The following is a 57671-nucleotide window of genomic DNA, read 5'->3' as shown; positions in this document are numbered from 1 at the left end:
TGTCGCCGACGTGGTGATCGTGGGTGCCGGCATCGTCGGCTCCGCGACAGCCTATTACCTTGCCAAGCGCGGCCTTTCTGTGGCCCTGATCGAAAAGGGCAACGTGGGTTGCGAGCAGTCGAGCCGCAACTGGGGCTGGTGCCGCCAGCAGAATCGCGATGCCCGCGAGATGCCGCTGTCGCTGCTTTCGATGCACCTCTGGGACGAACTGGCGGGTGAGATCGGCAAGGATCTCGGTTTTCGGCGCTGCGGTCTCGTATATGCGACGGACGATGAAAAGATGCTGGCCGGCTGGGAAAGCTGGCGCCCGGTGGCGAAGGAGTTCGGCGTCAATACCCGGATGCTGAGCGCGGCCGAGGCGGCTGACCGGATGCCGACGACGCGGCGTAACTGGGTTGGCGGATTGCATTCGGCTGACGACGGCAAGGCTGAGCCGGCGCTGGCTGCGCCGGTTCTTGCCGAAGGCGCAAGGGCGCTGGGGGCGACGATTCACCAGGAATGCGCCGCGCGGGCGCTCGATATCGCCAATGGAAGGGTCGTCGGCGTACACACCGAAAAGGGCACCATTCGCACCAATGCCGTGCTCTGCGCCGCCGGCGCATGGGCATCGCGCTTCGTCCGCACGCACGGGGTCAGTTTCCCGCAGGCCAGCGTTCGCCAGACTGCGCTGCGCACGAAGCCGACGGTCAATGTCGGCGACGTTCTCTATTCGCCCGACTTTGCCATGACGCGCAGACTCGATGGCAGCTATACCCTTGCGATCAGCGGTCGTGCGGTCCTTGAACTGACGCCGAAGGGCATCCGCTATGCCCGCGAGTTCATGCCCCAATTCATCCAGCGGCTGAAGGCGGTGCAGGTCGGTCTCGGAAAGTCGTTCCTGACCGGTCCGGATTCGGCTGCTGCCCTGTTGTTCAACGATGACAAGATTTTCGAGAAGACCCGCGTCCTCGATCCCGAACCGCTTGGCCGGCAAGTGCGGCAGATCATGCACAATGTGCGCTCGACTTTCCCGCAATTGGCGAACATCGAGATTGACAGTGCCTGGGGCGCATTCGTCGATTGCACGCCCGACGCAGTGCCGGTCATCTCGCAGGTCGACAAGGTCGACGGACTTGTCCTTGCCGCAGGCTGTTCCGGGCACGGTTTCGGCGTTGGGCCGGGTATTGGCTATCTTGCCGCGCAGCTGATCGTCAACGATACGCCCAGCATCGATCCCACGCCATTCCGGCTCTCGCGCCTTGTCGATGGTTCGAAAGTGGAAGTCGGCGCGCTCTGATCGCGTCGCAGAACGCAGAGCCTAGCGCGTTTCGATCCAGATCGGGTTCGAATAGAACCACAGGTCTGACCACGGATCTTCTCCGGGCTGGTCCGGTAAGGGTTCGCCCTGGTCCGTGCTGGTGCCGCGCAGGCGCAGGTACTGGGATGCTTCGATCTTCGGGATGCGGTAGCGCAATGTGACCTCCCCATTGCGGCGCTCACGCGTGGAAACCGGAAAGCGACGTGCGACGTGCGTGTCGGGCGTGCCGCTGCGCAGGCTGCCGGCGATCAGGTCGACATGGTCGAGCGGCGCATGGGAACGATCTTCGGTATCCGGCAGCCTCAGGCGGATCGTGAGGACAGGGGAAGTGCCGCGCTTCAAGTGCAGGGTCTGGCCGAGTTCGACCTTTCGCGGTTTGCCGTTGTCGTCCGAAACCGACAGCGAAAGGCCGGTCACCAGATTGCCGGTTGTCACGAAGACTCGTCCTTGCCGAAGGCCTTCCAGCACATCGTCCGGATCGCGGCGGGCATGAACCCATGTCCTGGCATATTCGCCAGGCCAGAAATCGGCGCCGCCCTCGCTCCAATGGCCGTGCGAGTCCGAACCCACGGTGATCCACCAGCGGCGTCCCTCGCTCAGCATGGAGTCCCAGGCGCCGCCGAGAATGGCGGTCATCTGGTCGAATCCACCCAGGGTGGGATAGCCCCCGTAGAGTCCGCGCGATCCATGGGCGAGATCGCGGCCGGGAGACGGGCGCGCCGCCTGGTGGCCGGGAGCGCCCTCCATGCCCACGGCTATGCCCGGTGCCGTATCCATCCAGGCGCGGAATTCGGCCGGATCGTGCAGCCCCCACTGGCCTCGTCCTGTCGCCGTGCGCGAAGGATGGTTGGCGAGGAGGACGGGGGGATGATCCAGCGCCGCCATGAAGCGCAGGGCATCGAGCATTCTTGGCTTGGTGTCTCTTGCAGGATCGGTTGGCCAGGCATCGCGCTCGGCAAATCCGGCCTCGATGCGGCGCAGATCCTCGCGCTCGCTGGCGGTCATCGGCATGATGAGGCTGGCATGCTCACCGCCGGGCGTGTCGAATTCAAGCCCGTAGAACAGCATCATGCCGGGGAAATCTCTGCGTACGTCCTGAAGCGATGGCCAAGCCAGCCGGGCGTTCAGGGCGGAATGTCCCGGGCCGCCATGGTCGGTGGAGACCATCCAGTCGAGGCCGAAGCGGCTGGCCATCTGCGCGTTCTGCCGGATCGTGTGACGGCTGTCGCCGCCCATTACGGGCTTGGGCAGGGCGGTCGGATCGGACGGGTCCTTTTGCCAGCCGGCGCTGAATTCGCTGTGCACATGGTGATCGCCGGCAAGCCACTGGCGGCATGCTTCGTCATCTTTCGGCGGTGAGGCGGCTAGAAGCAGCGCGGATGTGCACAGGAGCGCCAGGGAGCGGGGCATGGGGAGAAATCTCGTCAATCGAAAATGGGGGTCGACCGAAAACGGGGTGGGCCGAAAACGGGGGTGGGCGGCGCTCCGGGGGAGGGCGCCGCCCAGGTCGATTACAGGCTCATGCGCGCCGTCAGGCGCACGGTGCGGCCGTAGTCGGTATATCCGCCGAACCAGTTGTCGCCGACGAACTGGCGCTGCTTGGCATTGGTGACATTGATGCCCTGCAAGGAGACCTTGAGGTGATCGCTCGCCTTGAGGCTGATGCTGGCATCGAGGCTGCCGAAGGCGCTGTCGTTGATCGAGAGGTTGTCATTGGTGCCTACGGACTGCAGCACCTTGCCTCGCCATGAGTAGCTGACCCACGCTTCGAACGGGCCGTTCTCATAGAAACCGGTCAGGTTGTAGCTGTGCCGCGCGATGTTCGCGAGGTCATCCTTCAGGGTGTCGCTGTAGCTCGCCTTGGAATCGGTGAGCGTGTAGTTGGCCTGCAACCCGAGGCCGTCCAGCGGGGCGGGCAGGAAGCTCAGGCGATGCTGGAAGGCGAGTTCCAGCCCCTTGACCGAGGCATCGCCGCCGTTGGTCGGTGCCGTCAGCATGTAGGTCTGGCCGTCGACCACGAAGTCGGAGACCTGATTGTACACGAAAGTGCCGATGTCCTTGTAGAAGACGCTGGCGCTTATGACGCTGCCGGGAGCGAAATAGTATTCGAGGCCGGCATCGTATTGCCAGGCCTGGAAGCGCTGCAGTTCGGGATTGCCGCCTCGCGCTTCGAAGATCGTGCCCGAGGAATTGAGCGTGAGGCGCGGAGCGAGGTCGGACAGGGAGGGGCGGGTGATGACCTTGGCCATGGCGAAGCGCGCGATGAGATCGCGTGCCGGTTCGATCACCAGGTTCGCAGAAGGCAGGAAGTCGTCATAGGTCGACGTGTAGCTTACCGGACGGGCTGCGGTGCCGTCATCCGCGTATCCGGCCGAAGTCTGGCGGGTATGCGCATAGCGCAAGCCCATATTTCCGCGAACGGGCATGGCGCCAAGCATCGTATCGAAGTTCGCCATGGCGAAGGCGGAAGTGATTTCTTCGCCGATGCTGTAGGAATTGCGCAAGTCCGACCGGCTCGGCGTGGAAGCCGACAGGGCGCTTTTGTTGCTATCGTTCCAGAACGGGTCGGGGTCCGGCACGACCCATGCGGTCGGCAGCGAACCGTTGGTACCGGCGAGAAAGTCGTTGAACGGGAAACGGTCGAAATAGGTTCCGTCGAAATACTGCCCGGCAAGCGATGTCAGGTTGACGTCGCGGCGGTCGTAGTCGCGGCTGCGATCACGATACTTGGCACCCATCGAGATGCGCGAGAACGGTCCGAAATCGACCGGTCGTTCGGTGGCGAGGCCGAAGGCATGCTCCTTGTCCACCGAGCTTACGTCGCGCCATTCGACACGGCGGAACGGGAGCTGGCCGGGATTTTCGAGATCGGCTTCGAGGAAGTCGACGCTGGGCACGTTCGTCCCGGCTGACTTGGGCATGGTCACCTTGACGAGTCCGACCGGACCGAGCAGGCGGGTGCGGGTGATCGGTGCGCTCGTTTCGCTGACGGCGCGCGTCACGTAGGCGGTGGGATGGAAAGTCCAGTCCCCGGCTCGCACATCGCCGCTGAGTCCGACGAACCAGTTCTGGTGCCGCATGTCGGAAACTTCGCGGCCGATCTGCGTCTTGCCTTCGGTCGTGGCGCTGATGAGCGCGCCATCTTCGATCACCGCCGATCCCGGGACGATCGTGTCGACATCGATGTCCGCCGAATAAGTCAGTTCGTCGTAGTGATCGTCGAGCCGGGTGTAGAAGCCTTCAAGCGTCAGATTGACCGCGTCGCTCGGCGCGAACTGGAGGGCTGCGTTGACCGCATAGCGCTTGCGGTCTTCCTGCTCCAGCGTCGGGCGAACGGCTGAAGGGGCGACAATCGCGCCGGTGTCCTCAATCCCGTCACCGTCGGTATCGACGCCCTCGGACATCTCTTCCCAGCCAACGCCGGTGATGCGGTCCTGGCGCAAGGTGCGCTGGGAATAGGAACCGGCGATCAGCAGGCCGAGGGTTTCGCTGTCATTCTTCCAGCTGGCAAGACCAGACAGGTTGGGATCGATCGTGTCCGCCTTTTCAACGTAATTACCCGCAAGCGTGCCGATGACTGTTCCGGATTCGAGGTCCATCGGCTTGAAGGTGCGGATATTGACGATGCCGCCGATGGCGCCTTCCTCGAGGTCGGCGGAAGGGCTTTTCATCACGTCGACACCGGCGATGAGTTCGGAAGGAATCGTGTCGAAGCGGAACTGGCGCCCGTTCTGGCCGCTGTCGCGCACGTTCTCGTTCACGGCGATCGACTGGCCGTTGAGCAAGGTCACCTGGAAGTTGGGACCGAGCCCGCGAACCTTGACGAAGAGTCCTTCGCCACGGTCGCGCTCGATGGTCACGCCGGGCAGGCGCTGCAGCGATTCCGCGATGTTCTGGTTGGGGAACTGCGCGATATCGACTGCCTCGATCGAATCGACGACATTATCGGCCTTGCGCTTGCGGTCCAGCGCATCGGCGATCGAAGCGGAGTAGCTTCCCTGCACGATGATCTCATTGTTGCCAGAAGCGCCATCGCCTGCCGCCGCGACAGCCGAAGTTGCGGTGGTCAGGGCAACCGGCTGCCTGGTAGCGGCCGGCGCGCGGTAAAGGATCGCAGTCTCTCCGGAGTAGCGCACGGCCAGGCCGGTGCCGCTCAGCAAGCGCTGCAGGGCGACCTCGGTGCTGGTGCGGCCCGAAACGGCAGGCGCGCTCTGTCCGCGCACCAGTTCGGGACGGAAGACGATCTCGATCCCCGTCTGGCGCGAGAGGATGCGCAGCGCCGAAGACAGGGGCTGTGCGGAAAGGTTCACGTCATGAACCTGGCTCGCCGCCTGGCCCTGCGCCTTTGCCTCAAGGGCATGGGCAGGGATCGCGAACAACGCGCAGGATGCGAGAAACGCGGAACGAAAATTCTTGTACACAAGGCCTCCAGTAGCCGGGAAATGTTGCCAACCAACGGCCGACAAGACACCGCCCGAAGAGTAACCCGGACAAACTTTTTTATTTCATTTTCAGGTACTTATTGTGACACTTCGATTACACGGAGATTATTTCGAGATGCGCCACCCCTCGCCTTCGCGGCGGGCTTTGAAGCCGTAGAGCGGGGCAAGCTTCTCCAGCAGCCTGTCGGGCTGGGTAATGCGAAAGCGGCCGGAAACCTGCATCGCGGCAAGGGCCGGGTCTACCGCAATCGGTGTTGCCGTCCTGCGCTCGATCAGGTCTGCAAGATCGGCAAGCGAAATGGCCGCCTCGTCGACCCACCCACCGCGCCAGTCTTCTTCCGCTCCGGCTTCGAAGCGCCCGATGGTCACTTCCTGCCCGATCGTCACGCGCGATCCGCGCCGGACTCTCATCGTTGCGGCCTCGGCCTTGGGCGCCCGTACTTCCACTACGCCCTGATAGACATCGACACGTGTATCCTTGGCCATTTCCCTTATCAGGAACCGGGTCCCGACGACGCGAATGCTGGCCCTGTCGGTTGCAATCAGGAACGGTCGGGCAGGGTCGTGGGCGACGTCGAACAGGGCATCCCCGCGCGTGAGGGCGAAGCGGCGTTCACTATCGGAAAAGCGCACCTGCGCCTCGCTGCCTCCACCCATTTCGACCCGGGTGCCGTCAGGAAGCTGGGCAACAAGCCGCTCGCCGGTATGCGTCTTGAGTGTCATGCCCGCGGCTATGCGCGGGTCCTCGCCGGTCATCGGATCGCGCCCGAATGGCGCCAGGTACGATACCGCAGCAACCATCAGCGCCAAAGCCAACGTCGCGGCGACCAGCCTGGGGCCGGCGACTTGCGCAAGCGTCCTTGCGGCTGCGGCGACACTGTTCCCGACTGCATCCAACGCCGACCAAAACGTTCGCTGCGCCGTGATGCGGGGCACATCCTGCATCGCCGCGACGAGATCGTCGTCCGCATAGAGATTGTCGGCGAGCATGTATTCCAGTTCGTGCGCGGGGCTTCGGGCCAGCCATTCGCGCAGTTCAATGCGTTCGGCTTCGCGCATCGGTCCCAGATGCTCGCGCTCGATCCACCATGCGGCCTGCGCCTGGATCTCCTCGAGGCGTTCCTCGTAACTGCGAAAGGCGCCGATCCGGATCACCATGGCCGTTCGCCCTCGATCATGAACTTGTCCTGATAGGCCCGCAGCGAAGCGAGCGCGCGCACGACGTGCTTTTCCACCGCGGCGCTGGATAGGTTCAGGGCCTTGCCGATCTCCTGGTAGGACTGGTTTTCCAGCCGCCTGCGGATCAGCACTTCGCGCCGCAGCGGTGGCAGGGTTTCCAGCGCCTTGCGAAACTGGCGCATCCTGTCATTGTCGAGCGCCGCCCTCTCCTGCGAGGGACGTTCATCGGCGTAATCCTCGACCAGACCGGCGACCATGCGCCGTTCGCGGCGCTGGTGGTTTATCAGCAGGTTGACCGCGATCTTGAACAGCAGGCCGCGTGCATTGCGCACTTTCTCACGCCGCTGGAATTCGACGAGACGGATGAATGCGTCCTGGGCGATGTCCTCGGCCAGTATCGCGCTTCCCGACTTGCGCATGAGGAAGGCCACGAGCGCCGCGCGCTCGCTCGCGTTGATTTCGAAGTCGGCATGCTGCGCGCTCATGGCCACGAACGGGGATAGAGCGGCTTGATCGCCGGATCTGACAGGCAGGACATCCACTCCACACTCCTGCAACGGACTGCGCCAATGCGAGCTCGCACTAGAGACAATCGAAGCCCGCCAATCCGGACAGGACTGGCGTACGGTCCGGACCTTCGGCCGGGTCTGAGAGTGTTTGGTTTGGGTGCAGGACAGTCACAACGGCGCGCTTAGGTGCGCACTATGACACTTTCGGGTCTTGTCACCCTCTTCGCTGGCGTGTTCTGGGTTCCTGAGAAAGCGATCCGGCCAATCGCGCGGGAAGGCTTTCGGGCGCGCAGGGCGCCATGCAAGGCGGGTCCTACCAGGCGTCCCAGAGAGGCTTGTGCCGTCGTTTGTCGGCAGCCGTCTGCTCCGGCAGCTTGTCAAAAGTGGGCCAGAAACCCAAAGTTTCGTACATCGAGCGTTCCAGGTAGGGATACGCGTCGCCGGCGGCGCTGTCGACGCGGGCACATTCGCCCAGTTCGGGAAGGCTTACGCGATAAAGTCCGTGTCGCTTGCGCGAATGCATCACTGACTCCCTGACTCGTTTCCGTGTCCGGGTACCGGCAGATACCCGATCGCGCCCATCCTGGCGAATCCAAAATAGGGGCAGGGGCCTTGGCGCAAAGCGGGATGTGTCGGCCCTTCCATGACAACGGTCATGCGGCCCTGGCGCTCTTGCCCTGCACTTTTGCGATATAGTTCCAGACATGCCCGGCCTCGATCGGGTGACTGTAGAAATATCCCTGGAGATGGGTGCACCCGGCGCTTCTGGTCGGCCCGACGAGGTGATCCTCGCTGATGCCTTCGGCCACGACTTCTGCCCCGACATGGCGCGCCATCGTTACCGCGGCTTCCAGGACCGCCAGCGAGGCGGGATCCTGTCCAAGATCCATGACGAGGCTGCGATCCAGCTTCATGCGGTCGAACTTGAAGCTCTTGACCATCGAGAGCGAGGAATAGCCCGTTCCGAAATCATCAAGGGCAATGCGAAAACCCAGGTTGCGCAGCAGGTTCAGGGTGAGCAGCGCGCGCGTATTGCGCTCGATGGAAAGAGATTCGGTCACTTCCAGGAAGAGCCTTTGCGGTGCTATCCCGTTCTCGCGGCAGCAATCGAGCAGGAAAGTGCTGAACCCGTCATGCTGCAACTGCAGCGGCGAAAGGTTGAGGCTCATGTGAATGTCGGGCCACTGGGCAAAGTCCTGAAGGGCCCTGCGGATGATCCATTCGCCCAGACGCACCATCAGCCCACTTCGCTCGGCCGCGGGAATGAAGGTGGACGGCGGGACTTCGCCGAGCTCGGGGTGCTTCCAGCGCACCAGTGCCTCGACTTCGCGGCAGTCCTCGTCGATCGAATGGATCGGCTGGTAGACCATGCGCAGCTGCCCGGCATCGAATGCGGATTCAAGATCCTTCTCCAGCGCCCGGTCGACCGACCGCTCCTCTGCCATGTGCGCGGCGAAGGCGGTGGCGCAATTCCGGCCGTTCTTCTTTGAGGCGTAGAGGGCAAGGTCGGCATTGCGCAGGATGGCGTCGACGTCCGATCCGGTCGGCAGCTGCACTTCGGCCACGCCCAGCGAGACGGTCGAGGCGACGGAATACTCGCCGAGGCTGAAAGGCTCGCGCATCGCCTCGACGAGGGCGGAGCCCTTCGCGATGCCGGTTACCTGAGCAGTGAGCGGCAGGGCCACTGCGAACTCATCGCCGCCAACGCGCGCCACCAGGCTTCGATCGCCGAGAAAGGACTTCATTCGCGCGCCGATGATCCGGACCAGCTCGTCGCCCGTGGCATGGCCGTAATCGTCGTTGATGTGCTTGAAGCGGTCGATGTCGATCAGCATGAAGGCGAAGCGGCCATCGCTGCTGTCCGTCAGAAGTTTTTCCGCTGCTTCCTGAAAGGCGCGGCGGTTGGGCATTCCCGTCGCCGCATCGGTGAACGCGAGGTTCTTGACGGCCTTGGCGTTCCGGCGAAAGGTTTCGAGCGGGCCGGACAAGGCCTGCAGTTCCTGCAGTCTGAACGCACCGATCTCGATATCCAGATCGCCGTCGGCCAGCCGTTGCAGCGAACGGTGCATGCGGCGCACTGCCGGCAGGATATTGCGCATCAGATCGAACAGGACGATCAGAACCACCAGGATCGTGACACCGCCGGTGCCCAGCACAAGGAATTGCCAGCGCTCTATCGATGATACCAATCGGCCCTGCGCGGCCTGGCGATGGGCATGGGCCTGCTCCACGATCTTGACAGCGAGCGCTTCCATCGCAGCATTCTTCGCTTCGACTTGCGCGATCAGCGCAGACTTGTCCCCGCGCGTCGCCTGGACCTGGAGTATTGCGGCGACATGCTGGTCCAGATTGGCGAAAAGCTGCGCCGTCGCCGGCAGGTCGTAAAGCACGGTGCCGCTGTCGCGCAGCTTGGCCAGCCGGTCACCTATGGCGATGGCGGCATCGGTCAGGGTATCGCTGGTCGTCGTGATATCGCTGGCGACGAGACCGCGATTGGTGGCCGTGCGCAGCTTGCCGACGGCTTCCGCGAACTGATCCGCGTTTTCCGCAAGGGCCGATGCACGCACAAGGGAGTCGCTTTCCCGTTGCAGCCCGAAGGCCTCCCTTTGCGAGACGAACTGCAGCAGCAGCGTCAAGGCAATAATCAGGGCCATCGCGCCGATAAGGCGCCTCTCCAGCGAACCGAAGAACCTGCCAGCAATCCCATTCCAGTTTGTCATCGTGCACCCGAAGCTGCGCGAGCGACGTCATGTCCCCGCGCTTGATCCGGACAGGGCTGATAGGAGTGATTCCCTAAAAAAGTCTAATTATAACAATGAATTATGTGACAATTTCGTCATTGAACTGTCATAATCCCTGGACTCCTCACATATCCCTTTCACAGCACGATCGACCGTTCCGGCCGGTAATTCCAAGACCCGCCAATACAAGAAAGGCCGGACCCACCAAGGCGGGTCCGGCCTGATCTTCGGCAAATGCCGTGACGCAATAAGCAGGGATGTATCAGCCCGGTTCGTATCCGAGCATGGCCTTGACCTCGAGGAACTCTTCCATGCCTTCGATGCCGAATTCGCGGCCATTGCCAGATCGCTTGTAGCCACCGAAGGGGGCCTGCGGGTCCCAGGCAGGATAATTGAGCAGGACCTGTCCTGCGCGGATACGTCCGGCGACGGCGCGAACCTGGTCCATGTCGGTGCCTTGCACGTGCGCGCCAAGGCCATAGACGGTGTCATTGGCGATTGCGATCGCCTCTTCCACGCTGTCGTATGGGATGATGACAAGGACCGGACCGAAGACTTCCTCCTGCGCGATCGCCATGCCAGAAGTGACCTGCGAGAAGATCGTCGGACGTACGTAATAGCCGCGCTCCAGCCCCTCGGGCTTACCGCCGCCGCCGCAGACGAGCTTTGCGCCTTCGGATATCCCTACGCCGATCATGTACTGGACGCGTTCGAACTGGGCACGGTTGGCGATGGGGCCATGCGTCGTGCGCTCGTCGCGCGGGTCGCCCACGACGAATTGCGCGGCGGTCTCGGCCGCGATGCGCTCCACTTCGGCGAGCTTGACGCGCGGAACGATCATGCGTGTCGGGGCGCTGCATGACTGGCCGACATTGCGGCAGCTCGAGGCGACGCCGGGAGGTATCGCCCGGGCCAGGTCGGCATCTGGCAGGATCACGTTGGGCGACTTGCCGCCCAGTTCCAGGGCAACGCGCTTCACGGTATCGGCGGCCGACTTCGACACCAGCACGCCTGCGCGTGTGGAGCCGGTGATCGAGATCATGTCGATGTCCGGGTGCGCGGAAAGCGCTTCGCCCACTTCCGGTCCGGTGCCGGTGACCAGATTGAATACGCCTGCGGGAATACCCGCATCGCCGATGATTTCCGCGAAGAGAAGCGCGCTCAGAGGTGCCAGTTCGCTGGGTTTGAGCACGACCGTGCAGCCCGCGGCGAGAGCCGGGGCGACCTTTGCCGTGATCTGGTAGAGCGGCCAGTTCCAGGGGGTAATGAGTCCGCACACACCGATCGGCTCGCGCGCGACGGCGGTTGTGCCGCGCATATGCACGAAGGGATAGTTGGCAAGATTTTCCGCCGCGACGCGCACGTGCTCTGCCGCGAACGGCACTTGCGCTGCACGGGCGAAAGTGATGGCTGCGCCCATCTCGAGCGAGATCGCCTGAGCGAGAAGTTCGGCTCGCTCGAGGATCAGTTCATGCACGCGTGAGAGCATGCGCGCCCGCTCGGCGACGGGGGTGGCGGACCATCCGGGAAAGGCGCTGCGCGCAGCCGAGACGGCGGCATCGACATCGTCGCGCGTGGCCAGCACGATCTGTGCGATCGTCTCTTCGCTTGCCGGATCGACGACAGGCGCGGTCGTCCTGGACAACGGCTCGATCCAGTGCCCGCCGACAAGGATGTGGTCGAAGCGGCCAGCGGCAGCCAGGTGGGATAGCGGATCAGTCACGTGAAGCGGTCCTTGAGTCGATAGTATGTGCCCACGATGGGCAGGAACCAGGGCTTGCCAAAATGTCCCGGGATGGCGGGCCAGTCGAAATCCTTCCACGGGTTCAGGTCGACATTGCCGTCCATCACTTCGGCCATGACCGTTCCCATATAAGTGGCCATCTGCGTGCCGTGGCCGCTGTAGCCCATCGAGTAGTACAGCCCGTCTTTCCGCTGGCCGGCGCGCGGCAGGCGGTCGCGGGTCATGTCCACCATGCCGCCCCAGCAATAGTCGATGCGAAGGTCGGCGAGCTGGGGGAAGATGTCTATCAGCGCGGCCTGGAGCAGCTTGCCGCTTTTTACGTCGGAATCGGGATTGGATACGGCAAAGCGCGCGCGGCCGCCGAACAGGAGGCGGTTGTCGGGCAGGTGGCGGAAGTAGTTGACGATGTTCTTGGTATCGGTGGCCATGCGCCGGCGCGGCATGATCTGATCGAGCTGTTCGTCGGAAAGCGGCTCCGTCGCGATAATGAAGCTGCCGACGGGAATGATGCGTCGCCGGAACCAGCCCAGGGGGCCGACCCCGGAAATGCCGCTGGCAAGCAGTACCTGTCCTGCCTCGACCTTGCCGCGCGGAGTCGTGACCTCGAATGCCCCGCCAGGCGTCCGATGAATACCGGTCACGGGCGTCTGTTCGTGGATCTGGGCGCCGCGGCGCGCTGCCGCTTCGGCAAGTCCGCGCACGAAACGACCGACGTGGAGACCGGCGCTCTTGGCGAAGACCATGCCGCCGCAATAGCGATCGGATCCGATTTCTTCGGCAAGTTCCTCGCGGCTTACCATGAAGGTGTCGGGATCCACCTGCCGGGCCAGCATTTCCTGCGTCCGGGCGAGCTTGTCGTAATGTTCGGGGCGTGCAGCGAGCTTGAGTTTGCCGGTGCGGGCAAAGTTGCAGTCGATGCCTTCCTCGCGCACCAGCCGTTCGACCGCGTCGACGCCGGCGTCGAAGGCGCGGTAGAGCATGTTGGCTCTCTCGATGCCGATCGCCTCGGCCATCATGCGGTAATCCTGTGCGAAGCCGTTGTTGCACATGCCGCCGCTGCGGCCCGATGCCTGGCTGCCCACGACGTCGGCCTCGCAAAGGACGACATTGGCGCCTTTCCTGGCAAGGGCCAGTGCGGCCGAAGTTCCGGTCAGCCCGGCGCCGACAATGACGACATCGACCTTGCCTCCCACAGGTTGTTTCGAGCGTCCGGCGAAGGGGGCGACCGTATCGAGCCAGTATGAGGTCAGTTTCATGCCTTGGTTTCCGAAGTACGGGCGGCAGCTCCGGTCCGGACCCCGTGCTTTATCTCGCAGTGCGATCCGGTAGCCTGCACGCGCGGCCTAGCCCAGTGACTGGCTGGATATGGCAAAGACCCTGCCCGGACCTTTCGGTAGGGGCCGTTCGCCGCGGACCATGGCCTCGACAGTGTCAACGTGCACCAGACCTTGCGATTCCAGCCATGGTCCCAGTCCCGAGCCGATTGAGGTGTCGATCCGCACGAAGCGTCCCTGCAGGCGTGAAAGCGCGTCGGTGATCAGGACCTGCGCGTCATCCTCGGTCGCGGCGACGACCGGGCCGACGACATGTCCGCGACCGAATTCGCGGGTAATGGCATAGCCTCGCGGACGCCCGTCTGCCGCGCGCAGGACACGCAGGTCTCCGGCTTCGACAAGGCGGGCGATCAGTTCGCGGCGCGGCATCCCCGTTGCGGCGGCATCGAGTTCGAGCACGGCGGGAAGATCGGCACTCTTTGCCTGTTCCACGCCGTCTGCCTGGGCGACTGCGGCGACGTTTGCGGCAATGCCCTGGTGCTGGCAGATCTGGTCGAAACCGACGAAGCCGCGCCGCCGGTAGAGTTCGAGACCCTCTAGCGTTGCTGCGAGGATGACGGAGCGTTCGCCGAGTGTGTCCATCAAGGCATCGAAGATGCGCGAACCCAATCGCTGTCCCTTGAACTGGCTGTCGACGATGATCGAGCCGACGGTGGCGAAGTCCGGGCCGTAATCCCAGGCCATTGCAGTGCCGACCAGCCTGCCCCCCTGCCGCAAGGCAAGGCCGTGGCCCAGATCGTAGCCGAAGCGCCAGTCCTCCAGCCGATGCGGCCACGAAAGCGCGGCAGAAAGGGCTGCTGCCTGGGGCAGGTCCTGGGCTGTGAGGGCATCCGGTCCGGAAATTGCGTCCGTCATATTCTCATCGACCACATATCTTCATCGAACACTGGGGCCTCTTTCAGGTTGAGGCCCGTGGCAAGCAGGATAGGCATGGGCCCGACAGCAATGTGCCGCTTTGGCAGCGGCAACCGCATATGCTGCCAAAGATCGGCCTGTGTGCGGATTATGGCACTGCCGGACAAGGCAAACGCTTCATATCGGCAGGATTGCCCGGGGATCCGCAGGCGGCAGAATATGCCTTTGCGAGGCAGGTTTACAGACCGGACGGGTCGAGCATGCCGGCAAAGGCGACGAGCGCGACAATAGCGATGGCGCAGCCGGTTTCGGCAATCAGGGAACCGGTAAGTCGCTGCCGGGCGCCGGGCAGTCCGGTTGCGAGCGCGGGTACGAGGCGCCAGCGGTTGTCGGCGGCCAGCGCCAGCATGACAATGAACAGCAGCACCTTTGCGGCGATGAGCAGCGACCAGGTGCTGCCCGGCACCAGGCCGGAAGGCGCGGTGATCAGGTAGCCGTTGGCAATGCCGGTCACGGCGAGAAGGACGACAATCAGCGTGCCGGTGCGGGCAAAGCGCGAAAGGGCCGTGAGCTTGTCGGCGTCGTTGGCGCGGTCCAACCCGTCGCGCACGAAGCAGCACAGGGCACCCAGCCATGTCGCTGCGGCGATCAGGTGGATTACATCCGAGACCTGGTGGAGCTGCCCGCTGATCCCTTCCCCGGCGCCGGCATGTCCGGTCCAGGCGCAAGTCGCCAGGGCAAGCGCGCCGAAAGGGGCGAGCACGGCTTGGCGCGGGAAGATCAGAGCCATGAGCAGGAGCGCTGCAAGCGCGGCTGTTCGCACGATCAGCACATCGCCAAGCGGCGTTGCGCCCAGCACGGCGGAAACCGTTTCTGCGTCGAGATCGGTCAGGGAACTCGCAGCCATGACAGCAATGGAGGCCAGGGCCCAGAGACAGGAAACAGCGGATGCGGCAATGGTCAGCATGGCCATTAGCCAGCGCTGTCCCTTGCCTGCGGTCCGTTGTCCGTCGGTCAGTCGGTAGATCGGCAATCCTGCCGCGAGCAGGAGCAGAATGAAGGCCGCAAGGCGCGACGCGATCAGGATGCCGTCCGCCACGGCGCTTAGCGAACGGTGAAGCTGTAGCTGCCTTCGATACGGTGCTGGTCGGCAGCAACAGCGTGCCAGTTCAGCGTGTAGCTGCCCGCGGGAAGCGCGCGGGGCAGCTTGACCTTGATGCTCTTGCCTTCGGCCTTGGTGGTGAAGCCGCTGATCGGCATGGGCTTGTGATTGGCCATGCCTGGCATGCCCGTCATTACCAGTTCGATGCCCGAAAGCGGGCCTACCAGCGTTTCGTTGAAGTTCAGCGTGATCTCGGTCGGCTTGGCGACGCTGGCATCGGCGGCTGGCGTGGATGACACAAGCTTCGGGTGAGCCATGGCAACGCCGGGGACGACGAGAGCAAGGGCGGCAAGCGATGCCAGCGCGGAAGTGACGGTCAGGCGGGGCATAATGAATTTCTCCTGGGCATGGCCGGCTCTTCGCGGCCCATGGAGGCAATACGCGCAGCACCGGCTCATCCCTCGCCTCGCCCGAAAAAATTGCGATCGGCACAACCTGTATTCGCGGATTTGACCGATATTGCCGAGATCGGTGGCCTTCCCGGCATGTTCTGACGGACCGGGGATCGAGAAGAGCAGCCGCTTTCGCGGGCGCGCGGATAGCCTTTCATCCATGTCCACGCGATCCATTCTGGCGGTCCTGGCCGCTCTCCCCCTGTTTTGGGCCACGGCTCATGCGCAGACGCAGCTCGCCGGGCAGGTCGATCTGCTGGAGATGCATGTCGGCCGGGGGGATGACCATTTCCTTTTCGACAGCACCTTTACACTCAGCGGCGATCGTCAGGGCGCGGCATTCAAGCTGGAAGGCGGCAGCGATGTTGGCGCGCATATCGATGAAGTCACCGCGCAGGCGCTGTATACGTTTGCGCCCAACAGCGGCACGAATATACTTCTGGGCGTGCGCAACGACTTTCGGGGCGGCAGGGATCTCGGCCACGCGGCGCTGGGCGTCGAACTGCAGATTACGCCGGCGATCGCGGGCGAACATTACCTCTGGCTTTCCCAAGATGGCGATGTCACCGGCGCGGCAATGATCGTGGGTACACTCGCCCTCGGCGAGGCGTTGCGGCTGGAGCCGCGCGTGGCCGTCGGCTGGTCTGCGCAATCGATCCCGGCCGAAGAAGTGGGCGCAGGTATCGGAGAGTTGGAACTCTCTGCGCGCCTGCGTCATCAGATCGGCCCTGTGCTCAATGTCTATGGAGGTATCATCGACGAGCGGCTGGTGGGTCAAACCCGTCGCATTGCCCGGGCACAGGGTGACGACGGACATGTCACCCGTGCGGTGATCGGGCTCGGCCTGAACTTCTGAGACTTCGGCTACCGGCGCGAAGGATGAGGGGCGTCAGTCCTGCAGCCAGTGGCGGGCGAGCGCGACGTGCAGGCGAATACCTGTTTCCATCACATCGTCGTTGAAGTCGTAATGCGGGTTGTGCAGCGGCGGCGGATTGTCACCTCGTCCCTGGCCGAGCCAGAGATAAGCGCCGGGCCGCTCCTGCAACATGAAGGAGAAGTCCTCCGATGTCGGAGCCGGTTCCGGTGCCAATTGCGCGCTGGCGACCGTCGCGGCAACATCGAGAGCATCTCCGGCCGCATCGGCATCGTTGATCGTTGCAGGGTAATAGCGATCGTATTCGAGCGAGCTGCGCACTTCGAAGGACGTCTCGATGCCCTTGATCATCTGGCGCATGCGCTCTTCGATGCGGTCCTGCACGACAGGATCGAAACTGCGCACGGTGCCGCCGATGCGCACGCTGGCGGGGAGCACGTTGTGGGCATGGCCGCCGGCGATTTCGGTGACGGAGAGGACGGCATTGGCACTGGGCGGGATGTCGCGGCCGATAATGCTGTTGAGCTGCTGCACGAGGCTTGCCGCGGCCAGGATCGTGTCGGGCGTGTCTTGCGGCAAAGCGGCGTGACCGCCCTTGCCTTCAAGTACGATCTTGAACTTGTCGGCCGCGCCCATGATCGCGCCGGGGCGCGTGGCGATCGTTCCGGCCGGCAGGCCCGGCCAGTTGTGCAGGGCATAGACCCGTTCGCAGTCGAAGCGTTCGAACAGGCCATCCTCGATCATGTGCCGTGCACCGCCAAGGCCTTCTTCTGCCGGCTGGAAGATGAAGTTGAGCGTTCCCGAGAAGCCCGGATCGCGCGCGAGCACCTGCGCCGCGCCCAGCAGCATTGCGACGTGCCCGTCATGGCCGCAACCGTGGAAGCAGCCGGGGACCGTGCTCGACCATGCGGCATTGGTATGCTCTTCGATCGGCAGCGCATCCATGTCGGCGCGCAGGCCAAGCGTGCGCTTGCCATCGCCGCTGCGCAGGACCGCGACGATGCCGGTTCCGCCAATGCCTTCGTGCACTTCCAGGCCGATCGCGCGAAGCTGCTCGGCGATGCGCTGCGCGGTGCGATGTTCGGCAAAGCCCAGTTCGGGATGGGCATGGATGTCACGGCGAAAGGCGATCAGCGGCTGGAGCAGGTCGGCAATATCGTTCATCGGTCTCGCATTCGTCCGGTCATTCGCCGAACAGGTTCTGGATCGGAAAGTGGTGCTTGATGAAGGGGCTCTTGATCACGACGTAGCTGAAATACTTCTCTATGCCATAATCGCTTTCAAGCATTTCCTCGATGAGCGACTGGTAATGGGTGACGCCGCGGGCCGCGAACTTGAGAAGGTAGTCATAGCCGCCGCTGACAAGGTGGCATTCGACGATTTCGTCGATCTTGGCGATGCGCATTTCGAAACGCGAGAAATCGCCGCGCCGGTGCTCGCTCAGCGTCACTTCGGTGAAGACGGTGAGGAATTCGCCAAGCTTGTTGAGATTGATGTGCGCACCGTAACCGGTGATGTATCCGGCACTTTCCAGCCGTTTGACGCGGGTCAGGCACGGGCTGGGCGAAAGCCCGACAGCATCGGAAAGCTCTACATTGGTGATGCGCCCGCACTGCTGCAGCATCGCCAGGATCTTGAGATCGATGCGATCGAGTTTCGGGCCCAGGGCCATGTTCTATTCTCCTCAGCCCAGCGCCTGGCGGACGTCTGGCATGTCCAGCAACTGATCTAGCGACCTCTCGACCCGTTCGAATATCAGGTCCATCTCGTTTTCGGAACAGCAGAGTGCAGGGGCGAAGCCGATTACGGCATTGGCGAAGCAGCGCACGATGACGTCGTTTTCCCAGGTTAGCTGCGAAAGCCGGCCTGCGATGTCGAGTTCGGGTGCGAAGCCGGCCTTGGTCTCCTTGTTGCTGACCAGTTCGATCGCGCCCAGCAGGCCGCGTCCGCGTGTATCGCCGACAAGCGGGTGCGCCCGGATTCGATCGAGGTGATGGTCGAAGCGCTTGCCCGTCTTCTTGCCGTTCTCGAGCAGGCCGTTCTCATAGAGCCGGATCACCTCGAGGCCGACTGCGGCGCTGACCGGGTGGCCGGAATACGTGAATCCATGGCCAACGGGCAGGGCTGCCGGGGCCGAGTCCGCAATCGACTGATAGACATGATCGGCCATCAGCACTGCGCCCATGGGCGCGTAACCCGCGGTGAGTCCCTTGGCGAGCGTGAGGAAATCGGGCGAGACGCCTTCGTCGTCACAAGCGAACATCGGGCCGGTGCGGCCAAAGCCGGTGATGACTTCGTCGACGAGCATCAGGATGCCGAGCCGGTCGCAGGTTTCGCGGATTGCCTTGAGCCAGCCGCGGGGCGGAACGATGACGCCGCCCGAACCCTGGATCGGTTCGCAGCAGAAGGCCGCGACCTTGTCGGCGCCCAGTTCGGCGACCTTGGCCTCGATCGCGGCAACCGTGGAGGCAATCACCGCGGCATCGTCATGGCCTTCGGGATGACGATAGGGATAGGGCGAGGCAATATGGTGCTGCCAGGGACGCGGCAGATCGAAACCGCGGTGGAAGTTCGCCAGAGCGGTCAGTCCGGCGCCGTTCGAGCTGGAACCGTGGTAGCCCCATTCGAGAGCGATGAACTGCTTCTTCTCTGGCTTGCCGATCGCGTTGAAGTAGTGGGTGATGTAACGGATCGCGCTGTCCACCGCATCCGAGCCGCCTAGCGTGAAATAGACGTGGTCGAGACCTTCCGGCGCGAGCGAGGCGAGCTTGTCAGCCAGCAGGATCGCCGGTTCGCTGCCAAAGTGGAAATAGCCGGTAGCGTAAGGCAGGCGGCGCATCTGCTCCATCGCCACTTCGACGATCGATTCCTGCCCGTAGCCGACGTTGACGCACCACAGCCCGGCAAAAGCGTCCAGAACTTTCTTGCCCTCGATATCGGTCAGCCACATCCCGTCGCCCGATGCCAGCACGCGGGCGCCGTGCGCCTCGTGTCCCCGGAACGATGTGACGGGATGGATCAGGTGCTGCCTGTCGAGATCGACCAGCGACTGGTTGGAGCGATGGGCGGGAGTGCGGGAGGGAGCGTTTTCCATGCCGTCGATGCTATCGCACGCATCCGGCGGGTTGCGCTGAAATAAGGCCCGCCGTCACCTCCAGCGGGCAAATCGTGGCAGGGTGGCAGCAGATTATGCCGCTCCCTGCCACGAGCGATTCAGCCGATCAACGAAGCCACGGCCTTGCCGCAGGAAACGGTGTTCGCCTTGCCGCCCAGGTCGCCGGTGCGCCCGTTCTCGGATGCGAGAGTCGCTTCGATCGCGCGCATGATCGAAGCTGCCGCTTCGGCCTCGCCCAAGTGTTCCAGCATCATCGACGCGGACCAGATCTGGCCGACCGGGTTGGCAATGCCCTTACCCGCGATATCCGGCGCGGAGCCGTGGACGGGTTCGAACAGGGAAGGGTGCGTCCCGTCCGGATTGATGTTGGCGGAAGGGGCAACGCCGATCGTGCCGGTGCAGGCAGGTCCAAGGTCCGACAGGATATCGCCGAAGAGATTGGATGCGACGACGACATCGAAACGCTGCGGGTTCATGACGAACTGCGCGGTGAGGATATCGATGTGATACTTGTCGTGCGTGACCTCGGGATATTCGGCGCCGATGGCTTCGACGCGCTTGTCCCAGAACGGCATGGTGATGGCGATGCCGTTGGATTTGGTAGCGCTGGTCACGTGCCTGCGCTCGCGCTTGGCCGCAAGGTCGAAGGCATAGCGCAGGACACGGTCGACGCCATGGCGGGTCATCACCGTTTCCTGGATCACGATTTCGCGGTCCGTGCCCGTGAACATGTGTCCGCCCACGGAGCTGTATTCGCCTTCGGTATTCTCGCGCACGACCCAGAAGTCGATGTCGCCCGGCTTGCGGCCCGCCAGCGGGCAGGGCACGCCCGGCATCAGGCGCACCGGGCGCAGGTTGACGTACTGGTCGAATTCGCGGCGGAACTGCAGGAGCGACTGCCAAAGGGAAACATGGTCCGGCACCGTGTCGGGCCAGCCGACTGCACCGAAGAAGATCGCGTCGACCTTGCCGATGCGATCCTTCCAGTCGTCAGGCATCATCTGCCCATGCTTCGCGTAGTAATCGCAGCTGGCGAAATCGTGCCACTGCAGGTCCAGCTCGAAGCCGTGGGCGGAGGCTGCGGCTTCGAGAGCTCGCGTGCCTTCGGGCATGACTTCCTTGCCGATGCCGTCACCCGGGAGGACTGCGATCGAATAGCGGCGCTTCGCGCTCATGCCTGTGCCTCTTGCAGTTCCAGCCCGCCGATGTGGAAGGCCTTGGTTTCCAGATATTCCTCGATGCCCGCCGTGCCGCCTTCGCGACCGAGGCCCGATGCCTTCACGCCGCCGAAAGGCGCCACTTCCATGGCGATCGAACCGGTATTGAGGGCCACCATGCCTGCTTCCAGCGCTTCGGCAACACGGAAGGAGCGCGAAAGGTCGCGGGTGTAGAAGTAGCTCGCCAGGCCATAGGGCGTATCGTTGGCCATGGCGATGGCCTGCGCCTCGTCCTCGAAGCGGAACAGAGGCGCGACGGGCCCGAAGGTCTCCTCGCTGGCCAGCCGCATGTCGGCATGGGCATCGGTGATGACCACCGGGCGCACGAAATTGCCGTCCTCGCGCCCGCTGCCCGATGCGACAAGGCGCCCGCCGCGATCCAGCGCATCGGCAACGTGCTCGGATACCTTGGTGACGGCAGCGGCATTGATCAACGGACCAACTGTCGCTCCGGCCTCGAAACCGGGCGCTGCGTGGAGCGCGGACACGGCGGCAGAAAGCCGGGCGGCAAATTCGTCATGCACGGACGATTGGACGAAAATTCGGTTCGCGCATACGCAGGTCTGGCCCGAATTGCGGAACTTGCTGACCATGGCCGCCTTGACGGCAAGGTCGAGGTCGGCGTCCTCGAACACGATCAGCGGGGCATTGCCGCCCAGTTCCAGGCTTATCCGCTTGATGGTATCTGCGCATTGACGCATCAGCAGCGATCCGACCCGGGTCGATCCGGTGAAGGAGAGCTTTCGCACGTCCGGGCTGGCCGCAAAGGTCTCGCCGATTTCCTGCGGCATGCCGGTCAGGACATGGATCAATCCAGCCGGAATGCCTGCCCGCAGCGCCAGCTCGGCCATCGCCAGGGCGCTGAAGGGTGTGAATTCGGATGGCTTGATGATCACCGGACAACCGGCCGCGAGCGCAGGCGCGCACTTGCGGGTAATCATCGCAGCCGGGAAGTTCCACGGCGTGATGATGGCGCTCGGCCCGACCGGCTCGGTCAGCACCAGAATGCGGCGATCGCGTTCCGGCGATGTGACGTTGCGCGCGCCGACCCGGCGGCCTTCCTCGGCAAACCACTTGATGAAGGTAGCTGCATAGCGAATTTCGCCCTGGGCTTCGGCCAGCGGCTTGCCCTGCTCGGCTGTCATGATCCGTGCCAGGTCGTCGGCATTTTCGAGGACGAGAGCATGCCAGCGCTCGACCAGGGCGCAGCGTTCACCCGCCGTGCGGGCGCGCCAATCGGGCCAGGCTGCCATGGCGGCATCGATGGCGGCCTGCGTCTCGGAGCGGCCGCAGGGAGGCACCATGCCCACGAGACTGCCGTCGGCCGGGTTGTCGACAGCGATGCCCGACGCCTTGTCGGCCACCAGCCATTCGCCGGAGATGAGCGCTGCCTGGCGCAGCAGCGAGGGGTCGCGCAGCTCCAGCATCAGCCGAACGCCTGCGAGGCGACAGCGAAGACTTTCGCCGGACCCGAGCCCTTCGGCGCTTTGCCGCGGACCATCGTCGTGACCTTGCCCACGCTGGGCAGGCCGATATCCTCGAGCCATTCGGACAGGCCGGTGCCGACCAGCGCGTCGATCCTGCAGAACCTGCCAGCCTTTGCACCCAGCCAGTGCGTCACCAGCGCCTGCGCTCCGCCAAGATCCGGCGCGACGATCGGGGCGATGACGCGTCCGCGCCCGAAACGGCGCAGCAGCGCGAAGCCGACCGGTTCGTGATCGCGCGAAAGCACCACCGACTGGCTGTCGCGCGAGATGCGTTCGAAGAAGGCATCGCGGTCCATGCCCAGCGTCTGGCTGTAGAGTGCGGGCAGCATGTCGTCGGTGGCTCCCATCGGGCGCACGCGCTCACCCGGGCGCAGATCGGCCAGAGGCATCGTCGGGGCCAGCCCCTGATGCTGGTGAACGGTGGCGAAAGGCTCGAAGCCCAGCTTGGTGTAGAGCGGCAGACCTTCCGCCGTGGCATTGAGCGTGATGTTCCAGCCTTCGAGGCGGTCAAGCATGGCTTCCATCAGTTGGCGACCGATGCCTTCGCCTTGCTTTTCGGGGGTGACGATGACCATGCCGATCGAGGCGTAGTTTCCACCGAAGCGCCAGGCCATGATCGAACCGACGATCTTGCCTTCGCATTCAGCGACAATGCCCTCGCCAAGTTCGTAGAACAGCTCCCAGTCCTCGGTGCGGTGCGGCCAGGACTGCTCGGCGGAAAGCTCGACTGCGCGGTGCAAGTCCTCCACACTCATGTCTCGCAATACGTTGGGGGCCTTCGTCGCAACCACCATGTCGATTTCTCCGTTTCGGTCCGGCGAAATGCAGGGGGCCGGACCGTTGAATTCAGCTGCCCTCTAGCGATTGCGCAAAGGCATGGGCTGCCGGTTTTCCCGGCTAATCGGAACAATATTGCGCCATGCCGGATGGTTCCCCGGCATGGCCTATCGAATTTCTGCCGAGGCTGCCGATGAAAGATCGGCAAGCGTATGATGGCACAGGATCGCCTGTCCTGCGCTTTCGCGCAGCGGGGCAGGCACGGCATCGCAGGTCCCCGCGATCGCTGCAGGGCAGCGCGGCAGGAAGCGGCACAGCGCCTCCCCTGCGGCATTCCTGAGCGAAGCGCCCGGCATCGCGGCGCGTTCCACGGCAGCGCGGTGGGTGAGCCAGCTCCGGTCCATGTCAGGCACCGAATCGACCAGCAACCGCGTGTAAGGATGACGGATCGCGCCGGCAAATTCGGCCTGCCGCGACAGTTCAACCGCCGTGCCGGAATAGAGCACGAGCATCTTGTCGCAAAATGCCTTCACCGTTGAGATGTCGTGACTGATGAAGACGGTGGCGATGCCCAGCTTGCGCCGCAACTCGTCGATGAGGTCGAGTATCGCCGCACCCACGACGGTGTCGAGCGCGGAGGTCACTTCGTCGCAGAGCAACACGTCCGGCTCGGCCGCCAGCGCGCGCGCAAGATTGATGCGCTGCTTCTGTCCGCCCGACAATTCCGTGCTGCGGCGCGTCTCCAGTCCGCGGGGAAGCTGTATGATGTCGAGTAGCTCGGCGACCCGTGCCGCGGCAGCGGCCCCCTTGAGCCCGTGGTAGAAGGCGAGCGGGCGCGAAAGGATTTCCCCGACGGTATGCGCGGGATTGAGCGCGGTATCGGCATTCTGGAAGACCATCTGGATGCGTCGCAGTTGTTCGCGGCTGCGATCTGCCATGTCGGCGGGAAGGACATCGCCGTCGAGTTGGACTTCACCGCCGGCCGCAGGAAGGAGGCCGGCTATCACGCGCGCCAGGGTCGACTTGCCGGACCCGGACTCGCCGATGACCCCGATGGTCGCTCCGCGCTTCAGGGTGAAGCCGACATTGCTCAATACCGGAATTGCGGGCTGGCCATCGACGATGCGGCCATATCCCGCCCTGATTGCCGAAACAGTCAGCACATTGTCTTCGCTTGCGTCGGCCGACGGTCGGACAGCCGGATGCGCAGCCGCTAGGAGCGACTTGGTATAGTCGCTGGAAGGGGCCTCGAGGATCTGCTCCGCGGTGCCTTCCTCGCTCGTGCGCCCGTTCTTGAGCACGACAATGCGATCGGCAACCTGGGCGACAACGGCAAGGTCGTGGCTGACGTAGATCGCGGTGGCACCGCTGGCGGCAATGGCAGACTTGAAGGTATGCAGCACTTCGACCTGCGTGGTCACGTCGAGGGCCGTGGTCGGCTCGTCGAGGATGACCAGTTCGGGATCGGTGATAAGCGCCATGGCCGCCATGAGCCGCTGAAGCTGTCCGCCCGAGACCTGATGCGGGTAACGCTGCCCGATGGTCTCGGGTGAGGGCAGGGCAAGCGAGCGAAAGATCTCGATTGCCTTGGCTTCCGCCGTCCTGCGATCGGCCAGACGATGGACCAGGAGCGGTTCGATGACCTGGGCCATGATCGGGCGCGAGGGATTGAAGGCGGCGGCCGCACTTTGCGCGATATAGGAAATGCGCCGTCCGCGGATCGTGGGCAGTTCGTTTTCGGCCATGCGGTCGATGCGCATGTCCCCCACGCGAATGCATTCGGCCGAAATGCGCGCGCCGAAGCGCGAGTAGCCCATCATGGACAGGGCGATGGTCGTCTTGCCCGAGCCGGATTCGCCGATCAGCGCCAGTACCTCGCCCTTGGGGATGGCGAAGGACACGTCCTCGACGATAGCCTTGCGGGTACCGTCGGGGCGGGCGACGTCGATGACGAGGCCGCTGACTTCGACTGCGGGCGCGTTCATGCCTTGCCTCCCGGCTTGAGGGCATCGATCAGCAGGTTCGCGCCGACTGTCAGCGTGGCGATCGCCAGCGCGGGGACAATGATCGCCAGCGCGCCTTCGGTGATCCCCGAGATGTTCTCGCGCACCAGCGAGCCGAGGTCGGCATGGGGCGGCTGGACGCCAAGGCCCAGGAAGCTCAGGCCCGACAGCAGCAGGACGACGAAGACGAAGCGCAGGCCGGTGTCGGCCAGCAGGGGATGGATCATGTTCGGCAGCACTTCGCGCAGGGCAATGTGGACCGAGCCTTCACCGCGGGCGCGCGCGACCTGCACGAAGTCGAGGGCCACCAGGTTCATCGCCAGCGCCCGCGCGATGCGAAAATTGCCGGGCACGTAAGTGGCGGCGGCGATCACCAGCAGCAGTGAGAGCGAGGAACCGAAAGCAGCGACGAGGACCAGCGCGAAGATCTTCGAAGGGATCGAGATGAAGGTGTCCATCGCACGCGAGATCACTTCGTCGGTCCAGCCCCCGCGGATGGCGGCGAGCAATGCAAACGAGGTCCCGATGCACACAGCGATCATCGCTGCGCCCAGCGCGAGGAAAACGGTATAGCGCGAACCCCACAGGACGCGGCTGAGAACGTCTCGGCCCAGGTAATCGCTGCCCAGCCAGAACTGCGATGAGATTCCGCTGAAGACGTCCTGATCAACGAAGGCGCCGACCGAATAGGGTGCGAGCCACGGGCCTACGAGAGCCACGACGAGCCAGAAGACGACGAGTGCAAGACCGATGCGGCCGGACACCGGCAGTCCGCGCAGGAAGGATGTCAGTTTACCGCTCATGCGCGCAGCCTCGGGTTGGCGAGGATGGCGACGATGTCAGCCACCAGCATCAGGGCAAGATAGGTCGCGCAGAAGATCATCGCGCAGGATTGCAGCAGAGGCATGTCGCGGCTCGTCACGGCATTGACCATCAGGCTGGCAAGGCCGGGAAAGTTGAAGATCGTCTCGACGATAATGGCACCGCCCATGAGGTAGGAAAGGGAAAGGGCCATGGCGTTGACCACCGGGCCAACGGCATTGGGCATCACGTGGAACAGGACGATGCGTGAGAAGGGCACGCCCTTGAGCCTGGCCATCTCGACGTAGGGCCGGTCCAGCTGATCCGCGACGGCGGCGCGGGTCATGCGGGCCATTTGCGCAACAACGACGCAAGTCAGCGAGAAAACCGGCAGGGCCATCGAGCGCAGCATCGCGCTCCAGCCTGCCTCGGGTGTGACCATTGCGATCGAGGGCAGCCACAGCAGCTTTACCGAGAAGATCAGGACACCCAGAGTCGCGATCAGGAACTCCGGCATGGCGACGAGCGAGAGCGTGGTGACGTTCAGCGCGCTGTCCAGCCTGCCGCCGCGATTGATCGCACTGGAAATACCAATGATCAGGGCGAGGACGGTTGAGATCACGGCGGTGATCCCGGCCAGCGTGAGCGAATTGGGCAGTCGGTCGGAAATGATCTGGCTGACCGGCATGTTGGCGACATAGGACATGCCGGGATCGCCGCGCACGATACCGCCGAGCCAGGTGACGTACCGCAGATGCGCAGGGCGATCGAGGCCCATTTCGTGGCGCAAGGCCGCAACCTGCTCCGGCGTTGCGCTCTGGCCGAGCACTTCCTGTGCTGCATCGCCGGGCAGCAGGCCGCTGACCGTGAAGATCACCAGCGAAACGAGAAAGAGAGTGAGCAGCGAGGACAGTACGCGCTTGATGATCAGCGGCGCGAGCTTGGCCATCGAGGACGGGGTTTCTGCAGGAGCCGACATCAGTCCTCCCACCATGCGTATTCAGCGAAGCGATAACCCATGAAGGCACCGAGCGGGACTGGGCGCAGGCCCTTGAGGCGGCGGTCATGCCCATCGAGCAGATTGATGAAGACGGGAATTGCCACGCCGCACTTGTCATGGACGATGCGCTGCATTTCGCCGTAGAGTTCGCCACGGCGCGCTTCGTCGGCTTCGCCGCGGGCTTCGATCAGCAGGCGGTCGAAGCGTTCGTTCTTCCAGCCGCTTTCGTTCCAGTCCGCCTTTGAATCGAAAAAGAGGCTGAAGATGAGGTCGGCGGTCGGACGCGGATTGCAGTTTCCGAAAGTCATCGGATGACGCATCCAGTGTGTTGACCAGTAACCATCGGCAGGCACCCGGTTGACCGCAAAGTTCAGCCCGACCTTGGAGCCGTATTCCTGCATGATCGAGGCCATGTCGACCGAGCCCTCGGCTGCGGTAGCGGCGAAGATAGGCATGCGCACGCCGGTCAGACCGGCGCGCTGAACATGCCAGCGCGCCTTGTCGAGATCGAGCACGGTCTGCGGTAGGTCCGGGTTGAAATAGCGCTGGAACGGCGCGATCGGCTGGTCGTTGGCGATCGTTGCGTAATTGCGGAACAGGGCTCGCTTGATCAGCGGCCTGTCGATCATCAGTTTTACCGCCTGCACGAAATCCGGGTTGCCGGTCGGCAGCTGGTCCTGGCGCATGATGAGATCGGTGAAGAGCGCGGATGGCGTTGCCATTGTCGCGTAGCGCGGATCGGCCTCAATCCTGCGGGTGGAGCGGGGATTGACGGCATTGCACAGCTGGATGTCGCCGGAAAGCAGGGCGTTTACGCGGCTGACTTCGTCGGGAATCGCGATCAGTTCCACGCGTTCCAGATGCGGCCGTCCCGGGATCCAGTATTCCTCGTTGCGCACGACTACGGTACGCACGCCGGGCTGGAATTCGGCAAGGCGGAAGGCGCCCGTGCCATTGCCGTCCGGTGCGTTCTGACCGGCACGCACGACCAGAAAGTGCGACTGGGCGAGGATCGTGGGCAAGTCGGCATTGGCTCCGGTGAGCCGGATCGTGACGCCATAGCGGCCGTCGCTGCGAACGTCTGCGAATTGGGCGGCGATTGTCGCCATCTTCGAACCGACCGCCGGGTCCTTGTGGCGCAGCAGGGAGAAGACGACGTCCTGCGCCGTCAATTCGCTTCCGTCGTGGAAGCGCACGCCGCGCTGCAGTTCGAAGTGCCAGGTAATCCGGTCAGCGCTCTCGAAGCTCTTGGCGAGCGACGGACGCGGTACGAGGCTTTCGTCCTCGATGCAGGTCAGCCCGTTGTAGAGCATGAAATGGCGCGTGTAGTCGGTTGCCAGCGCGCCCTTGGCAGGGTCGAGCGTATCGGCAGTGGAGGCGGCCTGGGTCGCGACCCGAATGCCACCGCCACGTCTGGGAGTCGACTTACGTTCGCCGCCGCCGCAACCGCTCAGCGCGAGCAGGCCGGCTCCGGCAAGTCCCGCGCCTATCAGGCTTCGCCTCGAGAGGTCGCCGCCGATCAGCATGCCGTGATGTCCATCGCGCAGATCTGCGTCCCCACCGCCAACGCCTCGCGCCGTCCCGGTCGGGGGAACGGGCGACGCGAGACGCGGCGGGTGAGGGGGACCGTCACCTTGCGGGCGCTCAGAGGCCGACGACTGCCGGCAGGCAGCCGATGTGGGGGATTTCGACATCGCGATAATTGGCATTCGACGGCTCGTGGCCACGCCCGACGAAGACGCGGCAGCCGAAGCCGAGGTCGGTCGCCGTGTTCTGGTCGTAGCGGAAGCTGGACGAAACGTGCATCATCACCTCGGGCCCGCAGCCAAGCTGGTCGAACATGTATTCGAAAGCCTGCATCCGCGGCTTGTAGGCCTGGGCGCTCTCGGCCGTGTAGACACGGTGGAAGGGCGCGCCGAGCAGGGCCACGTTTTGCGGGATCTGATCGTTCATCGCATTGGAGAGGATGACGAGCGGGATCTTGTCGGCAATCTTGGAAAGGCCGCCGGGCACGTCGGGATGCGGACCCCATTTGGGGACCATGTCGTAAATGGAATCTGCGTCAGCTTCGCGGTATTCGACGCCGAACTTCTTTGCGGTACGGCGCACGGCGCTGCGGAGCAGTTCGCGGTACGGCTGCCAGGGGCCCATCGCTTCGTCGAAGCGATAGGTCGAAAACACGAAGCACATGTGATCCATGGCCTCTGCCGGGATGCGGTCGGCGAAGAACTCGCGGGCCATCTCCGACATGTGGAAGCGGATCAGCGTGCCGTAGCAGTCGAAGCTGATGTACTTGGGTCGGAACGGGGGAGTGAAGCTGGGACTGGCGCTGGTCATCTCGTCGCTTGATCCTCTTGCGCGGGCCACTGATGCCTCGCGCTTCTCGATGTGAATAAGGCCACTTCCGCGGCGCTACTTGTGTCCGATTGCAGGAAGGAAGTGGAGCGATTTGCCGCTTTGTCCCTGCGAATTCGGCATAGCATGCTGCGGTTCAATATCCGCGGCTGCGGTCGACTTCGCCGTCCGGTTCCTCGCCCGCAAGCACGCGCTGCAGGTTGCCGATCAGCGCATGCACGGCCGTTTCCCTGCGGGTTACCCCGGCGATGTGGGGAGTCAGGAAAATGGCGGGATGCGAATAGAATGGATGGCCTTCGGGGAGTGGTTCGGGGCTTGCCACGTCGAGAAATGCGGCAGAGAGCCGACCATCGTCCAGCGCTGCGCAAAGGTCGTCGGCAACCAGGTGCCCGCCGCGCGCGGCGTTGATGATCGCAGCGCCTCGCGGGAGGCGTTCAAACAGACTACGGCACAGAATGCCGCGGGTGTCGTCGGTGAGTGGCAGGAGACATACGAGTATTTCGCAGCGCGCGAGAAAGGGATCGAGTCCCTCGGCTCCGGCGTAAGTCTCGACACCCGCAATATTCGCGCCGCTTCGGCTCCAGCCCAGCACCTTGAAGCCGAGCGGGGCCAGCGCCTTGATCGAGGCGCGGGCCAGTTCGCCGAGGCCGAGGAAGCCGACCGTGCGTTCGGAGCAAAGGAGGACATCGCGCTGGGTCCAGCGGCCCGCGCGTTGCTCGGCCACGTAGAACGGCAGGTCGCGGTGAAGCGCCAGCGTCGCCATGACGATGTATTGCGCCATGGTTACTGTAATGCCGGGCTCGATCATGCGAACGACGCGGACATGTGGCGGTACGAGGCCGAGGTCGAGTTGATCGACGCCTGCGCCGATACTGAACAGGATTTCCAGGTTCGGCAGGCTCGCGATCAGTTCGGGCGTCAACGTCCATGCGACGAGGAAGCGGATCTCCTGCGGATCGCCCAGGTCGGGCCAGCAGCGAAAATCGACTTCCGGCATCTCGCGCGCGAATACGTCGCGCCAGAGCGTGCCGCGCTCTTCGTCGCCGCAGTGAAGGATCGATGTCATTTCTTGGCTCCCGGTCGAGAGGAGCGGGCGCGCCACCATTGCAGCGGTCCGCTGATGCAGAGGAAAATAAGCGCCAGGGCTTCGGCCATGAGTAGCAGTCGTCCTGGCAGGCCGAAACTGTCCCCGGCGTGCAGCGGCAGCACTGTGAGCCATAGCGCGGGATTGTCACGGGACTTCAGGACCTTGCCCAGAGAGGGGGCGGTCGCATCGACGCGCACGACGTCGACGGCGCGCGGACCGGCTTCGGGAGCGAGCAGGTTGATGGCCAGGGTCCCGTCAGGCCCGAAGCGGATGTCGCGCATACGCGCTTCCGGCAAACGAGTATGAAGCAGGGAAATGGCATTTTCGACTTGGCTGCTGCTCAGAGTGACGGCCCGAGCCGGAGCGGCAGAAGCAGGGGCAGGCCCCAGTGGCAAGTCGGCGGCGGCAAGCAGGACGCCGGTTGCCGCGCTGAACAGGATCAGGATCGAGGCGATGGCACCGGCGCTGCGGTGATAGAGACGCAGCTTGATGCGCGAGGGCAGATTGCGGCGCACCTTGAGCGAGGCGACTATGCGGCCGCGTCCAGGCCACCAGTGCTTCACGCCGCTCACCCCGATCAGGAAAAGGGCGAGGCCGTTGAGCGTGACAATGGCAATGCCAAGCCAGTCGCCCAGCAGGCGATAATGGATCTGCAAGGCGGCCTCGATCGGGAAGCGCCATATCGGGCCCGATGCCAGCACACGGGCATTGCCCGGATCTATCGAGGCATAGCGCACTTCGCCTTGCGCGCCGGTGAGCTGGGCAAAGGCGGCTGCATCGGGGCCGGAAGGCATGAACAGGCGCGTGACCCGCATGGTCGGGAAACGCGCCCCGGCCGCTTCGAGAAGCTGCGAAAGCGGCGCCGGCTGCATGTCGTGGCTGCTCTGGCGCGTCATCGCGCCGGGATCGAGTGTCTGCGCCAGCGGTTCGCGAAACAGGATCATGGTGCCGGTAAGGGCCTGGATCAGCAGGAGCGGCGCGAAGGCCAGGGCGATCCAGCGGTGAATTCGAAGAAAGGTACCGGGTTTCATGGCTGTCCTGAAATTAGCGCCCGCCACTCCCCGCTGGGAAGGGAGTGGCGGGCGCGTTGTCGGGAGGCCGTCCTTAGAAGGAGAAGTCAACCCGGAACGTCACCGTGCGCGGCTGGCCCGGTGATACCCAGTACCGGTGGTACGAGGCCGGGTAGTACGTCACGTCGAACAGGTTGGTGGCATCGACGCTGAGCTTGACGCCATCGCTCGGCGCATAGCTCGCCAGGGCGCGCACCAGCGTGTAATCGGGCAGGTAGAAGTCGACACCCGTCTCGCCAAGGCGCTTGCTGGTGTAGTTGACGCCGCCGCCGATGGTGACGACGCCGGCATCGCCGAGGTCGAATTCCTTGGTCACGAGCAGGTTGGCAGCGTGCTTGGGGATGTTGATCAGCGGATCGCCCGACTGGATGTTGAGGCCGAAGCTTACATCCAGAGCCGCGCTTGTCCACTCGGCATCGGTATAGGCATAAGTCGCATATACATTGATGCCGCCGGGCAACTTGGCATTGACGTCCGCCTCGATACCTCGGCTACGCGCCTTGCCGGCTGCGAGCGAGAACCCGGCATTGATCGGGTCGCTCGTCAGGATGTTGTTCTTCTTCATCGTATAGGCGGCGAGCGTTGCGGTGATCATGTCATCGGGCGACACGAAGCGAAGACCGGCCTCGTAGGACTTGCTGGTTTCCGGGGCGAACGGGTTTCCGGCAAAGTCGATGCCGCTGTTGGGACGGAAACCCGTACCGTAGCTGGCGTAGAGGCTGAGCGTGTCCGTCAGCTGGTAAAGCGCGCCGACCGTGGGGCTGAAGCGCTTCTTGACGATGATGGTCGTCGTACCGCTGATGTTGTTCACGATCTGCTGGCGGAAGTGGTCATAGCGGCCACCGCCACGGATCTTGAAGGCATCCGTGATGTCGATCTGGTCCTGGAAGTAGACGCCCCAGGACTTCTGCGTCTCATTGGAGTTCTGGATTACAGCGGTCGGAACCGGCAACTGGCCATAGACCGGATTGTAGATGTCGATGGCGTTGTTCGCCGCCGTGATCGGATCGCCCGCCGTATAGGGACCCGGCCGGAAGCGAAGCTGGTTCAGGTTGATCTTGAAACGATCCCAGTCGGCGCCAACGAGAACGTGATGCGCGATCGAACCGGTGTAGAGCTTGCCGGAAACTTCGCCGCGGAACACCAGGTTGGTGGTGCCGTAATCGCGGTAGCGGCGCTGGCGGGCAAGGTAGTTCCCGGTTTCCTCGAGCGTCTGGCGGCTGCCGGCCAGTTCGGCATCGCTCGAATAGCCCTTGAAGCTGGTATCGCGGTAACCGAAGCCGGCTAGGAAGACCCAGTCCTTGGCGATGTCCTGCTGAAGCTGGACCTGGTGGCCGAGCACTTTGACCTTGGTCGGGCCGTCGCCGGGTTCGCCCAGGAAGGTGGAGCGCGGGATCAGGCCAAGCACGCCGTCCACGGCAACCACGCCCCGGTCGAAGGGCACTTCCTGGTCAACGAATTCCATCTCGTAGCTGATGCTGGTCGACGATGAGGGTTCGAACAGTACCGAGGGCGAGGCGACGATCTTGTTCGAATTGATCGTGTCGCGGAAGCTCCCGGCGTCCTGCGCGGCGCCATTGAGCCGGATGGCGACCTTGTCGTTCAGGGCAAGGTTGTAATCGCCTTCGACCCGGTAGGTCGAGTAGCTGCCGGCCGAAGCCGCAAAGCTGCCGAAGGTATCGTCGAGGGTGGCCTTCTTGGTGATGATATTCACCGTGCCGCCGGGCTCGCCGCGGCCGAACACGGCGCCGTTCGGACCCTTGAGGACTTCGATGCGCTCGATGTTCGAGGCATCGCGCGGGCCGCCATAGCCGCGCCCACCGTTGAAGCCGTTGACAAGGAAGCCGCTCGGGAAGTTTTCGTCGCCGGCGAAGCCGCGGACCGCGAAGGCGTCCCAAAGTCCGCCGAAGTTGTTCTGGCGGGCAATGCCGCTGGCCAGATCGAGAGCGGAATCGAGCCGGGTTATATTCAGATCCTGGAGCATCTTGCCGTCGATCTGCTGGACCGACTGCGGTATTTCAGCGAGCGGGACATCGCCCCGATACTGCTGGCGCTGGCCGACGACGGTAATGGTATCGGTGCTTTCGGTGTCGTTTGCCGCCTCGTCTGCCATGGCGATGGCGGGGAAGGCGACAAGCGCCGTACCAGCCAACAGGGAAGCGTGAACTGCGGAATTAAAAATTCTCATCTTGTGACCCCTCACTTGAGTTGTTCCCACGTCCTGCAATTTCCAGTCGAGCAGATCTTCTTTGGTACAAACTCCGCGAAATTCTGCGGATTTTGCGACCTGTCCGCTTCTATTTGCAAGATCGAGGCTATCTGTACCCTGACAAATCTTTAATCGTAACTAGGGGGCCGGGCGGATGATTATGACGAATTGGGGTCATTGTCCGATTATTCTGCCGTGTTCTCCTTCAGCGAACAAACGGCAGGACCTGCCGACGCCCCGAAAGTGATTGTGCAGATGCGAAATGCAGTCCTGGCAGGGCTCTCAATTCAGACGAATCGGTGCCTACAAGGGAGTTTTTGCACTGCAGCATAGCAAAGACGTTCTCGCGATATCGGAGCAGCAGGCAGGCCTCTTTCGCGGATGCATCACGAATTACTATGCCGCTTTCCGTTTTGGACGGGCCAAAAAAGAAGGGCGAAACGCCGGATGGTAGCGCTTCGCCCTTGTTCAGGCTCGGGAATGTTTCGTGCGGGATCAGGGCTTGAAGAGATCCTTGTAGAAGCCTGCGACCTTCACGGTGACCTTGACCGGCGTGTCGCTCTTGTTGCGCCAGTACCAGCCATGCGTGCCGTCGAAGGTTGCGGTGAAATCGCCCTGACCGGCCTCGCTCTGGCGTTCCTTCCAGTAGCTGGTGAATTCGTCGTCGCCTGCGTTGACCGGTTCGCCGTGCATGTCGACCTTCACCGGTCCGCCGGTGGAGTGCCAGGAGAAGACGAAGCTGTCGCCCTTGACCATGTGCGCCTTGATCTCCGCGCCGCTGTGCGGGGGCAGGTCAAGGGTGAGTTCGTCTTCGCGCCAGGCGGTGGCGCGTTCGATCGAAGCGCGGGTTGGGGTGACCAGCGATGCGGCCGGCCCAGTCGAGACAGGAGCGGAATCCTCGTCTTCTTCCATCACGGCCATGCCGGAGATGCCCAGTCTGGCGCCGATGCCGGTCGGATCGATGCCGTATTCGGCGGGCAGAACGAACAGGGTGAGCACGCCGCCCGCTGCAACGGCCGCTCCGATGCAGGCCTTGGCAAGCGTGGCGGGAGAGGCTTGCACGTTGCGTGGAAGCGCGGCGATGTCTGCGGGATATGTCGTGGCCATGTCAGGCTCCCTGGGTGAAGTAACCGGTCAGCTGGTAGCCGACGAGGACGAAACCGGCGCACATCAACGCCGCGTTGGCAGCGATGGCGCTGCGCTGGAAGCTGCCGCTCAGTCGCCAGATGTTCATGGCGATGAGAATCAGGCCCAAGGCCATGAACTGCCCAAGTTCGACGCCGACGTTGAACGACAGGAGGTTGGGGATCATTCCCTCGGGCGAGAGCGTGAGATCCTGGAGCTTGGTTGCAAGGCCGAAGCCATGAAACAGGCCGAAGACGAATACCGCGGCACGGGGATTGGGCGCCCAGCCGAACATCGTGCGAAAGCCGTCGAGGTTGTCGATTGCCTTGTAAGCGACGGACAAGCCGATAATCGCATCGATTATGTAGGGATTGGCGCGAATGTCGAAGATCGTGCCGACCAGCAGGGTCGTGCTGTGTCCGATCGCGAACAGCGTGACGTAAGTCCCGATGTCCTTCATCCGGTAGAGGAAAAAGATGACACCGGCGAGGAAGAGCAGATGGTCGTAACCCGTGACCATGTGCTTCGCGCCGAGGTACATGTAAGGCAGGATGGCGATGCCCGAACTGCCCTCGATGAAGGCCTTGTCCGCTTCTCCTACCCCGTGGGCCTGGGCCGAGGCGGCGATCGCCAGCGCTGCCAGAAGGGTGCAGGTGGCTGTCAGCGCGCGTCCGGCCGCGGCAAGGCGGCGGGACGCTGCGAGGGTGGCCGTCTGCATTTGCGTCAGAGCTTGAAGGTCGCGAAAGTCTTCGTGCCGCTGCTCTTTTCGACCAGCGAGACGACGACCTTGGACCCGGCCTGAAGTTTGACGCCGGGCGCCGCAAAACGGTTGGCCTTTGACGCGCTCATGGCCGTGGTGGCCTTGGCGCCCGAGGCATTCGTCACGATCAGCTTGGCGCTGAATTCGCTGGCGGGCAGGGGTTCGTCTTCCTCACTGATATAGACATCGACGCCCTTGGCGCTCTTGACCAGTTCGAACAGGGTTTCGCCCGACATCTGGACCATGCCGCCGTGCTGGGGCTTCATGCTGCCGTGGGCATAGGCGACGCCCGGGATGACGGCGGCCGGAGCTGCGGCCAGCAGGCTTGCAGCGAACAGGGCGGAAATTGCGGAAGTCTTCATCGGGGGATCTCCGTGTATCGGGCTCGCGAAGGCCGGCCTGCGCGGCCGGCCTTTCGGCTTATTCGGGCAGGTGCGGCAGAACGAACGAAAGCGAGGAGCGGTATTCGACCTGGTCGTATTTCGTCGGCTGGTCCGAAGGTCCGACGTAGATGCCCATCAGCACGTTGAGGCCCTGGTTGCGCAAGGTGATCGTTGCCGTACCGTCAGCATCGGTCTTGACCGGGATCTGGTCGGGATCGTTGACGTAGTCGGACATCACCTGGACGCCTGCCATGGGCTTTCCATTGAGATAGGCGCGAACCTTGAGCGGCTTGCCCTTGTCTTCGGGAATTGGGCCGACCGGCACGAGCTGGAGCACGAGGCCTTCGAAAAGCGGAACGTCCTTTTTCGGAAGTTTCTCGAAGTGGAGAGCGTATTTCCAGTTGTGTTCGGACACCGCGACGTCGGCGACTTCATCCTTCGTCGTGTTGTGCCAGCTACCGGCCTTGTCCTTGGTCCACACGCCATAGTCCATGACTGCGGTCATCGCTGCAATCGGTTCGTCGCTGTCGACGATGGGCACGATGCCGGCCTCGCGCAGGGACGTCTCGACCGGTTGCCAGTCTTCGTCATAGCCCTTGACCAGAGTGAGATGCTTCATGCGCCCCACGGCATCGAGATCGTCGGCACCCACGCCGTAGATCAGGGCAAGCTGCTTGGCGCGCTGCGCGAACCAGATCGCGTGGGCATCGGCAGGTGCGATGGAAGTGAGGCCCAGAGCGAGTGCGGAGGCAAATGTGGATGCGAGCAGGAAGGGCGAACGACGCGGCAATGATCTTCTCCTCGGGTTTTCTTGAGCACAGCATGTGGTGATGCCAGCGCAAGATATTGCTTTTTGTGGCAGGGCGATCGGAAGCAAATTGCGTAATGCTCGGCCGCGCGGCAGCATCGCACACCGCGGCCACAATTGACCGCAGTGCGCCTTTCTAGCCGACCGCCTTGTGCATCGGTGCCGCAAAGGCGCCGATTTATTGTCGGAAATCGTCTATTGCTGATCGGCTAATGGAGCCTGTCCTTGCGAAACGGCAATTCCCATTGCTTCAAGGCCAACGCTGACATCCTTGATATTGCCCAGCTGGAACGTACCGCTGACCTTTACCTGCGCGTCCGCGGTATTTTCGAGGACGAGAGGCTGCGGGAGATAGGGATTGAGCCTGGCCAGCACTTGCGAGACCGGCTGCGCATCGAAGCTGATCGATCCCGTAATCCACTGGCTGGCGCTGGCGGTGTCGGTCTTCGAGACGGCAAAGCCGCGCGAGCTGTCGAGCGAGAGTTGCTCGCCCGGTTCAAGTTCGGTTTCGTGGATCTTGTCGCTTACGCGCACTCTGCCCTGAGCCAGCATCACCAGCGGATCGCCATTGCGCTGCGAGACCGTGAAACGCGTGCCCAGCGCAGTAACGCTGTTCATGCCCGAAGTAACGACGAAAGGGCGGTTCGCATCATGCGAGACATCGAAGAAGGCGCGGCCCTGTTGCAGTGTCAACTGCCGCTCATCGGCTGACAGGGCGACTTCGACACGCGAATTTGCATCCAGTGTGACGGTCGAGCCGTCGGCAAGCCGGAAGGCGCGCGGCGCCGCGCGCCCGTTCGCCAGCATCTGAGCGGCTTGCGAGGCGGTTACACCGGGCCTGTCCGTCCAGATATAGCTTCCCAGGCCGACAACGAGGAGCAGGCAGGCGGCAATCGCGAACCAGGTCGCAAGAGCGCGGCGCGGGACATTCTGCGTGCTCGCGTCATCGTCTGCTTGTTCGACGTCCTCGTCGGCACTGTCGTTGGCGGCGAGGCGCGCACGCGCCGCCGACCGCATGGCCATAATGCGCGGATCGTCCTTCACGGCATCGAGTGAGCGCCACAGGCTCTCGGCTTCCTGCAGCGAAGCCGACTCTTCAGTCATTGCCCGGTCTTCGCCCGAAGGGTTGCGCAGGAAGGCGGCCAGTTCCTCGTCGCTCATGCCGCCGCTCCTCGAATGCGGATCAGTCATCGCTCTCCTCCAGCAATGCGCGCATTGCTTTCATCATATGCTTTTCGATTGCGCTTACCGAAATGCCCATTGCGGCAGCGATCTGCTTGTTATTTAGATTCTCAAACCTGCTCAACACGAAGATATCGCGCGTGCGCTCCGGCAACATCCCGATGCGTGCCACGACCCTTTCTATCTCATTCTTTCCCATCAAGACGCGCTCGGGCGTGATCTCCTCAACGGGGTGGCGAATTTCTGTCAATTCCTCATGGCGTTTGGCCGCCCGGACTTCGCCGCGGCGGAAACGGTCGGTCATGACGCTCCCTGCGGTGCGAAACAGATAGGCGCGCGGATTTTCGATGACGCCCTGATCCGGCAGCCGGCAAAGCCGCATCCAAACGTCCTGTACGACGTCTTCTACGTCTTCCTTGCGATCGAGGCGACGCAGCAACCATTGTCGCAGGACGGGCAGGTGCGGAAAGATTGCGTCGTGCAGTTTGTTCGGCTCGCTCATCCGGGACCCAGGTGTGAAAAAGGTTGTGGGCCGACTACCACGGTCGGCGAATCAAGCTAGAGTAATCAAACTTTCGCCTATCAGGAAACACGCAAGAGATTTCGCCCTTGGTAATGGCACGGCAGGCCCTGATTGTTATCCTGGCGTGGTCCTGCTGCGCTTTCGCCGTGCCGACGGCGTTTGCTGCGACCGGGCAGGCTTCGCTGGCAGAGGCCCTGCAGGCCCTCGCCCGGCGCGGCCATCTGTCGATTCTCTTCCGGCCCGAGACGGTGTCCGGGCTTCGGGCGGGCAAGCCCGGCAAGCCGTCGAAGCCGGAGGCCGCACTCGATGAAATGCTGCGCGGTACGGGCCTGCGCGCCAGGCGCATCGCGCCTCGGACCTTTGTCATAGAGCGCATCGAAGTCGCGAAATCCGAAGGTGGCACCGACGCATCCGCTCCACCTGCCGAGCGGCATGTTCAGACGGCCGCCCCGTCTTCCATCATCGTGACCGCCCTGCGAAGGCCCACGCTCCTGCTGGACACCCCGGTCAGCATGATTGCGATTGAGGGGCAGCAGTGGAGCGAACTGGCGGGCAGGACCAATGCGGACGTTGCAAGGTTGGCGCCCAGTCTGGCGATCACCTCTCAAGGCGCGGGGTTGGATCGGTTGTCGCTGCGCGGCGTGATCAGTGCAGGCGAGCCGAGCGTCGGCCTCTACTACGGCAATGCTCCGGTTCTGGGGCCTTCGGGCTCCACTTCGGATCCCGGCCTGATGACGCCCAACCTGCTGTTGATCGATGTCGATCGGATCGAGGTGCTGCGCGGGCCGCAGGGGACTCTCTACGGCGCCGGATCGCTGGCCGGCACCATGCGCGTGCTCTTTCGCCAGCCCGAACTCGACAGGTATTCCGCCAATCTCGACGGATCGGTGTCCTCCACGAGGGGCGGAGGCAACGGTTTCGATGCCTCGTCCGTGATCAATCTCGCACTTCTCCCCGGGCGCGCTGCGCTGCGCGCGGTCGCCTACCGCAGGCGCGAGGCGGGCTTTGTCGACAACGTGGCGCTCGGTCTGGCCAATATCGGCAACAGGGACGACGCCGGTGCACGTCTGGCCGTGAAGTGGGAACCCGACCCGGACTGGTCGCTCTCGCTCGAAGGCGCCTATCAGAAGACCGACTATGACGATTTCGGAAGCGGCAGCGGAGACGTCGGCACGAACCGGACCAACCGGACCGTTCGCCTGCCTTTTTCAAGCCGATTCTGGATGGCTTCTGCCGTCGTTCGTGGCGCCCTGGGCACCACCGATGTCGAACTTTCGGCTTCGCGCTACCGGTGGCTGCCTCGTCGAAGTTTCGATTTCACCGCCGTCCTGGAAGATCTGCGCGGTGACGCGCAGGCCTGCGCCGGCTATTTCGACAGGCCTGCTGCATCGGGATGTTCCGCGGCCGAACTCACGCAATTCGGCAGCTATCTGGATACCGCGACGCCGGCCGTGCTCGATCAGCCGCTGCGTGTCACCAGCACCTCGGCCGAATTGCGCCTTTCCGGAAGGGGCGCGCTGAACTGGACGGCCGGTTTCTTCGTCAATCGCCGGACTGACCGGGGTGAAAGCCTGACCCGCAGCGCGGACGAGCAGGGAGTGGTCGATGCCGCCGCCCCGCTGTTAAGCCTGCGGCGCTTTGCCGGGTCCCTCAATCAGGTGGCGGCATTCGGCGATGTGACCTGGAATGCAACGGATCGTCTCCACGTTACGGCGGGGGGGCGCATCTTTCGCTATCGGCGCTCGGCAAGCGGAGAGAGCATTCTGCGCAATCCGGCGACCGAGGTCTACGGCAGTGAAGGATCTGAATCCTACGTATACTCGGTGCGGGGCACCGCGGGTCGGATGCGCTTCGATTTCCATCCTGCCCCCGATTGGCTGATCTACGGTGAGGTGGCGCAGGGCTTTCGGCCGGGCGGCATCAACATCGTGCCGGGCCTGCCCAGAGACGCTGCGGTGTACCGCGGCGATCGCCTCGTCAGCCGGGAACTGGGGTGGCGCGTCTCGCTGGGGCGCGATGCGATCCAGCTTAGCGGCGCCGCGTTCCGTCAGACCTGGTCGGACATGGAAGTCTCGGCCATTACCAACAACGGCGCCTTTGCCATCATCAGTAACCTTGGCAGTGCGCGTATCGACGGGATCGAACTGGGGTTGGATGCCCGGGTCGGCGAACACCTCGAGGCGAACGTGCAGGCGACCTACCTCGATCCCCGCCTGACTTCCGATCAGGTAAGCGAGATCGCGCAGACGTCCGGCCGCGCGGGCGATCGCCTTGCCTTCGTTCCCCCGTTCATCGTGAGCAGCGTCCTGACAAGCCGCTGGGACCTCGGCGGCGACCTCGCGTTCAAGCTGGCGCTCTCCGGCCATTTCAGCAGCCGCCATTATTCGACGGCCAACCGCACTGACGAGCGTGTCATGCGTATCGGCAGCGCCGGATCGATCGACCTGCGGGCAAGCCTGCAAGGATCGGTTCATTCGGTGATACTTGGCGTCACCAATCTGACGGGAAGCCACGGCCGTATCCAGGCTTCCGATTTCATCTTCGCGCCGCGAACGATCACCCGGGTCCGTCCCCGCACTGTGTCGATCGGGTTCAACGCGATCTTCTGATACTCGGCTGCGGCTCATCGCGGTCTGCTGCACTGCAAAAAAACTTTCATAATTCGGTGAGGACTCGTTTCGCCGCTGCGTCTTCCCTTGTGAACACCCTTCGGGTCGCACTCGTGAGGGCAAGGTGGGGCATGGCTTTGTGACCGGAGCGAACGGCAATGCAGGCGGCAGTATCGGGCTTTTGTCCGGCCATCGCCTGTCCGCCGTAAAGTTCGACGGGACCTGGGCCATGCCGCATCCAGAACATCCCAATCAAAAAGATAATCGGCGTCTGGGAAGGATTGCACGGGAGGCTGGCGCATCGCCAACCATAATCGTCCTGTATCAAGGGGGGTATCTTTCCACATGAAATCTTCGATCATCATGGCCACGCTTCTGGCCGCTGTATCCGCATTCCCGCTCACTTCGATGGCGCAGACCAGCAATGCTGCTGCCACCAGCGAAAGCGCAAACGGGGGTATCCTGGCCTCGGGCGATATCGTGGTGACTGCCCTGCGCCGCGATTCGACCCTGCAGGAGACGCCGATCAGCATCGCGGCGATGAGTGGTGAAACGCTCCGGGAAATGGGGTCGAGCGAGATTACCGGCTATTTCCGCCAGGTGCCGAACCTCAATGTTTCGCAAGGTCAGATCGGGTCCAGCCGCATCAGCATCCGCGGCGTGAACGCCGCTGGCGAAGCCACCGTTGGCCTGTACTACGACGAAACGCCTGTCACCGGTCCGAGCGGCACGAACCAGGACCCCGGAGCAGTCGCGGCCAATCTCAACCTTTTCGATGTTGAGCGTGTGGAGGTCCTACGCGGTCCGCAAGGTACGCTCTATGGCGCCAGCTCTATGGCGGGCACCCTGCGCGTCATTTTCAAGAAGCCGGACGCTTCTACTTACGAAGCGGCGGCCGAGGCCGATGCGTCGGCAATCGACGGCGGCGGTACAGGCTACGGCGTGAAGGCGATGGTCAACGTCCCGATCGTCGAGGACAAGCTGGGGGTCCGCGTCGTCGGATACTACCAGAAGAAGCCCGGCTTTATCGACAATGTCCTTTACGGCGAAAAGAACATCAACGATAGTGAGGCGCGCGGCGTGCGTGCCCTGATCGGCTATGAGCCGGGGCCGGATACGAAGATCCTTGCCACTGCCATCTACGAAAAGACGACGGCCGATGATCAGCAGGGCTGGTATCCGCAGCTCGGCCGCTACAAGACCGACTCCAAGGTGCAGTTGCCCTTCAACAGCGAAATGCAGCTTTACAACCTCAAGGCTGACCAGGACTTCGGCTTCGCCACGTTGACGGCCACCGGTACCTACTACAAGTTCAACATCGTGCGTACGGTCGATTTCACGCCTACTGTACAGGTCCTGGGTTCGCTTCCCTCGATCTGCAGTGCCTACTATGGCCAGAGCAGTGCCTGCTCGCCCGACCAGCAGTCCGACTTCAGCGATTACGCGCAGTCCGTGCTGCCGGTCATCGGCTATCAGCCTGCATGGCTCAAGTCGCAGAACTACGAAGTCCGTCTGGCGTCTAACGGCACCAACCTGATCGACTGGACGATCGGCGGCTACTACGAGCACCGCAAGGACCACATCGACAGCAATACGACGAGCGTGAGCCCGGTCGACGGGTCGGTACCCAGTCCGCTTCAGAACCTGAGCTATCGCTATGTCGAAACCAGGACAGAGCAGATCGCCGGCTTCGGTGAAGTTACCCTGCACCCCACCGATAAGCTCAGCCTCACCGGCGGCCTGCGTTATTACGACTACTCCAAGACCGTGAGTGGCGAGTCCACCCTGGCCAGCCCGCTCACGGGAAGCATCCTTGCCGATTACGAGGAGCGCAAGGCCAGCGCGAACGGCCTCATCCAGAAGTTCAACGTCAGTTACAACTTCACGCCGGATTTCATGGCTTATGCCAGCGCGGGCAAGGGCTTCCGTCCGGGCGGGGCAAACAACATCCCGATCCTGCCGGCGCACCTGATCGCCTATGATTCCGACAGCCTGTGGAACTACGAAGCGGGCATCAAGACAAGCTGGCTGGGCGGCAAGGTCGTGTTCAATGCATCGATGTTCCAGATCGACTGGAGCAACATGCAGGTTATGGCGCGCACTGCCGACGGGCTCTACGCCTTTCTTACCAATGCCGGCGCTGCGCGTATTCGCGGCGGTGAATTCGACCTGACCGCGCGTCCGCTGGCGGGCCTGTCGCTTTCCGTTTCGGGTGGCTACACCGATGGCAAACTGACCGAGGATCAGTCGAGCGAAGATATCCTCATCAGCGCATCCACCGGGCGGAAAGGCGATCGTCTGGCCAACAGCCCGAAGTGGAGCGGCGCGGCCTCGGCCTCTTACAAGTGGGCGTTGAACGACCGCTTCGACGCAATGCTGCGCGCAGACTATGCCTATACCGGGAAGATGAAGTCGAGCATCAGCGCGACGGATCCCTACCTCACCAATTACGGTAACTATTCGACCGTCAACCTGCGCGCGGGTATCGAGAACGAGACCTGGGGCATGGCGCTATACGTCAACAACGTCACCGACACCGTGGGCAATGTGAGCCAGTCCAGTGGCTTCGGTTACAGCGATATCACCTTCTCGATCCCGCCGCGCACGTTCGGCGTGAATCTCCACTTCGCAATGTAAAGGAGTTCCAACCCATGAAGAAGTCACCATTCTTGCTGCTTTTGGCAGGGCTGGCTGCCTCTCCGGCGGTTGCGGCATCACCGGACTACAAGGCAGACCTTGCGCGTATCGATGCGGTGCTCGACAAGAACTACCCGCAGCTCGATGCGCTTTACAAGGACATCCACGCGCATCCTGAAGTTGCCTTTCAGGAAACGCGCACGGCAGCCTTGCTTGCGGCGAAGATGCGCAAGCTCGGCTTCGAAGTGACCGAGAAGGTTGGCGGCACCGGCATCGTTGCGATTTATCGCAACGGTGACGGGCCGACCGTTCTGGTGCGCACGGAGCTTGACGGTCTTCCCATGCTTGAGAAGACCGGCCTGCCCTATCAGAGCCGCTACACCCAGAAAGTGAACGGCGAAGTCGTGCCGACTGCGCATGCCTGCGGGCATGACATCCACATGACCTGGTGGGTGGCCACGGCCGAGGCATTGCTGGCGATGAAGGACCGGTGGCACGGCACCCTCATGTTCGTGGGGCAACCCGCCGAGGAAACCGTGAGCGGGGCCAAGGCGATGCTCGACGACGAATTGTTCAAGCGCTTTCCAAAGCCGGACTATGGCTTTGCCGCGCATGTTGCGCCCGATGCCCTTGGCAACGTGCACTTCAAGGAGGGCATGTCGTCATCGGCCTCGGATCAGGTGCGGATTACGTTCAACGGCAAGGGCGCACATGGTTCCATGCCGGCCTCGAGCATCGATCCGATCGTAATGGGCGGACACTTCGTCAGCGACGTCCAGACGATCCGCAGCCGTGAAGTCGATCCCAGCAAGTTCGGTGTGATTACCGTGGGCAGCTTCCACGCTGGCACGGCACCCAATATCATTCCAGACTCCTCGGTACTTGAGCTTACCTTGCGCTCGCACGATCCCGAGATCCGCAAGCAACTCATGGCTGGCGTGACGAAGACGGCCGAGGCCGTCTCCGCCATGGCAGGCGCCCCGGATCCGACGATCGACTACCTTTACGGGACAGCGGCCGTGTACAACGACCCCAAGCTGACGGACAAGGTGGCAGCAGTCGTAAAGGACGCCGTGGGCGGCAACGTGTCGGTTGCGCCGGAATCGATGGCGGCGGGGTCAGGCAGTGAGGACTTCTCGGAATTCATCGCTGCCGGTGTTCCGTCCGTCTTCATCGGTGTCGGCGGCGTCAAGCCCGAGGTCCTCGCGGGCTACGTGAAGAACGGCGAAAGGCCGCCTGTAAACCACTCTCCCTTCTTTGCGCCCGATCCGGAAGGATCGATCCGCAAGGGAACGCAAACGCTGGCCCTGGCCGTGCTCTCCGTCGCGGGTAGCGAATAAGAAAGTCCTCAAGCGGGGGGAGGCAAGCGGCGCTTGGCTCCCCCCGATCCCCTGGCATGAAAAAGCCCCGGATGTCGCAAGTCAGCGACATCCGGGGCTTTTTTGGCTCTGGTGGTAGCGGTTACGGCGCCATTCAACGCCGTAACCGTCTCCCACAATTACTTGAATACAGCCGAGAGCTTGGGGCGGTCCTTGCGGGCCGGTTTCGAGCTGGCCGAGCTGTCAGCCGACGAAGGAGCGGAAGCGCTCTTGCTTTCGGTCGCGGGGTTAGCTGCCGGTGCGGCTGCCTCCTGCTTCGGAGCAGGAGCCGAAGCAGTCTTGGCAGCAGCAGGCTTGCGGGCGGCCGGAGCCTTCTTGGCACGGCTCTTGGCCGGAGCCTTGCTCGCCTTCTTGGCGGGCGTAGCTGCCTTTGCCGCTGCGGGCGCTGCCTTGTCCTTGCTGCCGTCGCTCGCCGGAGCTGCCGGCTTGGCGGTCGTATTGGCAGTCTTGGCGGCAGGTGCCTTCGGGGTGGTGGCGGACTTGCTCGTTGCGGCCTTGGGTTTGGCGGCGCTCTTCTTTGCAGCAGCAGGCTTGGCCTTTGCGGCTGCCTTGGGCGCAGCGTCTTCGGTCTTGGCCGCAGCCGCCGGAGCAGCCGATGCGGTGTCTTGACCGCTGCGATCGATGTTCTTGGCGACCTTGCGGCGGAGGTCCGAATAGGCTTTTGCGACGATCGGATAGTCGGTCGGCAGATCGTAGCGAGCCTTGTATTGCGATTCCGTTAGCCCGTGCTTGCGCAAGTGACGCTTGAGCGTCTTGAACTTCTCACCGGTAATGAGAGAGACGACGAAGTTCGGATCGCTGTGCGATTCCTCGGCCGAAACAGCGGGCTTGATCGCGGCGGCCTGCTTGGCCGGCTCGGCAGCGACCTTGGCAGGCGGCTGTTCAGGCTTCGGCGCTGCAGCGGCTTTTGCCTCTGCTGCATTGGCCTGTGACCTGGCCTCGGCCTTGGCAAGCGCAGGCATCGGCGCGTCCTCGCCGAATTCCAGGAAAGCCTTGAATACATCGCTGAGGAGCGAGGGTAGTTCAGAGGCGTTGAGCTGGTTGTTGTTCACAAAGGCTGTGACAAGGTCCAGTGAAGCGCGACGTGCGTCGAAATCTGCCATATCCATCCAACTTGAAAAGTGCTCAATGCGAGCAGGAGAGTGTCAAAAACGCGGCCATAAACACTATTGACATATAAAGTGTCAAATATTCGATTGCCAAGGCCTAAAATGGCGCTCTCCAGAGCAGCCGGATACCCGCGATAATCGGCGCAGGATACCCGGAGGCTTGCATTGAAGCCTCCGGGCTGGATTCATTGCATTTTCGTCAGAACTCCTTGCGCACGGTCATGCCGATCTTGCGCGGACTTCCGATGTTGTATCCAAGCCGTGCCCGGCCGCCGCGCTCGCGATCCAGTGACATCAGGGCGTTCTTGTCCAGCAGGTTATTGACATAGACCGACACGGACAAGCCGTGGTCGAAGTTCACACTCGTCGAGAGATTGACGAGGTCGTAAGATGGAAGGCGATAGGACCCGAAGTCGTAGGCCCCGGTTCCGAAAGCGCCGGTTGCCGGATCGTAGAAGATCGAATTGGTGAACGATCCTGCGCCCGGCTCCTGGTCCGCAAGCTGGGTGAAGCGATTGCCGACGTGCTGGTAGCTTGCCGTGAAGGCCCAGTCGATGCCGTCGCTGATCTCGGTTTCGTAGGTGGCCGAGGCCGAGATCTGGAACTTCGGAACGGTGGGCAGACGATTGCCCTTGCGGATACCCGCAATGACTGCGCCCGAGCCGTCAACGACAGTGCTGTCGATCTTGGAGTCGATGTAGCTGCCGTTCACGCTCACGTCGAACCCGGGCATGAGGCGGGCGGCGAGTTCGGCCTCGACACCGGTCGTATGAGCCTTGGGCACATTGAACAGCACGCGAGAGGAGCAACTGCCGGCATCGGCGGTGACCTGGAGATTCTTGATCTCGTTGTGGAACACCGCGCCATTGAAGGTGATCCCTCCGGTATGCGCCTTGATGCCGCCTTCGTAGTTCCACAAGGTCTCGTCGTCGAAGGTCGGACGGTTGCCGTACGTCGCCGCGTCAGGACCGGTCGCCCCGCCAGAGCAGAGCGGGATATTCAGCGGATCGTTGACGCCGCCCAGGCGGAAGCCCTTTGACGCCTGCAGGTTCAGCGTGACATCGGGGCTGGCTTCATAGCTGGCGATGAAGCGCGGCGAGAAGCCCGTGGAACTGGTCTTGTCGCCAATATTCGTGTCGCCGTTGGCGAAGATGCCGCCCGATATGAAGTCGCGCTTTTCCTTGAAGTCGTAATAGCGGCCGCCCGCGGTGAGCTTGAACTGGCCCAGCTTGTAGCTCGCCTCACCGAAGACCGCCGCCTGCTTGATGATATACGGAATATCTGCGTTGTAGGGAGAATTTGCCGGGAAGCCATTGGCGACCGATGCGGAAGTTCCTGCACCGAGGCCGGCATCGACGATCGCGTCGTATCCGGGGGTGGGCAGGCGCTGCGCGTAAGTCCGGTCGACATGGCTGTAGAACCCGCCGAAGACCCACTGGAACGGACCGCTGTCGGTGGATGACAGGCGCAATTCCTGGGTCCATTGCTTGAGCTTCGTCCTGTCGCGAAGTTCCGAAGGCAGGTTCGCCAGCGAACCGTCTACGCCCAGATCCAAGGCGAAGGGCGATACCGAGACCGAACCGGTGAGAGCCGATGCGTCGCGGGCGACCAGGATGTTGCGATGGATATAGGTGGTGACCGAGGTCACTGCGATCGTGTCGGTGACATCGGCATTTACGGTCAGGTCCGCCAGAGTGGTCTTGTCGCGGAATTCCTCGCGCAGCTTGAGGTACTGCGTGCGCTTCGGAAGGATCTGCGCGGCATCGATCAGCGGATTGTAATAGAGGTGGTAGGAATCCTCACGGTTGAAGCCGTTGGTCTTGATATCCTGGTAGATGATGCGCGGGGTGACCTTGATGCCCGGGCTCGGTTCCCACAAGAGGCTGGCGCGACCGCCGTAGCGGTTGCCGTCGTTGATGTTCTTGCCCGCGGCCGGGCCGATCGCGTCAACGAAGCCGGCGTAGTGTTCGGCATAGCCCACGACCCTGAGCGCCGCGGTTTCGCCCAGCGGAAGGTTTACAGCCGCCTTGCCGTCATATCCGACATCGCCGCCCTTCAGGACATTGGCGCCTGCTTCCACGGTGCCTTCGACGATGCCGAGCTTGGGCTGCTTGGTGATGTAGCGCACCGTGCCGCCTTCGGAGCCTGAACCGAACAGGGTTCCCTGCGGGCCGCGCAGAGTCTCGATACGATCAAGGTCGAACAGGTCGAAATCGGGGGTGAAGAGCGACAGCGAGATGACCGACTCGTCCATGTAGACGCCGACCTGCTCCTTCACGCCGGGCTGGTCGCGCACAACCTGGCCGGCGGAAACGCCGCGGATCGATACCTGGCTCTGCCCAGGGCCGAGGTTCTGGACGGTAAGGCCTGCAATGGAACGGGAAACGTCCTCGATGGAGGTGGCCCCTGAACGCCGCATGGCTTCAGCCGTCTGGGCATTGATCGAGAACGGGACGTTCTGGATGGACTCGTTGCGCTTTGTGGCGGTGACGATGATTTCGTTGTTGTAGGTTTCTCCGCCGCCCTGACCGGCTTCGTCCTGCGCCGCGGCTGCTGCGGAAAAGGCGATCATGCTGAAGCAGACGCCGCCGATGAACATGGCCTTGCTTTGAAGTCTCGTATTCATTTCGTTCCCCTCCCTAATGGAGAAATGATTGAATATTATATATTTAATCCTACGAAGGTCTTGTTCTCAGGTTTCACTTTCCTCCTGGGCAGACATGTAATCGGTTCTTTGCGTCTTGGCTCGCGGCAGCTGCACGGCGTCTGCAAATTTCTGCTGCGCCGTTGCACTTTCGCCACGTATTCGTCTGCGCCATGCTTCACCGGGAAAGCCGGGATCCGGGCCGCTGGTGAATAAGTTCGCATCGCGCCGCCTGAATGCGAGTAATCGGGCGACGCGAAGCGAAGCCGGAACGCTAGTTTCCGGAGGAAAGCCGCTCTGCAAGCTGATGGAGGATGCCGCCGCCTAGACCGTCATGGGTGCCGAAGCCGGGCTGCATCACCGAGATGGTGATGGCATTGCGTACGACCACGCTTTCGTCATCCTCCTGCGAGGAGTCGGGCTCGGCGTTGTTCATGTCGATGACAACGCCTGGCAGTTCCTGGTTGCCGGCACCGGTGGCGCGGGCTAGCGGAGACTGGCTCATGTCCTCGGCAAAACGAACCGTGTAGGCGTTGTAGGTGCCGACTTCAGTCGGCGCCCAGGCGTCCCTGGAAAGATCGTCGGGGAAGTTGACGTTGAGGGAGACATGTGCAGGAAGCAGCGGCTTGTCGTCAGCTCCGGCTTGGAGTGCATCGACGAGCTGGGCGGTCAGTGCGGCTACTCTTGCGGATTTCGGGTTGGCGAGGTTTTCGTCGTCCGCGGTGTCCGCGCCGGCGCTCAAGGCTACGGCCGGGATGCCGCGAGCGGAAGCGTATTGCACCACGTTGACGGTGCCCGAGCTGACACTGATTTGCCCTAGGTTCTGTCCTTCGTTGGGGCCCGACAGCACCAGGTCGGGGGCTTTGCCCCATCGCTTCTGTGCCGCGATGTCCAGACCGTAAAGGAGTGCCATCACCGGTGTGCCGTCGACATAATTGAAATCCCGGGCCGGAATGCCTTCGCGTGAAATCGGCCCAACACCCGGATCGCCCTTTTTCGCCGCCGCATTGTGGCAGTCCTGCGCGAGAGGGCCGATCGGGCGCATGAATCTTACCGCGCCGCCCATGCCGCTTTGTCCACTGCAGGGGACGGAAACGATGACATCGTGCCCTTCGGCCTTCAGTGCCTTGTAGAGAGCAACGACATTACTCGTGAGCCCATCGTCGTTCGCGATAACGATATTGCGCGCCTGGGCGAGCGCAGGGGTGGCCATAAGGGCGCTAGCAAGCAGTAATCGCGTCAGCATCGGGATCGTCCTTTCCTGTTTTTACAAATGCCGCCGCCGGTTGTGCGAAGGCAGTCCTCCTGGCCGATATGGGTTGAGATTTTCAGGATTATGACGACCTGTCAGTAGCTTGTTCAATGCACTGGTCGCAGCTTCGGTGCTCAATGCGCGATTGACCACGTATTGAAATGCAATTGAAAGAGTCATTCCCCGTTTCTGCGAGACGGCCCCGACAAGAAGGCCGTGCTGGTCATTTCGAAGGCCAGTGCATTTCGTCATGTTGAAGCAAATCATACAGCCGCCCGGCTGAGCTTCCAGGTCTGTGACGAGATTGCAGGCCACTGACATGTACCCTCTGTGGGGGCTGAACCCCGACACGGCTGATCAGGCGGCCCGCCGCGACCCTTCAGACGAATTCGGCGGCGCAGGAGCCGAGCTTGCGGCCGCCAGCGTCAGGGTTGCAGTCGCTCAGGGTCATTTCGAAACGGTCGCCTTTCACTGCTGGAGCAAGCGGGACCATCGAACCGGAGAGAATGACATCGCCTGCATTCAGGGCGACGCCGTATTCGCTCAGCGTGTTGGCAAGCCACGCGACAGCCTGCGCCGGATCGCCTTGTACTGCGTGGCCATACCCTTCGGAGAGCGGCTCGCCGTTCTTTGTGACTGTGACGTGCAGGTTCGGCAGCTCGAGTCCGGCGGGATCGAGGCGCTCCGCTCCCAGCACGAATACGCCGCACGAAGCATTGTCGGCGACAGTATCGACGATGGAGATGTTCCAGTCCGCAATGCGACTGTCGACAATTTCGAAGCACGGAATGATGCATCGCGTCGCAGCCATGACATCGGCGGCTGATACGCCGGGACCCTTGATCTCATCTTTCAGCACAAACGCGATTTCAGCTTCCGCCCGAGGGGCGATAAGGGCCTTGTCGTTGATGTCGATCAGATCCTCGACGCACATCCAGTCAGTCAGGAACCCGAAGTCGGGCCGGTCAACGCCGAGCATGTCCTGAACTGCCTTGCTGGTGGCGCCAATCTTCTTGCCGATCAGTTTTTCCCCGTCCGCCAGGCGGCGGGACAGAAGGTCGAGGCTGATCGCATAAGCATCATCCACCGAGAGCGAGGGGTTCGCGTTGATCAGGGGCGGCAGCGTCTTGCGTGCGCGAAGAGCTGCATGGAGCATCCCTCCATATGTTTGTGCGAGAGTCATCCGTAAGCCTCGTTTGGATGGCGATTGATGTCAGAGGAGCTCTGGAACTTGAGCATAATCTTGGGGGAGAATCTGCCGGAAGGCCAGAACTTCGCATTCAGACGCGCAGCGGCGCCATGAGAGCAGGGCGAGAGCATTGAACTTGCCCCTCAGGCGCCTGCCTTCGCGGCGTCCTGCGCCGGGGTGCCGCAAGCCATGCAATACCGGAAGAAGGCCATCTTGCGGGCGTCGCACTTGCTGCAGTGGTTGAAGAGCGTCATTCCGCAATGGACGCAGAAGTTCGTCTCGCTGCCTTCCATTGCTGCGATCGGCCGATCGCAGCCCGGGCAGACCTTGGCGGACATCTTCTTGAAAGCCTCGTCATGCGAGACGAGCTTGCGCCGTTCTTCCTCGGCCTGCGCCTCCACTTCCCGGCGTTTTTCGAGATAGTGGCGCATGTTCTTGATGAGGAAGTGCCCGGCCGCAACGGTCAGCAGGATGCCTACGCCATAGCGGATATAGCCGCCGTAACTGGGTAAGTAGGGCACGAGTTCGACGAAGAACACGAATACAGCGGCGATCACGAAGCCGCGTGACAGGGGCCAGTAGGCGCCTTTGCGCCGCTTGGCGACCAGCCAGGCCGCCAGCAGCAGCATCGGCAGGGTGAGTGCCAGGCGCAACAGGAATATGCGCAGCTCCTGCCAGAACAGCGCTTTTTCATAAGCCGGATAGGCGGCGTCCTGCAGGTCGTTCTGCTCCTGACGCAGGGCCTCGGCGCGCTGCTCGAGCGGCAGGCGCTCGTTCTCCAGCGTGTTGATCCTGCCCTGGATCGCACGTTCACTGCCCTTGAGCTGTTCAAGCTGGCGGGTGCGCTGGATGACTTCGGGGTCCTGCTGTGGATCGGTCGTCGCCGTGCGGGTCTGGATCCAGGCCTGGAACGTCTCGGTGGCGGTCTGCGAGGCGCGGCGGGCCTGTTCGAGCTGGAGCCGCGCGATCTGCAGCTTGTCGTCGATTGCGCCGGTGCGATCCTCGGCCTGCTTCAGCTCCGTCCGCAGCTTCCGGTCCCGCGTCTTGTCGACAAACTGTTCAGGCGAGACGCTCGTCTCCACCTGCGGCAGGTCACCGATGACGAGATTGCCGAAGCCGACGATGAACCCGGCGAAGATAACCGACACCGCCCAGAGAACGATCAGATAAGCCCGCTCGGGAACCCTTGCCCCCTTGATCATCTTCAAGCCTCCCCCGCCCCGTCGTTATCGCGAGGCTTAACACGGCTATGGCTTCTGTAAAGCCATTCGCACCATCCGGTGTTTTTTGGCAAAATTTGCGGACGCATGGATGAAACCTGGCGGAGCATTCGTTTCTGCATCGATGGCTCGACACCGCGTGTGACGGGCCGGAACTACAATTCGGCAGGAGGCGAGCCCATGAATTCCTTTGCGACGATGGCGGCGATGCCCACCGGCGTCCCGCCAGGGTAGGCTTTCGACCATCCTTTCGACTCTTCCAGAAATCGAATGAACGAGATTCCTTATGCGCTTGATTTATGCCTGCGCGGCAACCTTTGTGCTGCCGCTGATGACAACCCCCGCATACGCACGCGATGCAGAGACAACGCCTGGCTCTGCATCGCAATGGTCCGGCGAAGCCAGCACCGGCATTTCGTATCAGCAAGGCGACTTCGGAACCGAGGACAAATTCGAAACGCTGTCGATTCCTTTTTCCGTCTCGGTGAAGAAAGGGCGATTCCACCTTGCTGCCTCGCTTCCCTATATGCGCACGACTGCGCCGATCGGTGTCATCGTCAGTCAGGGCGGCCTGTTCGGCACGCCCTTGCTTGGTACCGACACGGTTAGTCGCGAGCGGACCGCGCGCGAGGGGATCGGCGATCTCACCTTGCAGGCGGCCGTGGACCTGCCGGTTGCCGGCTTTGCGACGTCGCTGGCTTCTTCCATCAAGGTGCCGACGGCATCGAGCGCCAAGGGGCTCGGCACGGGCAAGGTGGACTACGCGGTAAGCGGGCAGGTCGCCCGCCCCATGGGCGCGATCGTTCCCTTCGCATCGCTCAGTTATACGGTGCTTGGCGAGCCGGACGGGTTCGACGTGCGCAATACGCTTGGCGGCGCGGCCGGCGCGCGCTTGAACCTTGGCGATCGCTCCTTTGCGGCATTGTCCTATTCCTATGAGCAGGCGGCAACTGGCACGCTTCCCGACAGGCAGGCGGTTGGCCTTGGCGTCGGCACCGGCTTCAATGACAACATTCGGCTGAGCGTCGAAGGCGCCGCCGGTCTCAGCGAGGGCGCGCCTGCTGCCAGTGTCGCGGCGCGCATCGGTTTCGGTTTCCGATGACGGGTGGGACGCGCCGGAACGCTGTCAGGGACCGACGTCGCTGTTCGAGGTGCGCAGCAGATGGCTATTGCCCGGGGCGAAGCCCAGGGCCGCGGCTACGCGATCGTTCCAGCCATAAGGATCGGCGCGGACCACCGGTTCGCCTCCCGCGTCAAACAGGACTGTCTGGTAGAGCAGCCTGACGGGAATTTCGCGGGGCAGCGACACGAAGGTTTCCTCCCCCTTTTCCCGCGCCTTACGCCACTGGTCGAGAACGCCTTCATCGCGCGCCAGCATCTCGGCAAAGCCCGGTGCATCTTCTACCCGGACGCAGCCGTGACTTCGTTGCCGCTGTACCTGATCGAACAGCGATTTGGCGGGGGTATCATGCAGATAGATCGCATGGTCGTTCTTCATGTCGAACTTGACCAGACCCAAGGCGTTATCCGGGCCGGATTGCTGGACGATCCAGCCATCCTGCCAGGCCATGTTGTGACTGTGCAGATAGGCCCGGTCCTTGCCGGCGAATTCCTTTTCCTGGATCGAGCGCGGGATGGTCCATGTAGGGTTCGCCACAAGGCGGTAAATGGGAGATCCCAGTTGAGGCGTCTCCTTGCCCGGTTCGCCGACGATGGCCTTGCGGGTGTCGACCGCCTTGCCATTCCGCCAGTACGTCAGCTGGCCTGCGGCGGTATTGACGTCGATGCGTGTGGCTGGCGGATTGCGATCCAGCCAGCGCAGACGCTCCATGGCGACGGCAAGTGCGCGGGCCCTGTCTGCATCCGAGAGGTTGAGGATCTCCAGCGCGTCCTTGCCGATGATACCGTCGGGCCTGATGCCATAGTCCGCCTGCATCCGCTTGACGGCGCGCACCATGTCCGGCGTGTAGCGATCGACTGAGCCTGGCGTGTTCGACAGGTAGTCAGACGCGGCAAGCTGGCGGGCAATGGCCGGGACGCGCGGATCGCTGTCGCCGGGCTCAACAGGATCGTCCTTGAGTGGAATTTGCGGGGCAGGAGCAGCCTTCTTTGCTTTCAGATCCTTATAGGCTTGTGACAGGCGGCGATAAGCGTCGCTTTGCGGGGCAAGGCTATTCAGCCAGTTATCGAGCTTGTCCTCGGCAAGGGCCTGGCGCAGCCCTTGCAGAAGATCGGGGTGAGGGCGCCTGATGGTGTAGATCTCGAAGAGTTCTTCCGGCGAGGCAGCGCCCTGGGCAAGTGCGCGCGCGTATCGCAGCGCTTCCTGGGTAAGCGCCTCGTCCGCCTGCGACGCACCATCCGCGGCGAAAGTGAGATGGTCGAGACCGTGCATCGCGCGTTGGTCCAGCGCATTGCGAAGTTGCCGCGCGCTTGACGAACTCCAGCGCAACTGGCTCGCGCCAACGGTCTGGCCATTGGCATCCGCAGATGTCTGCTCGCACCCGGCAAGCGTCACGGCCAGGGCCATGATCGAGGCGGCAATGGCATTGGTTCGCACACAGATCTCCTTGAAAGACCTGTATGTTAACGATTGTGGAGCGCCGATGTTGCACGCTGGCGCGATATCCGCCGCCAATGCGTTCAGGCACGGCCCGCGTAGATCATCCGGCCCTTGCCCAGGAACGAGAAAAGATCGTCAAGGTGCTTTTCGCCAACCGCAAAGCATCCCTGGCTGCGTCCGAGCATGCCGTGCGTATCGATCATGTCTTCATTCGCGTACCACGCGCTATGCAGCACGATGGCCCGGTCGAGGGCGTTGTCGTTGGTCGGATCGAGGCCGATCAGACGCTGTGATCGGCCGTGCTTGCCGACGTAGTAATCATCGGTCAGGAACGTGCCCTCGCTTGAGGCGTTGGACCCGACGGCGTTTGAAAACCGCTCGACGAAGCCGGTATGGTCCGGATCCGAACCAGAGCCGTGGGCGACCAGGATCAGCGAAGCCTTCCCGCCTTCGATGTCGAGGAAATACATTCTTCGCCTGGAGGATGAGACCGAGAAGTCGACCAGCGCGATCCGGCTGTTATCCTCGATGCGCGCGGAATGGGCATCGAGCGCGGCCATCGCCTTCTCCAGCAGGTGTGGGTTCACGTCGAAGCGCGATTCCTTCACCGGTTTCCTGGCGAGCGCAGGCACTTTCGCGGGCCGCGCCGAGGCGACGGGGATCGTGGGAACCGGAGACAGCGACGAGCGTTTCATCAATGCACCGGTGGCCAGTGTTGCCCCTGCGAATAGCATGCTGCGTCTGTTGTATCCGGACGACCATTTAACCATGCACCCCATTATGGGGCTTTTGTTCCTGTGATTTAAGACCCGATTTGGGCCAGAATCGCAGGAATTTTGATGCAGAAGTGAACACTCCAGCGCCTTGTGTTCAGTCGTGAAACGAATTTTGGCGTTCCATGCGCAGGGTGCGATTCGCGTATTCGCCCGGGCTTGTCTTTGCACCATGCGAGGCTTGCTTCATGCTTACTCGTGGTTTTCAAGAGATGCGAAGGCACTGATCGTGGAGACGATCAGGTCCGGCCGGAACGGCTTCGAAAGGAGGGGCGCTTCATCGTAGCCCGATGGCAGGTTCTCGCGCCCATATCCGCTGACAAATGCAAAGGGTATGCGGCGCGCACGAAGCTGCGCGGCAACGGCCTCCACCGATTGCCCCCGAAGATTGCCGTCCAGCACGGCGCCGTCAGCCTGTTTGTGTTCTATGAGGTCGAGCGCGGCTGCAACACTCGAAGCGGATCCTGCTACTTCGCCGCCAGCATCCTCGATGATGGTCATGAGTTCCATCGCAACCAGCGGTTCGTCCTCGATGATGAACAACCGCGTATTCGCGAGGGTGTTTGCTGGCGCTGCGACTTCGGGCGCTTGCATGGTTTCCGCATGCGTGCCGGGCTGTTTGCGTGCGGCTTTGGCCGAGGCCGGGCAGGGCAGGACCAGTTCCCATTTCATGCCAGCGGGGTCGGCATGCATTGCTGCGCTGCCACCGTCGGCGGCAAGGCTGCGCTCGATCATTGTCGTGCCGAAGCCCGTTCGTGCCGGAAGCTGGACCGGTGGCCCGCCTCTTTCGATCCAGTCCAGCTTCAGCTTATCGTCGAGGATCCGCCAGGTCAGCGAGACCATGCCGTGCGTCCCGGACAAGGCGCCGTACTTATGGGCATTGGTAACGAGTTCATGCAGGACCAGTGCCAGATGCAGGGCCGGTTCCGAGCCCAGGTCGACATCCGGACCCTCGACGCTGACGCGCGCCGGGTCAAAGGTGCCGATCGCGACTTGCCCGGCAATCAACTGGCGAAGGTCGGCACCTTGCCAGGTCGCATTGCTGAGCAGCGAATGCGCCTTTGCCAGTGCGTCGATCCGGCCCAGGAAGGTGGTGGAGAAGTCGTCCGGACCTGAGGAGAAACGCAGGGTCTGGCGCGAAATGGCCTGTACCGTCGCAAGCGTGTTCTTCACCCGGTGATTGAGTTCGCCATTGAGCAGGCGCTGCGCTTCCTCGGCACGGACCCGGTCGGTAATATCTAGGATCTGCAGATTGACCGAGATCAGGTGGCCGGCTGCGTCGTAGATTGCCGAACAGTAGCATTCGCATGTCAGCGTCTGGCCGGTGGTGGTGAGAAAGCGCAGCGTATGCGTTTCACGCGTCGCCTTGCCGCTAATCATCTTGTCGACCAGCGTGCTGAAGGTCTCCGCGTCCTCGGCGCTTAGCCAGTCGATCCGGCTTGCATCGTATCCTTTCACTTCCGCCGCGCGCCAGCCGAACAGGCGCTCGGCACCGTTCGACCAGGCAATCACTTGCTGGGCACTGTCGAGTTCGACGATTGCGAGCGGGGAGTTGTCGCTGTGCGCGGTGAGCCGGGCCAGTGCAGTGGCCAGATCGTCGCGCTGGCGGGCCAGTTCGCGCCGCTGGGCGTAAAGCTCGGTGAAGACATTGACCTTGCTGCGCAGGATATGGGTGTCGACCGGCTTGAGGAGGTAATCGACCGCGCCTGCTTCATAGCCGCGAAAGCGGCGGCGTTCATCGGTGGCGACTGCGGTGAGGAAGAGGATCGGGATCGAACGCGTCCGTTCGAGCCCCCGCATCAATTCGGCCAGTTCGAAGCCATCCATGCCTGGCATCTGTACATCGAGCAGTGCCAGTGCGACATCGT

45 protein-coding genes (2 of these 45 running past the window's edge) are annotated in these 57671 nt (G+C 62.9%); 6 read left to right on the top strand and 39 right to left on the bottom strand.

Going from position 1 to position 57671, the window contains the following annotated elements:
- Positions 1 to 1276: the 3' portion of an NAD(P)/FAD-dependent oxidoreductase gene (locus JI59_RS21935; protein ID WP_007014156.1), read on the top strand. 47 nt of this gene lie to the left of the window's left edge; the window shows 1276 of its 1323 coding nt (coding positions 48–1323); its start codon lies beyond the left edge, outside the window; the stop codon is at positions 1274 to 1276.
- 21 nt (positions 1277 to 1297) lie between these two features.
- Here JI59_RS21935 and JI59_RS21930 read toward each other — a convergent pair whose 3' ends face one another.
- The 11 genes from JI59_RS21930 to copC form a co-directional block, all read right to left on the bottom strand.
- Positions 1298 to 2707, bottom strand: coding sequence for a CehA/McbA family metallohydrolase domain-containing protein (locus tag JI59_RS21930; RefSeq protein WP_007014158.1), 1410 nt, complete (start codon positions 2705 to 2707; stop codon positions 1298 to 1300).
- Positions 2708 to 2808: 101 nt separating this feature from the next.
- Positions 2809 to 5718, bottom strand: a complete 2910-nt coding sequence (locus tag JI59_RS21925) for a TonB-dependent receptor (RefSeq protein ID WP_007014159.1) — start codon at positions 5716 to 5718, stop codon at positions 2809 to 2811.
- Between the two features lie 126 nt (positions 5719 to 5844).
- Positions 5845 to 6897 carry a FecR family protein gene (locus JI59_RS21920; RefSeq protein WP_007014160.1) on the bottom strand — a complete coding sequence of 351 codons (1053 nt, stop codon included), beginning with the start codon at positions 6895 to 6897 and terminating at the stop codon, positions 5845 to 5847.
- On the bottom strand, positions 6891 to 7460 hold the full coding sequence (locus JI59_RS21915; RefSeq protein ID WP_007014161.1) for an RNA polymerase sigma factor: 570 nt from the start codon (positions 7458 to 7460) through the stop codon (positions 6891 to 6893). The genes JI59_RS21920 and JI59_RS21915 overlap by 7 nt, the downstream gene beginning before the upstream one ends.
- 280 nt (positions 7461 to 7740) lie before the next feature.
- Positions 7741 to 7950 (bottom strand): hypothetical protein, encoded by a 210-nt coding sequence (locus JI59_RS21910; RefSeq protein ID WP_007014162.1) that lies wholly within the window; start codon positions 7948 to 7950, stop codon positions 7741 to 7743.
- A gap of 130 nt (positions 7951 to 8080) precedes the next feature.
- On the bottom strand, positions 8081 to 10147 hold the full coding sequence (locus JI59_RS21905) for a putative bifunctional diguanylate cyclase/phosphodiesterase (protein WP_007014163.1): 2067 nt from the start codon (positions 10145 to 10147) through the stop codon (positions 8081 to 8083).
- Positions 10148 to 10430: 283 nt separating this feature from the next.
- Complete coding sequence (locus JI59_RS21900) at positions 10431 to 11891, bottom strand: aldehyde dehydrogenase family protein (RefSeq protein ID WP_007014164.1); 1461 nt, start codon at positions 11889 to 11891, stop codon at positions 10431 to 10433.
- A complete protein-coding gene (locus JI59_RS21895; RefSeq protein ID WP_007014165.1) occupies positions 11888 to 13168 on the bottom strand; it encodes an NAD(P)/FAD-dependent oxidoreductase in 1281 nt (426 codons plus the stop codon). Before JI59_RS21895 ends, JI59_RS21900 begins: the two co-directional genes overlap by 4 nt.
- A gap of 87 nt (positions 13169 to 13255) precedes the next feature.
- Complete coding sequence (locus JI59_RS21890; protein WP_039857722.1) at positions 13256 to 14101, bottom strand: GNAT family N-acetyltransferase; 846 nt, start codon at positions 14099 to 14101, stop codon at positions 13256 to 13258.
- 238 nt (positions 14102 to 14339) lie between these two features.
- Positions 14340 to 15200, bottom strand: a complete 861-nt coding sequence (gene copD / locus JI59_RS21885; protein WP_007014167.1) for a copper homeostasis membrane protein CopD — start codon at positions 15198 to 15200, stop codon at positions 14340 to 14342.
- Positions 15201 to 15205: 5 nt separating this feature from the next.
- The gene (copC, locus tag JI59_RS21880; RefSeq protein WP_007014168.1) at positions 15206 to 15592 is read right to left on the bottom strand and encodes a copper homeostasis periplasmic binding protein CopC; all 387 of its coding nucleotides are present in this window, start codon (positions 15590 to 15592) and stop codon (positions 15206 to 15208) included.
- A gap of 223 nt (positions 15593 to 15815) precedes the next feature.
- Between copC and JI59_RS21875 the strand changes: the two genes are divergently transcribed.
- Positions 15816 to 16511 carry a copper resistance protein B gene (locus JI59_RS21875; protein WP_039857724.1) on the top strand — a complete coding sequence of 232 codons (696 nt, stop codon included), beginning with the start codon at positions 15816 to 15818 and terminating at the stop codon, positions 16509 to 16511.
- A 33-nt stretch (positions 16512 to 16544) separates the two neighbouring features.
- Here the strand turns inward: JI59_RS21875 and JI59_RS21870 are convergent, their stop codons facing one another.
- From JI59_RS21870 to JI59_RS21775, 20 genes are all read right to left on the bottom strand, one after another.
- The gene (locus JI59_RS21870; protein ID WP_007014170.1) at positions 16545 to 17693 is read right to left on the bottom strand and encodes a M20 aminoacylase family protein; all 1149 of its coding nucleotides are present in this window, start codon (positions 17691 to 17693) and stop codon (positions 16545 to 16547) included.
- A 19-nt stretch (positions 17694 to 17712) separates the two neighbouring features.
- Positions 17713 to 18201, bottom strand: a complete 489-nt coding sequence (locus tag JI59_RS21865; RefSeq protein WP_007014171.1) for an Lrp/AsnC family transcriptional regulator — start codon at positions 18199 to 18201, stop codon at positions 17713 to 17715.
- 12 nt (positions 18202 to 18213) lie between these two features.
- On the bottom strand, positions 18214 to 19623 hold the full coding sequence (locus JI59_RS21860) for an aspartate aminotransferase family protein (protein ID WP_007014172.1): 1410 nt from the start codon (positions 19621 to 19623) through the stop codon (positions 18214 to 18216).
- Between the two features lie 119 nt (positions 19624 to 19742).
- Entirely contained in the window at positions 19743 to 20819 is a 1077-nt protein-coding gene (locus tag JI59_RS21855) for a tartrate dehydrogenase (RefSeq protein ID WP_007014173.1), read from the bottom strand.
- Positions 20816 to 22288 (bottom strand): NAD-dependent succinate-semialdehyde dehydrogenase, encoded by a 1473-nt coding sequence (locus JI59_RS21850; RefSeq protein ID WP_007014174.1) that lies wholly within the window; start codon positions 22286 to 22288, stop codon positions 20816 to 20818. The genes JI59_RS21855 and JI59_RS21850 overlap by 4 nt, the downstream gene beginning before the upstream one ends.
- Positions 22288 to 23142 carry a GNAT family N-acetyltransferase gene (locus JI59_RS21845; protein ID WP_039857728.1) on the bottom strand — a complete coding sequence of 285 codons (855 nt, stop codon included), beginning with the start codon at positions 23140 to 23142 and terminating at the stop codon, positions 22288 to 22290. The genes JI59_RS21850 and JI59_RS21845 overlap by 1 nt, the downstream gene beginning before the upstream one ends.
- A gap of 150 nt (positions 23143 to 23292) precedes the next feature.
- Positions 23293 to 25110, bottom strand: a complete 1818-nt coding sequence (locus JI59_RS21840) for an ABC transporter ATP-binding protein (RefSeq protein WP_007014177.1) — start codon at positions 25108 to 25110, stop codon at positions 23293 to 23295.
- Positions 25107 to 25931: an ABC transporter permease gene (locus JI59_RS21835; protein WP_007014178.1), complete on the bottom strand. Its 825-nt coding sequence runs from the start codon at positions 25929 to 25931 to the stop codon at positions 25107 to 25109. Before JI59_RS21835 ends, JI59_RS21840 begins: the two co-directional genes overlap by 4 nt.
- Entirely contained in the window at positions 25928 to 26908 is a 981-nt protein-coding gene (locus JI59_RS21830) for an ABC transporter permease (protein WP_239000620.1), read from the bottom strand. Before JI59_RS21830 ends, JI59_RS21835 begins: the two co-directional genes overlap by 4 nt.
- Positions 26908 to 28455, bottom strand: coding sequence for an ABC transporter substrate-binding protein (locus JI59_RS21825; protein ID WP_007014180.1), 1548 nt, complete (start codon positions 28453 to 28455; stop codon positions 26908 to 26910). Before JI59_RS21825 ends, JI59_RS21830 begins: the two co-directional genes overlap by 1 nt.
- A gap of 118 nt (positions 28456 to 28573) precedes the next feature.
- Positions 28574 to 29266: a haloacid dehalogenase type II gene (locus JI59_RS21820; RefSeq protein ID WP_039857730.1), complete on the bottom strand. Its 693-nt coding sequence runs from the start codon at positions 29264 to 29266 to the stop codon at positions 28574 to 28576.
- A gap of 154 nt (positions 29267 to 29420) precedes the next feature.
- The gene (locus JI59_RS21815) at positions 29421 to 30350 is read right to left on the bottom strand and encodes a 2-hydroxyacid dehydrogenase (RefSeq protein WP_039857731.1); all 930 of its coding nucleotides are present in this window, start codon (positions 30348 to 30350) and stop codon (positions 29421 to 29423) included.
- Positions 30347 to 31402, bottom strand: coding sequence for a PepSY-associated TM helix domain-containing protein (locus JI59_RS21810; protein ID WP_007014183.1), 1056 nt, complete (start codon positions 31400 to 31402; stop codon positions 30347 to 30349). The genes JI59_RS21815 and JI59_RS21810 overlap by 4 nt, the downstream gene beginning before the upstream one ends.
- A 73-nt stretch (positions 31403 to 31475) precedes the next feature.
- Entirely contained in the window at positions 31476 to 33629 is a 2154-nt protein-coding gene (locus tag JI59_RS21805) for a TonB-dependent siderophore receptor (protein WP_039857732.1), read from the bottom strand.
- 516 nt (positions 33630 to 34145) lie between these two features.
- Positions 34146 to 34757 (bottom strand): hypothetical protein, encoded by a 612-nt coding sequence (locus JI59_RS21800; RefSeq protein WP_007014185.1) that lies wholly within the window; start codon positions 34755 to 34757, stop codon positions 34146 to 34148.
- A 1-nt stretch (position 34758) separates the two neighbouring features.
- The gene (locus JI59_RS21795) at positions 34759 to 35493 is read right to left on the bottom strand and encodes a HupE/UreJ family protein (RefSeq protein ID WP_007014186.1); all 735 of its coding nucleotides are present in this window, start codon (positions 35491 to 35493) and stop codon (positions 34759 to 34761) included.
- Between the two features lie 5 nt (positions 35494 to 35498).
- Positions 35499 to 35897 carry a hypothetical protein gene (locus JI59_RS21790; protein WP_007014187.1) on the bottom strand — a complete coding sequence of 133 codons (399 nt, stop codon included), beginning with the start codon at positions 35895 to 35897 and terminating at the stop codon, positions 35499 to 35501.
- A gap of 58 nt (positions 35898 to 35955) precedes the next feature.
- Positions 35956 to 36708: a DUF4198 domain-containing protein gene (locus JI59_RS21785; protein WP_007014188.1), complete on the bottom strand. Its 753-nt coding sequence runs from the start codon at positions 36706 to 36708 to the stop codon at positions 35956 to 35958.
- Between the two features lie 213 nt (positions 36709 to 36921).
- Positions 36922 to 37917, bottom strand: coding sequence for a FecR family protein (locus tag JI59_RS21780; protein ID WP_007014189.1), 996 nt, complete (start codon positions 37915 to 37917; stop codon positions 36922 to 36924).
- On the bottom strand, positions 37910 to 38410 hold the full coding sequence (locus JI59_RS21775; protein ID WP_007014190.1) for an RNA polymerase sigma factor: 501 nt from the start codon (positions 38408 to 38410) through the stop codon (positions 37910 to 37912). The genes JI59_RS21780 and JI59_RS21775 overlap by 8 nt, the downstream gene beginning before the upstream one ends.
- A 113-nt stretch (positions 38411 to 38523) precedes the next feature.
- Here JI59_RS21775 and JI59_RS21770 point away from each other — a divergent pair, with 113 nt between their 5' ends.
- The 3 genes from JI59_RS21770 (at position 38524) to JI59_RS21760 (ending at position 45017) form a co-directional block, all read left to right on the top strand.
- On the top strand, positions 38524 to 41040 hold the full coding sequence (locus tag JI59_RS21770; RefSeq protein WP_007014191.1) for a TonB-dependent receptor: 2517 nt from the start codon (positions 38524 to 38526) through the stop codon (positions 41038 to 41040).
- A gap of 345 nt (positions 41041 to 41385) precedes the next feature.
- The gene (locus JI59_RS27175) at positions 41386 to 43677 is read left to right on the top strand and encodes a TonB-dependent receptor (RefSeq protein WP_007014192.1); all 2292 of its coding nucleotides are present in this window, start codon (positions 41386 to 41388) and stop codon (positions 43675 to 43677) included.
- Positions 43678 to 43691: 14 nt separating this feature from the next.
- Positions 43692 to 45017 carry an amidohydrolase gene (locus JI59_RS21760; RefSeq protein ID WP_007014193.1) on the top strand — a complete coding sequence of 442 codons (1326 nt, stop codon included), beginning with the start codon at positions 43692 to 43694 and terminating at the stop codon, positions 45015 to 45017.
- 158 nt (positions 45018 to 45175) lie between these two features.
- Here the strand turns inward: JI59_RS21760 and JI59_RS21755 are convergent, their stop codons facing one another.
- The 5 genes from JI59_RS21755 to JI59_RS21735 all read right to left on the bottom strand — a co-directional run bounded on the left by JI59_RS21755 (position 45176) and on the right by JI59_RS21735 (position 52452).
- Positions 45176 to 46159, bottom strand: a complete 984-nt coding sequence (locus JI59_RS21755; protein WP_138921452.1) for a MucR family transcriptional regulator — start codon at positions 46157 to 46159, stop codon at positions 45176 to 45178.
- Between the two features lie 205 nt (positions 46160 to 46364).
- Positions 46365 to 48791 (bottom strand): TonB-dependent receptor, encoded by a 2427-nt coding sequence (locus JI59_RS21750; RefSeq protein ID WP_238532583.1) that lies wholly within the window; start codon positions 48789 to 48791, stop codon positions 46365 to 46367.
- Between the two features lie 292 nt (positions 48792 to 49083).
- Positions 49084 to 50055, bottom strand: a complete 972-nt coding sequence (locus JI59_RS21745; RefSeq protein WP_138921453.1) for a 5'/3'-nucleotidase SurE — start codon at positions 50053 to 50055, stop codon at positions 49084 to 49086.
- Positions 50056 to 50440: 385 nt separating this feature from the next.
- Complete coding sequence (locus JI59_RS21740) at positions 50441 to 51217, bottom strand: fumarylacetoacetate hydrolase family protein (RefSeq protein ID WP_007014198.1); 777 nt, start codon at positions 51215 to 51217, stop codon at positions 50441 to 50443.
- Between the two features lie 176 nt (positions 51218 to 51393).
- Complete coding sequence (locus tag JI59_RS21735) at positions 51394 to 52452, bottom strand: zinc ribbon domain-containing protein (protein WP_007014199.1); 1059 nt, start codon at positions 52450 to 52452, stop codon at positions 51394 to 51396.
- 349 nt (positions 52453 to 52801) lie between these two features.
- Between JI59_RS21735 and JI59_RS21730 the strand changes: the two genes are divergently transcribed.
- The gene (locus JI59_RS21730; RefSeq protein WP_239000619.1) at positions 52802 to 53572 is read left to right on the top strand and encodes a YadA-like family protein; all 771 of its coding nucleotides are present in this window, start codon (positions 52802 to 52804) and stop codon (positions 53570 to 53572) included.
- A 24-nt stretch (positions 53573 to 53596) separates the two neighbouring features.
- On the opposite strand, the gene JI59_RS21725 is transcribed toward JI59_RS21730, so the two are convergent.
- From JI59_RS21725 to JI59_RS21715, 3 genes are all read right to left on the bottom strand, one after another.
- Positions 53597 to 55027, bottom strand: a complete 1431-nt coding sequence (locus JI59_RS21725) for a L,D-transpeptidase family protein (protein WP_007014202.1) — start codon at positions 55025 to 55027, stop codon at positions 53597 to 53599.
- 83 nt (positions 55028 to 55110) lie between these two features.
- Positions 55111 to 55764, bottom strand: coding sequence for a murein L,D-transpeptidase catalytic domain family protein (locus JI59_RS21720; RefSeq protein ID WP_007014203.1), 654 nt, complete (start codon positions 55762 to 55764; stop codon positions 55111 to 55113).
- Between the two features lie 231 nt (positions 55765 to 55995).
- Positions 55996 to 57671, bottom strand: the 3' portion of a protein-coding gene (locus JI59_RS21715; RefSeq protein ID WP_007014204.1) for a response regulator. Its footprint extends 142 nt past the window's final position; the window shows 1676 of its 1818 coding nt (coding positions 143–1818); its start codon lies beyond the right edge, outside the window; it ends in the stop codon at positions 55996 to 55998.

The sequence above is a fragment of the Novosphingobium pentaromativorans US6-1 genome (genome assembly GCF_000767465.1).
Taxonomy (GTDB): domain Bacteria; phylum Pseudomonadota; class Alphaproteobacteria; order Sphingomonadales; family Sphingomonadaceae; genus Novosphingobium; species Novosphingobium pentaromativorans.
This window is presented reverse-complemented; position numbering and strand designations above follow the sequence as displayed.

Excerpts from the sequence above, each read along its gene's own strand:
- JI59_RS21930 (WP_007014158.1), bottom strand. The coding sequence starts at position 2,707 with ATGCCCCGCTCCCTGGCGCTCCTGTGCACATCCGCGCTGCTTCTAGCC.
- JI59_RS21920 (WP_007014160.1), bottom strand. The coding sequence starts at position 6,897 with ATGGTGATCCGGATCGGCGCCTTTCGCAGTTACGAGGAACGCCTCGAG.
- JI59_RS21910 (WP_007014162.1), bottom strand. The coding sequence starts at position 7,950 with ATGCATTCGCGCAAGCGACACGGACTTTATCGCGTAAGCCTTCCCGAA.
- JI59_RS21905 (WP_007014163.1), bottom strand. The coding sequence starts at position 10,147 with ATGACAAACTGGAATGGGATTGCTGGCAGGTTCTTCGGTTCGCTGGAG.
- JI59_RS21895 (WP_007014165.1), bottom strand. The coding sequence starts at position 13,168 with ATGAAACTGACCTCATACTGGCTCGATACGGTCGCCCCCTTCGCCGGA.
- JI59_RS21890 (WP_039857722.1), bottom strand. The coding sequence starts at position 14,101 with ATGACGGACGCAATTTCCGGACCGGATGCCCTCACAGCCCAGGACCTG.
- copC (WP_007014168.1), bottom strand. The coding sequence starts at position 15,592 with ATGCCCCGCCTGACCGTCACTTCCGCGCTGGCATCGCTTGCCGCCCTT.
- JI59_RS21875 (WP_039857724.1), top strand. The coding sequence starts at position 15,816 with ATGTCCACGCGATCCATTCTGGCGGTCCTGGCCGCTCTCCCCCTGTTT.
- JI59_RS21870 (WP_007014170.1), bottom strand. The coding sequence starts at position 17,693 with ATGAACGATATTGCCGACCTGCTCCAGCCGCTGATCGCCTTTCGCCGT.
- JI59_RS21865 (WP_007014171.1), bottom strand. The coding sequence starts at position 18,201 with ATGGCCCTGGGCCCGAAACTCGATCGCATCGATCTCAAGATCCTGGCG.
- JI59_RS21860 (WP_007014172.1), bottom strand. The coding sequence starts at position 19,623 with ATGGAAAACGCTCCCTCCCGCACTCCCGCCCATCGCTCCAACCAGTCG.
- JI59_RS21855 (WP_007014173.1), bottom strand. The coding sequence starts at position 20,819 with ATGAGCGCGAAGCGCCGCTATTCGATCGCAGTCCTCCCGGGTGACGGC.
- JI59_RS21850 (WP_007014174.1), bottom strand. The coding sequence starts at position 22,288 with ATGCTGGAGCTGCGCGACCCCTCGCTGCTGCGCCAGGCAGCGCTCATC.
- JI59_RS21845 (WP_039857728.1), bottom strand. The coding sequence starts at position 23,142 with ATGGTGGTTGCGACGAAGGCCCCCAACGTATTGCGAGACATGAGTGTG.
- JI59_RS21840 (WP_007014177.1), bottom strand. The coding sequence starts at position 25,110 with ATGAACGCGCCCGCAGTCGAAGTCAGCGGCCTCGTCATCGACGTCGCC.
- JI59_RS21835 (WP_007014178.1), bottom strand. The coding sequence starts at position 25,931 with ATGAGCGGTAAACTGACATCCTTCCTGCGCGGACTGCCGGTGTCCGGC.
- JI59_RS21830 (WP_239000620.1), bottom strand. The coding sequence starts at position 26,908 with ATGTCGGCTCCTGCAGAAACCCCGTCCTCGATGGCCAAGCTCGCGCCG.
- JI59_RS21825 (WP_007014180.1), bottom strand. The coding sequence starts at position 28,455 with ATGCTGATCGGCGGCGACCTCTCGAGGCGAAGCCTGATAGGCGCGGGA.
- JI59_RS21820 (WP_039857730.1), bottom strand. The coding sequence starts at position 29,266 with ATGACCAGCGCCAGTCCCAGCTTCACTCCCCCGTTCCGACCCAAGTAC.
- JI59_RS21815 (WP_039857731.1), bottom strand. The coding sequence starts at position 30,350 with ATGACATCGATCCTTCACTGCGGCGACGAAGAGCGCGGCACGCTCTGG.
- JI59_RS21810 (WP_007014183.1), bottom strand. The coding sequence starts at position 31,402 with ATGAAACCCGGTACCTTTCTTCGAATTCACCGCTGGATCGCCCTGGCC.
- JI59_RS21805 (WP_039857732.1), bottom strand. The coding sequence starts at position 33,629 with ATGAGAATTTTTAATTCCGCAGTTCACGCTTCCCTGTTGGCTGGTACG.
- JI59_RS21800 (WP_007014185.1), bottom strand. The coding sequence starts at position 34,757 with ATGGCCACGACATATCCCGCAGACATCGCCGCGCTTCCACGCAACGTG.
- JI59_RS21795 (WP_007014186.1), bottom strand. The coding sequence starts at position 35,493 with ATGCAGACGGCCACCCTCGCAGCGTCCCGCCGCCTTGCCGCGGCCGGA.
- JI59_RS21790 (WP_007014187.1), bottom strand. The coding sequence starts at position 35,897 with ATGAAGACTTCCGCAATTTCCGCCCTGTTCGCTGCAAGCCTGCTGGCC.
- JI59_RS21780 (WP_007014189.1), bottom strand. The coding sequence starts at position 37,917 with ATGACTGATCCGCATTCGAGGAGCGGCGGCATGAGCGACGAGGAACTG.
- JI59_RS21775 (WP_007014190.1), bottom strand. The coding sequence starts at position 38,410 with ATGAGCGAGCCGAACAAACTGCACGACGCAATCTTTCCGCACCTGCCC.
- JI59_RS21770 (WP_007014191.1), top strand. The coding sequence starts at position 38,524 with ATGGCACGGCAGGCCCTGATTGTTATCCTGGCGTGGTCCTGCTGCGCT.
- JI59_RS27175 (WP_007014192.1), top strand. The coding sequence starts at position 41,386 with ATGAAATCTTCGATCATCATGGCCACGCTTCTGGCCGCTGTATCCGCA.
- JI59_RS21760 (WP_007014193.1), top strand. The coding sequence starts at position 43,692 with ATGAAGAAGTCACCATTCTTGCTGCTTTTGGCAGGGCTGGCTGCCTCT.
- JI59_RS21755 (WP_138921452.1), bottom strand. The coding sequence starts at position 46,159 with ATGGCAGATTTCGACGCACGTCGCGCTTCACTGGACCTTGTCACAGCC.
- JI59_RS21750 (WP_238532583.1), bottom strand. The coding sequence starts at position 48,791 with ATGAATACGAGACTTCAAAGCAAGGCCATGTTCATCGGCGGCGTCTGC.
- JI59_RS21745 (WP_138921453.1), bottom strand. The coding sequence starts at position 50,055 with ATGCTGACGCGATTACTGCTTGCTAGCGCCCTTATGGCCACCCCTGCG.
- JI59_RS21740 (WP_007014198.1), bottom strand. The coding sequence starts at position 51,217 with ATGCTCCATGCAGCTCTTCGCGCACGCAAGACGCTGCCGCCCCTGATC.
- JI59_RS21735 (WP_007014199.1), bottom strand. The coding sequence starts at position 52,452 with ATGATCAAGGGGGCAAGGGTTCCCGAGCGGGCTTATCTGATCGTTCTC.
- JI59_RS21730 (WP_239000619.1), top strand. The coding sequence starts at position 52,802 with ATGACAACCCCCGCATACGCACGCGATGCAGAGACAACGCCTGGCTCT.
- JI59_RS21720 (WP_007014203.1), bottom strand. The coding sequence starts at position 55,764 with ATGCTATTCGCAGGGGCAACACTGGCCACCGGTGCATTGATGAAACGC.